The 57,671-nt window shown below is 62.6% G+C and carries 49 protein-coding genes, 1 tRNA gene and 1 pseudogene (2 of these 51 running past the window's edge); 21 read left to right on the forward strand and 30 right to left on the reverse strand.

Features of this window, described 5'->3' with window-relative positions:
* Nucleotides 1-1,012, forward strand: the 3' portion of a protein-coding gene (locus ACTJLD_RS35265; protein ID WP_027788844.1) for a D-2-hydroxyacid dehydrogenase family protein. It extends 2 nt beyond the left edge of the window; only the last 1,012 of its 1,014 coding nucleotides appear in the window; the start codon is cut by the window's left edge — 1 of its three bases falls inside, at nt 1; its stop codon occupies nt 1,010-1,012.
* Nucleotides 1,013-1,061: 49 nt separating this feature from the next.
* Here ACTJLD_RS35265 and ACTJLD_RS35270 read toward each other — a convergent pair whose 3' ends face one another.
* Entirely contained in the window at nt 1,062-1,928 is an 867-nt protein-coding gene (locus tag ACTJLD_RS35270; protein ID WP_021159859.1) for a patatin-like phospholipase family protein, read from the reverse strand.
* Between the two features lie 8 nt (nt 1,929-1,936).
* A complete protein-coding gene (locus ACTJLD_RS35275; RefSeq protein ID WP_027785770.1) occupies nt 1,937-2,341 on the reverse strand; it encodes a PaaI family thioesterase in 405 nt (134 codons plus the stop codon).
* Between the two features lie 190 nt (nt 2,342-2,531).
* Here ACTJLD_RS35275 and ACTJLD_RS35280 point away from each other — a divergent pair.
* Both ACTJLD_RS35280 and ACTJLD_RS35285 read left to right on the forward strand, forming a co-directional pair.
* Nucleotides 2,532-2,607 (forward strand) — tRNA-Lys (locus ACTJLD_RS35280).
* A 213-nt stretch (nt 2,608-2,820) separates the two neighbouring features.
* Nucleotides 2,821-3,873, forward strand: coding sequence for a DUF3592 domain-containing protein (locus tag ACTJLD_RS35285; RefSeq protein WP_440661032.1), 1,053 nt, complete (start codon nt 2,821-2,823; stop codon nt 3,871-3,873).
* 54 nt (nt 3,874-3,927) lie between these two features.
* On the opposite strand, the gene ACTJLD_RS35290 is transcribed toward ACTJLD_RS35285, so the two are convergent.
* Complete coding sequence (locus ACTJLD_RS35290) at nt 3,928-4,542, reverse strand: CGNR zinc finger domain-containing protein (protein WP_226255959.1); 615 nt, start codon at nt 4,540-4,542, stop codon at nt 3,928-3,930.
* 81 nt (nt 4,543-4,623) lie between these two features.
* Between ACTJLD_RS35290 and ACTJLD_RS35295 the strand changes: the two genes are divergently transcribed.
* On the forward strand, nt 4,624-5,439 hold the full coding sequence (locus ACTJLD_RS35295) for an alpha/beta fold hydrolase (RefSeq protein WP_060197778.1): 816 nt from the start codon (nt 4,624-4,626) through the stop codon (nt 5,437-5,439).
* 37 nt (nt 5,440-5,476) lie between these two features.
* Here the strand turns inward: ACTJLD_RS35295 and ACTJLD_RS35300 are convergent, their stop codons facing one another.
* The 5 genes from ACTJLD_RS35300 to phnA form a co-directional block, all read right to left on the reverse strand.
* Complete coding sequence (locus ACTJLD_RS35300; RefSeq protein ID WP_060174258.1) at nt 5,477-6,235, reverse strand: amino acid ABC transporter ATP-binding protein; 759 nt, start codon at nt 6,233-6,235, stop codon at nt 5,477-5,479.
* Complete coding sequence (locus ACTJLD_RS35305; RefSeq protein ID WP_027788824.1) at nt 6,232-6,912, reverse strand: amino acid ABC transporter permease; 681 nt, start codon at nt 6,910-6,912, stop codon at nt 6,232-6,234. Before ACTJLD_RS35305 ends, ACTJLD_RS35300 begins: the two co-directional genes overlap by 4 nt.
* A 14-nt stretch (nt 6,913-6,926) precedes the next feature.
* Nucleotides 6,927-7,709, reverse strand: coding sequence for an amino acid ABC transporter substrate-binding protein (locus tag ACTJLD_RS35310; protein WP_048025642.1), 783 nt, complete (start codon nt 7,707-7,709; stop codon nt 6,927-6,929).
* A gap of 215 nt (nt 7,710-7,924) precedes the next feature.
* Nucleotides 7,925-9,379, reverse strand: coding sequence for a phosphonoacetaldehyde dehydrogenase (gene phnY, locus ACTJLD_RS35315; RefSeq protein WP_440661036.1), 1,455 nt, complete (start codon nt 9,377-9,379; stop codon nt 7,925-7,927).
* Nucleotides 9,380-9,408: 29 nt separating this feature from the next.
* Nucleotides 9,409-10,647, reverse strand: coding sequence for a phosphonoacetate hydrolase (gene phnA / locus ACTJLD_RS35320; RefSeq protein WP_440661038.1), 1,239 nt, complete (start codon nt 10,645-10,647; stop codon nt 9,409-9,411).
* On the opposite strand from phnA, the gene ACTJLD_RS35325 reads away from it, so the two are divergent.
* From ACTJLD_RS35325 to ACTJLD_RS35335, 3 genes and pseudogenes are all read left to right on the forward strand, one after another.
* Complete coding sequence (locus ACTJLD_RS35325) at nt 10,646-10,852, forward strand: hypothetical protein (protein ID WP_440661040.1); 207 nt, start codon at nt 10,646-10,648, stop codon at nt 10,850-10,852. The two genes, phnA and ACTJLD_RS35325, sit on opposite strands and share 2 nt — an antisense overlap.
* A 58-nt stretch (nt 10,853-10,910) precedes the next feature.
* Nucleotides 10,911-11,422 (forward strand): annotated as a pseudogene (locus tag ACTJLD_RS35330) (putative 2-aminoethylphosphonate ABC transporter permease subunit); the annotation flags it as partial.
* A gap of 41 nt (nt 11,423-11,463) precedes the next feature.
* Nucleotides 11,464-11,736, forward strand: a complete 273-nt coding sequence (locus ACTJLD_RS35335) for a hypothetical protein (RefSeq protein WP_440661042.1) — start codon at nt 11,464-11,466, stop codon at nt 11,734-11,736.
* 174 nt (nt 11,737-11,910) lie between these two features.
* Here the strand turns inward: ACTJLD_RS35335 and ACTJLD_RS35340 are convergent, their stop codons facing one another.
* Complete coding sequence (locus tag ACTJLD_RS35340) at nt 11,911-12,636, reverse strand: phosphonate utilization associated transcriptional regulator (protein ID WP_027788819.1); 726 nt, start codon at nt 12,634-12,636, stop codon at nt 11,911-11,913.
* A gap of 206 nt (nt 12,637-12,842) precedes the next feature.
* Nucleotides 12,843-15,017 (reverse strand): phosphocholine-specific phospholipase C, encoded by a 2,175-nt coding sequence (locus ACTJLD_RS35345; protein ID WP_321919839.1) that lies wholly within the window; start codon nt 15,015-15,017, stop codon nt 12,843-12,845.
* A gap of 229 nt (nt 15,018-15,246) precedes the next feature.
* On the opposite strand from ACTJLD_RS35345, the gene ACTJLD_RS35350 reads away from it, so the two are divergent.
* Nucleotides 15,247-16,182, forward strand: coding sequence for a LysR family transcriptional regulator (locus ACTJLD_RS35350; protein ID WP_440661044.1), 936 nt, complete (start codon nt 15,247-15,249; stop codon nt 16,180-16,182).
* Between the two features lie 94 nt (nt 16,183-16,276).
* Here ACTJLD_RS35350 and ACTJLD_RS35355 read toward each other — a convergent pair whose 3' ends face one another.
* Entirely contained in the window at nt 16,277-17,917 is a 1,641-nt protein-coding gene (locus ACTJLD_RS35355; RefSeq protein WP_440661046.1) for an L-lactate permease, read from the reverse strand.
* Between the two features lie 419 nt (nt 17,918-18,336).
* Here ACTJLD_RS35355 and ACTJLD_RS35360 point away from each other — a divergent pair, with 419 nt between their 5' ends.
* Nucleotides 18,337-18,648 (forward strand): DUF4148 domain-containing protein, encoded by a 312-nt coding sequence (locus ACTJLD_RS35360; protein WP_124840999.1) that lies wholly within the window; start codon nt 18,337-18,339, stop codon nt 18,646-18,648.
* 102 nt (nt 18,649-18,750) lie between these two features.
* Here the strand turns inward: ACTJLD_RS35360 and gshA are convergent, their stop codons facing one another.
* The 3 genes from gshA to ada form a co-directional block, all read right to left on the reverse strand.
* Complete coding sequence (gshA, locus tag ACTJLD_RS35365) at nt 18,751-20,364, reverse strand: glutamate--cysteine ligase (protein ID WP_226182618.1); 1,614 nt, start codon at nt 20,362-20,364, stop codon at nt 18,751-18,753.
* Nucleotides 20,365-20,841: 477 nt separating this feature from the next.
* Nucleotides 20,842-21,801, reverse strand: coding sequence for a DNA-3-methyladenine glycosylase family protein (locus tag ACTJLD_RS35370; RefSeq protein WP_027788813.1), 960 nt, complete (start codon nt 21,799-21,801; stop codon nt 20,842-20,844).
* The gene (gene ada, locus ACTJLD_RS35375) at nt 21,798-22,889 is read right to left on the reverse strand and encodes a bifunctional DNA-binding transcriptional regulator/O6-methylguanine-DNA methyltransferase Ada (protein WP_111942279.1); all 1,092 of its coding nucleotides are present in this window, start codon (nt 22,887-22,889) and stop codon (nt 21,798-21,800) included. The genes ACTJLD_RS35370 and ada overlap by 4 nt, the downstream gene beginning before the upstream one ends.
* A gap of 431 nt (nt 22,890-23,320) precedes the next feature.
* Between ada and ACTJLD_RS35380 the strand changes: the two genes are divergently transcribed.
* The gene (locus ACTJLD_RS35380) at nt 23,321-23,734 is read left to right on the forward strand and encodes a VOC family protein (RefSeq protein WP_440661050.1); all 414 of its coding nucleotides are present in this window, start codon (nt 23,321-23,323) and stop codon (nt 23,732-23,734) included.
* Nucleotides 23,735-23,755: 21 nt separating this feature from the next.
* Here the strand turns inward: ACTJLD_RS35380 and ACTJLD_RS35385 are convergent, their stop codons facing one another.
* The 3 genes from ACTJLD_RS35385 to speG form a co-directional block, all read right to left on the reverse strand.
* A complete protein-coding gene (locus tag ACTJLD_RS35385; RefSeq protein ID WP_021157976.1) occupies nt 23,756-24,310 on the reverse strand; it encodes a YaeQ family protein in 555 nt (184 codons plus the stop codon).
* A 189-nt stretch (nt 24,311-24,499) separates the two neighbouring features.
* On the reverse strand, nt 24,500-24,847 hold the full coding sequence (gene sap1 / locus ACTJLD_RS35390; RefSeq protein ID WP_027788811.1) for a surface attachment protein Sap1: 348 nt from the start codon (nt 24,845-24,847) through the stop codon (nt 24,500-24,502).
* A gap of 487 nt (nt 24,848-25,334) precedes the next feature.
* Nucleotides 25,335-25,892, reverse strand: a complete 558-nt coding sequence (gene speG, locus ACTJLD_RS35395; protein ID WP_059700557.1) for a spermidine N1-acetyltransferase — start codon at nt 25,890-25,892, stop codon at nt 25,335-25,337.
* A gap of 140 nt (nt 25,893-26,032) precedes the next feature.
* On the opposite strand from speG, the gene ACTJLD_RS35400 reads away from it, so the two are divergent.
* From ACTJLD_RS35400 to ACTJLD_RS35415, 4 genes are all read left to right on the forward strand, one after another.
* Nucleotides 26,033-26,203, forward strand: a complete 171-nt coding sequence (locus ACTJLD_RS35400; protein WP_006489933.1) for a hypothetical protein — start codon at nt 26,033-26,035, stop codon at nt 26,201-26,203.
* A 147-nt stretch (nt 26,204-26,350) separates the two neighbouring features.
* Nucleotides 26,351-26,599 carry a DUF2795 domain-containing protein gene (locus tag ACTJLD_RS35405; protein ID WP_027788809.1) on the forward strand — a complete coding sequence of 83 codons (249 nt, stop codon included), beginning with the start codon at nt 26,351-26,353 and terminating at the stop codon, nt 26,597-26,599.
* A 109-nt stretch (nt 26,600-26,708) separates the two neighbouring features.
* Nucleotides 26,709-28,067, forward strand: coding sequence for a sensor domain-containing diguanylate cyclase (locus tag ACTJLD_RS35410; RefSeq protein ID WP_059700515.1), 1,359 nt, complete (start codon nt 26,709-26,711; stop codon nt 28,065-28,067).
* A 150-nt stretch (nt 28,068-28,217) separates the two neighbouring features.
* On the forward strand, nt 28,218-28,340 hold the full coding sequence (locus tag ACTJLD_RS35415) for a hypothetical protein (protein ID WP_021157980.1): 123 nt from the start codon (nt 28,218-28,220) through the stop codon (nt 28,338-28,340).
* A 43-nt stretch (nt 28,341-28,383) separates the two neighbouring features.
* Here ACTJLD_RS35415 and ACTJLD_RS35420 read toward each other — a convergent pair whose 3' ends face one another.
* From ACTJLD_RS35420 to mnmE, 3 genes are all read right to left on the reverse strand, one after another.
* A complete protein-coding gene (locus ACTJLD_RS35420) occupies nt 28,384-29,079 on the reverse strand; it encodes a hypothetical protein (protein ID WP_440661053.1) in 696 nt (231 codons plus the stop codon).
* Between the two features lie 99 nt (nt 29,080-29,178).
* Nucleotides 29,179-29,892, reverse strand: a complete 714-nt coding sequence (locus ACTJLD_RS35425) for a hypothetical protein (protein ID WP_440661055.1) — start codon at nt 29,890-29,892, stop codon at nt 29,179-29,181.
* Nucleotides 29,893-30,063: 171 nt separating this feature from the next.
* Nucleotides 30,064-31,458: a tRNA uridine-5-carboxymethylaminomethyl(34) synthesis GTPase MnmE gene (mnmE, locus tag ACTJLD_RS35430; RefSeq protein WP_440661057.1), complete on the reverse strand. Its 1,395-nt coding sequence runs from the start codon at nt 31,456-31,458 to the stop codon at nt 30,064-30,066.
* Nucleotides 31,459-31,793: 335 nt separating this feature from the next.
* On the opposite strand from mnmE, the gene ACTJLD_RS35435 reads away from it, so the two are divergent.
* Nucleotides 31,794-32,225, forward strand: coding sequence for a helix-turn-helix domain-containing protein (locus tag ACTJLD_RS35435; RefSeq protein ID WP_021157984.1), 432 nt, complete (start codon nt 31,794-31,796; stop codon nt 32,223-32,225).
* A gap of 101 nt (nt 32,226-32,326) precedes the next feature.
* On the opposite strand, the gene yidC is transcribed toward ACTJLD_RS35435, so the two are convergent.
* The 4 genes from yidC to rpmH form a co-directional block, all read right to left on the reverse strand.
* Complete coding sequence (yidC, locus tag ACTJLD_RS35440; protein ID WP_027788804.1) at nt 32,327-33,991, reverse strand: membrane protein insertase YidC; 1,665 nt, start codon at nt 33,989-33,991, stop codon at nt 32,327-32,329.
* An 8-nt stretch (nt 33,992-33,999) separates the two neighbouring features.
* Complete coding sequence (yidD, locus tag ACTJLD_RS35445) at nt 34,000-34,266, reverse strand: membrane protein insertion efficiency factor YidD (protein WP_006750110.1); 267 nt, start codon at nt 34,264-34,266, stop codon at nt 34,000-34,002.
* Between the two features lie 75 nt (nt 34,267-34,341).
* On the reverse strand, nt 34,342-34,803 hold the full coding sequence (gene rnpA, locus ACTJLD_RS35450; RefSeq protein WP_021157986.1) for a ribonuclease P protein component: 462 nt from the start codon (nt 34,801-34,803) through the stop codon (nt 34,342-34,344).
* A gap of 15 nt (nt 34,804-34,818) precedes the next feature.
* Complete coding sequence (gene rpmH, locus ACTJLD_RS35455) at nt 34,819-34,953, reverse strand: 50S ribosomal protein L34 (protein ID WP_004198824.1); 135 nt, start codon at nt 34,951-34,953, stop codon at nt 34,819-34,821.
* A gap of 421 nt (nt 34,954-35,374) precedes the next feature.
* On the opposite strand from rpmH, the gene dnaA reads away from it, so the two are divergent.
* From dnaA to ACTJLD_RS35475, 4 genes are all read left to right on the forward strand, one after another.
* Complete coding sequence (gene dnaA / locus ACTJLD_RS35460) at nt 35,375-36,958, forward strand: chromosomal replication initiator protein DnaA (protein WP_059487903.1); 1,584 nt, start codon at nt 35,375-35,377, stop codon at nt 36,956-36,958.
* Between the two features lie 168 nt (nt 36,959-37,126).
* A complete protein-coding gene (gene dnaN, locus ACTJLD_RS35465) occupies nt 37,127-38,233 on the forward strand; it encodes a DNA polymerase III subunit beta (RefSeq protein ID WP_006756934.1) in 1,107 nt (368 codons plus the stop codon).
* Between the two features lie 193 nt (nt 38,234-38,426).
* On the forward strand, nt 38,427-40,901 hold the full coding sequence (gene gyrB, locus ACTJLD_RS35470) for a DNA topoisomerase (ATP-hydrolyzing) subunit B (protein ID WP_021163999.1): 2,475 nt from the start codon (nt 38,427-38,429) through the stop codon (nt 40,899-40,901).
* Between the two features lie 596 nt (nt 40,902-41,497).
* A complete protein-coding gene (locus tag ACTJLD_RS35475) occupies nt 41,498-43,195 on the forward strand; it encodes a hypothetical protein (RefSeq protein ID WP_440661061.1) in 1,698 nt (565 codons plus the stop codon).
* A gap of 152 nt (nt 43,196-43,347) precedes the next feature.
* Here ACTJLD_RS35475 and drmB read toward each other — a convergent pair whose 3' ends face one another.
* From drmB to ACTJLD_RS35500, 5 genes are read right to left on the reverse strand one after another with little or no spacing between them, the layout of a single operon-like run.
* Nucleotides 43,348-45,438, reverse strand: a complete 2,091-nt coding sequence (drmB, locus tag ACTJLD_RS35480; protein ID WP_440661063.1) for a DrmB family protein — start codon at nt 45,436-45,438, stop codon at nt 43,348-43,350.
* On the reverse strand, nt 45,435-49,121 hold the full coding sequence (locus ACTJLD_RS35485; protein WP_440661065.1) for a helicase-related protein: 3,687 nt from the start codon (nt 49,119-49,121) through the stop codon (nt 45,435-45,437). The genes drmB and ACTJLD_RS35485 overlap by 4 nt, the downstream gene beginning before the upstream one ends.
* On the reverse strand, nt 49,118-50,893 hold the full coding sequence (locus ACTJLD_RS35490; protein ID WP_440661067.1) for an NERD domain-containing protein: 1,776 nt from the start codon (nt 50,891-50,893) through the stop codon (nt 49,118-49,120). The genes ACTJLD_RS35485 and ACTJLD_RS35490 overlap by 4 nt, the downstream gene beginning before the upstream one ends.
* 8 nt (nt 50,894-50,901) lie before the next feature.
* Nucleotides 50,902-52,485, reverse strand: a complete 1,584-nt coding sequence (locus ACTJLD_RS35495) for a hypothetical protein (RefSeq protein WP_440661069.1) — start codon at nt 52,483-52,485, stop codon at nt 50,902-50,904.
* Nucleotides 52,486-52,536: 51 nt separating this feature from the next.
* Complete coding sequence (locus ACTJLD_RS35500; RefSeq protein ID WP_440661071.1) at nt 52,537-53,532, reverse strand: hypothetical protein; 996 nt, start codon at nt 53,530-53,532, stop codon at nt 52,537-52,539.
* A gap of 134 nt (nt 53,533-53,666) precedes the next feature.
* Between ACTJLD_RS35500 and ACTJLD_RS35505 the strand changes: the two genes are divergently transcribed.
* Nucleotides 53,667-55,736 (forward strand): AIPR family protein, encoded by a 2,070-nt coding sequence (locus tag ACTJLD_RS35505; RefSeq protein WP_440661073.1) that lies wholly within the window; start codon nt 53,667-53,669, stop codon nt 55,734-55,736.
* Between the two features lie 160 nt (nt 55,737-55,896).
* Nucleotides 55,897-56,400: a very short patch repair endonuclease gene (locus ACTJLD_RS35510; RefSeq protein WP_440661075.1), complete on the forward strand. Its 504-nt coding sequence runs from the start codon at nt 55,897-55,899 to the stop codon at nt 56,398-56,400.
* Here ACTJLD_RS35510 and ACTJLD_RS35515 read toward each other — a convergent pair.
* Nucleotides 56,358-57,671 carry the 3' portion of a DNA cytosine methyltransferase gene (locus ACTJLD_RS35515; protein ID WP_440661077.1) on the reverse strand. 306 nt of this gene lie beyond the right edge of the window, so 1,314 of the gene's 1,620 nt are visible here — the last part of the coding sequence; the start codon falls outside the window, past its right edge; its stop codon occupies nt 56,358-56,360. The two genes, ACTJLD_RS35510 and ACTJLD_RS35515, sit on opposite strands and share 43 nt — an antisense overlap.

The raw sequence follows: 57,671 nt of genomic DNA on the forward strand, positions 1-57,671 counted from the left end.
GAAAATTGCCATCCTCGACGACTACCAGGACGCCGTCCGCAAGCTGAACTGCTTCGAGATGCTTGCCGGCCACGACGTGAAGGTCTTCAACAATACGGTGCGCGGATTGGGACAACTCGCCAGCCGTCTGGCGGAAGTCGAGGCGCTCGTGCTGATTCGCGAACGGACCCCGATTTCGTCGCAACTGCTCGCGAAGCTGCCGAACCTGCGCATGATCAGCCAGACCGGCCGCGTGTCGAGCCACATCGATCTCGAAGCCTGTACCGACCGCGGCATCGCGGTGCTCGAAGGCACGGGCTCGCCGGTCGCCCCTGCCGAGCTGACCTGGGCGCTCGTGATGGCCGCCCAGCGCCGCATTCCTCAGTACGTCGCGAACCTGAAGCAGGGCGCCTGGCAGCAGTCGGGCCTGAAGACATCGGCCATGCCGCCGAACTTCGGCCTCGGCCAGGTGCTGCGCGGCCAGACGCTCGGCATCTGGGGCTACGGCAAGATCGGCCGGCTCGTCGCCGGCTACGGCAAGGCGTTCGGGATGAACGTGCTGATCTGGGGCCGCGAGCATTCGCTCGAGGCCGCGCGCGCCGACGGCTATACGGCCGCCGAAAGCCGCGAAGCGCTGTTCGAGCAGAGCGACGTGCTGTCGCTGCACCTGCGCATGCATGACGACACGCGCGGGATCGTGAAGCAGGAAGACCTGATGCGGATGAAGCCGACGTCGCTGCTCGTCAACACGAGCCGCGCCGAACTGCTCGAGGAAAACGCACTGGTCAACGCACTGTCGCACAACCGTCCGGGGATGGTCGCGATCGACGTGTTCGAGAGCGAGCCGATCCTGCAGGGCTACAGCCTGCTGCGAATGGAAAACGTGATCTGCACGCCGCACATCGGCTACGTCGAGCGCGAAAGCTACGAGCTCTACTTCAGCGCGGCGTTCCGCAACATCCTCGCGTTCGACGACGGCGACATGTCGAGCGTTGCCAACCCGGAAGCGCTGACGCCGATCCGCAAGCGCTGACCGCGCGGGCTGCGCACGCCGCGCGGCCCCGCACCTCCGTTCCCGATCGTCAGGCGGCCACGCGGCCGCCCGTCATCGCGTCGACGCGCGTGAGGAAATGCTCGCCGTCGCGCCGACCGAGATCGTACGCATGCCGCATCTGCGACGGGCTCGTGTAATCCCAACTCGAAATCGGCACCTTGCTCGAAGGCTGGACGTACAGCCGACGCTGCTCGCCATGCGCGACCGTGAACATCTGCGGGCGCGGATACAGCCGCGTGACGAGCACCAGCACGTCGCCCGGCGTCGGGTCGAGCGCGTCGACCGGCACGTTGTCGACCATCCCGCCGTCGAGCACCGGCCGGCCGCCGCGGCGCAGCACCGGCGTGAACGGCGGCGTGCAGGACGACTGCAGGATCAGGTCGGCGAGTTCCTCGACTTGCGTGCAGGCCTGCGCACGCACGAATTCGGGCCGAAAACCGAGCGTGCGCCCGAGCGTCGGGTGCAGCGTCTTGCGCACGTACTTCTCGATGTTGTACGCGACGAGACCGGCGGCGACTGCGCTGCGCGCACCGAGCCAGCGCGGCACATGCGACACGCCGATGCGGATCTCCGGCGCCGCGGCAAGCTTCGCGAACGGTTCGCCGTAGATGTCGAGCAGCGCCTGACGGTAAATCCGGTAATGCGGAAACACGGGCTCACGCCCGAACAGGTTGCCCCAGTACGCGTTCTTCCGGTTGTGGCGCAGCGCCTCTTCGTAATAGCGCATCACCCAGGCGGCGTCGCGTGTATACAGCATGCAGGCGGTTGCCGCGCCGGCCGAGATACCGGTGATCACGCGCGGGCGCAGGCCGAGCGCCGGCTGTGCGACGTCCCAGAAGCCGGCCTGCCACCAGCAGCGATTGCCGCCGCCCGCAAAGACGATCTGGTCGAACATCGCGCCGCTCAGCTGACGAGCGCGTAGGTCGACGTCGCGTGAACGGCCATCTTGCCGTCTTCGTCGAACAGCTCGACTTCGCCGAATACGAGATTGCGGCCCATCCGCAGCACGCGCGCGGTGACGAGCACGTCGCCCTTGCGCACGGGACGCATGAAGTTCGTGTTCAACGACACGGTCGTCATCGGCCGGAACTCGCCGAGCGCGGCCGAGATCGCGACCACCATCGCGGTATCGGCGGCCGCCGTGAACACCTGGCCGCAGATCACACCGCCCGAATGGCGGAATTCGCCGGAAAACGGCAGGCGCAGCGTGACGCTGTCGTCGCCGATCGACACGGGGACCAGACCGAGCGAGCGGACCCAGGGGGCCAGCAGGCGATCCAGCAATTCGCGGACTGCGTTTTCGTCCATCTTCGAAAGCCCAGAAAGCGTTGCGCGACCGCCGCGCAACACGTGTGGCGTCATCATACCGGGAGCACGAAAACTGCGATCGCTCGTTATCGGGCCGGCAGCCACCGTTGTCGTGACGAAATATTCTCAGGAAATTTGCAGAAAGGACTTGCCAAGCCTGAAATGCTCGTGCATAATCTTTCTTCTGTTGGGGGCGTTAGCTCAGTTGGTAGAGCAGCGGACTCTTAATCCGTAGGTCGAGTGTTCGAGTCACTCACGCCCCACCAGGAATTTCAAGGGCCGGTCAGCGCAAGCTGACCGGCCTTTTCCGTTTACGCCGCTTTCCTGCCGTTTTTCATTTACGCCGCCTCGCTTCGCGTTGCGCGCCCCTCGCGGTACGCGAGCGCACCCATCTTCCGCATCGTTTCCGCTAGAATCGTCCGACAAATATCACACGACCGGCGCAGGCACTGTCATTCGCCCGTCGGCACTGAGAGAGCATGGGACGTCAGACATGGAAGCATGTGAACGGGACGCGACCATTCAGAGGGCCTGGTTGCGCCGATATCGGCCGGTTCGGCGGGTCACGCCATCCCCCCTATCAAGCCGGAATCCGCAGTGCGAAGCACGAAGAACCGGATCCGGTCATGCCGGGTAGGGACGCACTCGTCGCGATGGCGCTCGGCGTCGTGCTGCTCGTACTGGCCGGCATGCTCGCCGTGACGGCCGGGCAGGCGACCGGCCAGCTGGTCCGCGCACCGGGCACGGTCGTGCGCATCGTGCAGGACAGCGACGCGATGCGCGCGTACCGGCCGATCGTCGCGTACCTCGCGAACGACGGCCAGCGCCGCGAAGTCGCCGGCAATACCGCATCGACCGTCCCCGCCTACGACATCGGCGAGAACGTCGAGGTATGGCTCGACCCCGGCCACCCCGAACGCCCCGCGCTGATCGACGATTTCGCGCAACGCTGGTTTCCGGCGATCGTGCCGGCGCTGCTCGCCATCGCATCGTTCGCGATCGGCGGCCTGCTGATCGCCGGTGAGCGCCGCCGCCGGTCGTCCGCCCCGCCGCCGGCCCGCCGCGCCCGCAAGCACGTGCGCAGCCGCTGGGATATCGCGATCGTGCTGATTCCGATCGCGATCGGCACGGGCTTCATCGCCGGCGCCGGTGCGGCCGGCCTGCGCCAGTGGCAGGTCATCCACCACTATGCGCGTTCCACCGGCCATGTCGTCGAGATCGCGAAAAACGCGCACTCGCCCCGCGCGCGCACGTCGCTGTATTCGGCGATCGTCGCGTTCACGACCGACAGCGGACGCCAGATCAAGTTCGCGCAGGGTTCGGCGTCGTCGCATCCGGGACTGCACGAAGGCGAAGCGGTCAACGTGCTGTACGACCCCGTCACACCCGAGCGCGCGGTGGTCGACCGCTTCTGGGATCACTGGGGCCTCACGGCCATCCTGTTCGCGATCGGCGCGCCGTTCCTCGCGGCCGGGCTGTTCATCGCCGCGACGCTGTGGCCGGAACATCCGCCGCACGAAGCCGCGCCTTGACGTTCACGTGCCGGCCGCGCACCGCGCGGCACGACGACCGGCTCGGCGCGCGCGTCACCGCTCCCTGAACGCCTCCACTTTCGCGCGGTTCCCGCAGGTGCGCATGTCGCACCAGCGCCGCCCGACGCCGCGCCCGCGATCGACGAAGAACCACGTGCAACGGCCGCACTGGCGCACGCGCGCAAAATCGTCGCTGCGCAGCAGATGCTCGAACCCGAGTGCGGCCGCGTCGACCCAGCGCGACGCGACGCGCGCGTCGGGCCGCCACGCGAACCGGCCGTCGACCGCATCGAACGCGCTGCGCCCGATCGCCTCGCGGATCGCAACGGCGAGCCGGCCCGCCGCGCGCGCGCCGGCAGTGCCGCCACTTCCGGCCGCCAGGTGTGCGATCGCGGTGTAGGCCTCCTCGCGAAAGCGATGCAGCGCGACCAGTGCGTCGGCGTCGTCCTGCCGCGCATGACGCAGAAGCCGCGCCAGATCGGCCGGCGCCAGCAACCCCGATCGCTCCGCCCACGCATGCACGGCCGGCCAGTCGACGAACTTGTCCGCGTCGCGCGTCTTGCCCGTGTCGGCCACCGTGTTGAGGAAGTCGAGCGCCGGATGGCCGCCGACAAAATCGGCTGCCCCCCATTCATGCGCATGTCGCACGGGTTCGTGTCGAGTAACCATTTATTTTCACCTATCGGTTTCACACCCGGACGATCCGGAGTAACCTGTTAACAACCAAAACAGGTTAGCACGGAGATGCCGATGCTCGAACTCGCCAACCGCTTCATTTTCGAAGGCCACCGGATTGCCTGGGGAACGTTCGGCGAAGGCCCGCCGCTCGTGCTCGTGCACGGCACGCCGTTTTCGTCGCAGGTGTGGCGGCGGATCGCACCGTGGCTCGCGCGCCGTCATCGCGTGTTTTTCTACGACCTGCTCGGCTACGGTCAATCCGACATGCCGGATGCGGACGTGTCGCTCGGCCGCCAGAACGCGCTGTTCGGCGCGATGCTCGACGCATGGAACATTTCGCGACCGCGCGTGCTCGCGCACGACTACGGCGGCGCCACCGTGCTGCGCGCGCACTTCCTCGACGGCGTCGCCTATGCGGATCTCACGCTCGTGAACCCGGTCGCGATTGCGCCGCAGGGTTCGCCGTTCGTGCGCCACGTCGCGCAGCACGAAGCCGCCTTCACCGGATTGCCCGCGTATGCGCATCACGCACTCGTGTCGGCCTATCTCGGCAACGCCGTCGCCCGGCCGCTGAGCGACGAGGCGCTGTCGATCTACCGCGCGCCGTGGCTCACGCCCGCCGGCCAGGCCGCGTTCTATCGCCAGATCGCGCAGATGCGCCAGCACTACATCGAGGAAGCCGAGGCCCGTTATGCGCCACCGGACTTTCCGGTGCGCATCGTGTGGGGCGAGGACGACGCGTGGATTCCGCTCGAACAGGGGCAGGCGCTGGCCGATCGCATCGCCGGCGGCCAGCTGATCAGGGTGCCGCGCGCGGGCCACCTGGTGCAGGAAGATGCGCCGGAAGCGATCGTCGCGGCGGTGCTCGACCGGCCAGGGAAAGGTTGACGACGCCTGTACCGCGTGTCGCTTGTTGCGTGCCGCGTCAGAACACCGGCACGCCCTGCGCGAGCGTCGAGATGAACTTCGCGGTGCGCGGATCGCGCGGGTCGCCGAACAGGTCGCGCGATGCACCGGCCTCGACCACGCGCCCTTCCGCGAGAAACACCGCGTCGTGCGCGATCGACGCGGCCAGGCGCAGGTCGTGCGTCGCCATCAGCATCGTCGTGCCTTCGCGCGCGAGCTGGCGCAGCACCTCGACGACTTCGACGGACAGCTCCGGATCGAGTGCCGACGTCGGCTCGTCGCACAGCAGCACCTGCGGCGACGGCGCAAGCGCACGTGCGATCGCGACGCGTTGCTGCTGGCCGCCCGACAGCGTGCCGGGCCACGCGTCGGCCTTGTTCGCGATACCGACCTTCTCGAGCAGCGCGAGCGCGCGTTCGCGGGCCCGTTCGCGCGGCCAGCGCTGCACGGTGACGAGCCCTTCCATCACGTTCTGCACGACGCTCAGGTGCGGAAACAGCTGAAAGTTCTGGAACACCATGCCGGTCTGGCGGCGCACCGCGAACACGGCATCGCGCGCCGGCCGGTGCGTCGGCGAGAAGTCGATGCGGGCGTCGCCGACCGTCAGCGCACCTGCCTCGGGTACTTCGAGCAGGTTCACGCAACGCAGCAGCGTGCTCTTGCCGCTGCCGGACGGCCCGATCAGCGCCGTCACGCTGCCGGGCTGCAAGGCGAGGTCGATCCCGTGCAACACGCGCTGCGTGCCGAACGACTTGTCGATGCGTTCGAGCCGGATCATCGCAACTCCGCCTGGAACAGCGCGTGACGGCCGAAGCGGGTTTCGAGGCGACGCTGCAGCGTGGACAGCACCGAACTGAGCAGCAGATAGATCAGCGCGGCTTCCGTATAGAGGATCATCGGTTCGTAGGTCACGGCCGCGATCCGCTGCGCGGCCTGGAAGATCTCCGGCACGGTCAGCACGGCCGCGAGCGACGTGTCCTTCACCAGCGAAATGAACGAATTCGACAAAGCCGGCAGCGCGACGCGCGCGGCCTGCGGCAGGATCGCGCGGCGCAGCGCCTGCGGGCGCGTCATCGCCATCGAGTACGCGGCCTCCCACTGCCCCTTCGGAATCGATTCGATCACGCCGCGGATCACCTCCGCGTTGTACGCGCCGACGTTCAGCGAGAAGCCGATCACGGCGGCCGTCAGCGGATCGAGCACGATGCCGACGCTCGGCAGGCCGTAGAAGATCACGAACAGCTGCACGAGCAGCGGCGAGCCACGAAACAGCCAGATGTAGAACCGCACGGCGGCCTGCGCCCAGCGCGGCCCGAACAGCCGCACGAGCGCCGCGCCGAACGCGAGCAGCAGACCGATCGCGAACGACGCGAGCGTGAGCGGAACCGTGAACACGAGCCCCGCGACGAGCAGGGGCTTCAGCGATTCCGCCATCAGGTGAAGCCAGGCCGGCATCGTTCAGCCTCGCGTCACGGCTGCGACACGTCGCGGCCGAAATACTTCTGCGAGATCTTCGCGTAGGTGCCGTCGGCCTTGATGTCCGCGAGCGCCTTGTCGATCGCGGCCACCAGCGCGGGGCTGCCCTTGCGCAGCAGCACGCCCGATGCATCGCTGGCGCCGCCCGCGTCGGTCGCCGCGATCTTCAGTTTCGCGTCCGGCTTGTGCTTGCGGAAATCGAGGTACGACAGCGAATCGTTGATCGTCGCGTCGACGCGCCCCGAGCTCAGCAGGTCGATCGATTCGTTGAAGCCCTGCACCGGCACGACGTCCGCGCCATGCGCGGCCGCGAGCTTGCCGAAATTGCTGGTGAGCGTGTTCGCGGACTTCTTGCCCTTCAGGTCGTCGAACGAGCGGATCGTCGTGTTGTCCGCGCGCACGATCAGCACCGCGCGCGACGTGATGTACGGCGTGGAGAAATCGTATTTCGCCTTGCGGGCGTCGGTGATCGACACTTCGTTGACGACCGCGTCGTAGCGGTTCACGTCGAGGCCCGCGATCAACCCGTCCCACTTGCCTTCGACGAACTGCGGCTTCACGCCGAGACGCTGCGCGATCGCGGTCGCGATGTCGACGTCGAAGCCCGTCAGCTTGCCGGTCTCGTCGTGGTACGTGAACGGCGCGTACGTCCCTTCGGTACCGACCCGGAACACGCCGGACGACTTGATCTGCGACAGGTCGTCGGCCGCCAGTGCGCTCGTGACCGAAACGGCCTGCAGCATGGCGACGACCAGGATGGAGCGAAGGATTTTCATGGTGCGGACCCCGAATGATTGGAGGGAATGATCCCGCGGCACGCGCGTGCCGTTCGAGAAGTCCGCGAATTCTACCGACGCGTCGAGGCACGGCAAAAACGCAAATCGGCTATCGATATGAGCCGATCGAATAACGCGTCGATCAACGCGCCGCTCAACGCACCGATCGACGCGCGCACCGGCCGCGAAACCGGTGCGCGCGGCTTACACACCGCTTACCACGGCAGCGAATACGTCTTCGTGTTCGTGAAGCTCTTCATCGCTTCCTGCACGCCTTCCTTGTACCCCAGCCCCGAATCCTTCACGCCGCCGAACGGCGTCAGTTCGAGCCGGTAGCCCGGCACTTCGCGCACGTTCACGCTGCCGACTTCCAGCTCGGTGATGAAGCGCGTGATGTGATCGAAGCGGTTCGTGCACACCGACGACGACAGCGCATAGTCGGTGCTGTTCGACATCCTGATCGCTTCGTCGATGTCGCGGAAACGCATGATCGGCGACACCGGCCCGAACGTCTCGTATTTCACGAGCGGCATGTCGGGCGTCACGCGATCGATCACCGTCGGCGAATACAGCGCGCCGTCGCGCACGTTGCCGACCAGCAGCCGCGCCCCGCGCGCGATCGCGTCGTTCACCTGCCGCTCGCAGAACTTCGCGGCCGCTTCGTCGATCACCGTGCCCATGTCCACCGACGGATCGGCCGGATTGCCGTACGACCACGCACGCGTTTTTTCGACGACCAGCCCGGTGAAGCGATCGGCCACCGACTCGTGCACGAGCATCCGCTTGATCGCGGTGCAGCGCTGCCCCGAGTTCCTGTACGAACCCGACACCGCGAGCGTGCTCGCTTCGTCGAGATCGGCGTCTTCCATCACGATGATCGGGTCGTTGCCGCCGAGTTCGAGCACCGCGCGCCGGTAGCCCATCCGCGCCGCGATCGACTTGCCGATCGATACGCCGCCCGTGAACGTGATGAGGTCGATCGCCGGGTTCGTGATCAGTTCGTCGGCGATTTCCCTCGGGTCGCCGGTAATCACCTGCAGCATCTGCGGCGGCAGGCCCGCTTCGTACAGGATGTCCGCGAACAGGTAGCACGACAGCGGCACCTTCTCGGACGGCTTCACGACGATCCGGTTGTTGGTCGCGACGGACGGCACGATCTTGTGCGCGACCTGGTTCATCGGGTGGTTGAACGGCGTGATTGCCGAAATCACGCCGAGCAGCGGATCGCGCTGCGTGTACACGCGGCGCTTCTTGCCGTGCGGGGTCAGGTCGCACGAGAAGATCTGTCCGTCGTCCTTCAGCACTTCACCGGCGCCGAACGTCAGCACGTCGGCCACGCGGCCCGCCTCGTACGTCGAATCCTTGATGCACAACCCGGCCTCGGCGGTGATCAGCGCCGCGATCTCCGCCGTGCGCGCACGCACGATGTCGGCCGCGCGGCGCAGGATCGCCGCGCGATCGTGGCGCGTGAGCGCCGGCCGGTATGCATGCGCGGCCGCGAACGCGCGCCGCACGTCGTCGAGCGTCGCCTTCGGCACGGTGCCGACCAGCGCGCCGTCGTACGGGTTGCGCACTTCGATCACCGCGTCCCGATGAATCCGTTCGCCGTCGATTCGCAGTGCTTCGCGACGAATCTCGCGGACGTCCGTCGATGCTGCAATGGCGTTCATGAGTGTGTCCCCTTGCGGATGCGTACGCATCACTGCAGATGGTTGAGCGCGATGTCGATGATGTCGAAGTTGCGCAGCCGCGCGCGGCCCGTGACGTCGCCGGCGACCGGCTTGCTGAAGATCAGCGGCACGATCTGCTCGGAGATCCCGCCGTGCGAACGCAGCGGCACGTCAAGGCCCGACAGGTCGTGCTTGATGCGGCGCGTGCCGAGCACGACGTCCTGCTTCGAGATCACGATCAGGTCGCCCATGCGCGCGGGCGGCAGCTCGAAGCGCGCGCAGCCCTCGGCGCCCGTCAGCACGACCTCGATGCCGTCGACCGCGGCAAGCCGCGCGCGCAGCGCCTCGGCATCGGCCGACGCCGGCATGTAGAGGGTCGCGAACGAGCCGAGCGCGCCGTGGTGCACGACGTACGGATCGGTGATCGGCAGGATCACGCGCGCCGCGTCGTGACCGAGCCACTCGTCGAACAGTTCCTGCAGGTAGATCACGTTCGGCTCGCCGGTTTCATCGTCGTGCTTCGCGTTCATCCCGTGGTCGGCCGTGATCGCGACGATCGCGCCGAGTTCGTCGAGGCGCTGCAGGTACGTGTCCATCATCGCGTAGAACGCGTTTGCGCCTTCCGTGCCGGGCGCGCACTTGTGCTGCACGTAGTCGGTGGTCGACAGGTACATCAGGTCGATCGGGCGCGTCTCGAGCAGGCGCACGCCGGCCGCGAACACGAATTCCGACAGGTCCGCGCTGTACACGCTCGGCACGGGCTTGCCGACCAGCTCGAGCACGTTGTCGATGCCGTTTTCCTCGACGGTCGCCTCGTCGGCCTTTTCCGACGAGAAGCATATGCCCTTCAGCCCCTTGCCGAGGAGGCGGCGCAGCTTGTCCTTCGCGGTGACGACCGCGACGCGCGCCCCCTGCTCGGCGAAGGTCGCGAGCACGGTGGGGGCGACCAGGTACTTCGGATCGTTCATCAGCACCTCGGCGCCGGTGTCGCGATCGTAGAAATAGTTGCCGCTTATCCCGTGCACCGCCGGCGGCACGCCCGTCACGATCGACAGGTTGTTCGGGTTCGTGAAGCTCGGCACCACGCACTCGCCCTTGAGCGCCGTGCCCGGTTTCAGCAGCGTGCGCAGGAACGGCGCGACGCCGGCCCCGGCGGCTTCCTCCAGGTATTCGTATGCGCAGCCGTCGACGCACACGACCACCACCGGCCGGCGCATCCAGTTGTAGCGGCGGCCGTTCACTTCCACGGATACAGGCGTTTCAGTCATGACGTTCATGCCTTTCGGTTCGAAGGGTAGAGCCGTCGGCGCCCGCGTGCGCCGAAGGGAGGTGCTTTCCATGCTCGACATTAAAATTGATGATCTGTTGATTGTCAACAACATGCAGACGACAGAAAGCAAAACAACGGAGCGGCAAGAGGGCTGGCCTCCAGTCATCCGCCGTGTGCCGCGGCGCCACTGTCAAGGGGTCTGAAGATGAACGAAGTGCCGGTAAACAGGCGTTTGGATGCATGGCGGCGGGCGCGGCCCGTCTCGCGCTGGCCACGCTGATGTCGCTGTTCCTGCTCCTGCCGCTCGCGCTCGTCGTGCAGAAATGCTTCGTCGATGCCGACGGCCGATTCGTCGGCGCGCACAATTTCGTCGATTACCTCGAGGACGGCGGCGTGCTGAGCTCGATGCTGCATTCGCTGACGGTCGGCGCGCTCGTCACGATGATCGTCGTGCCGATGGCGTTCATGTTCACGTTCGCGTATGCGCTGACGCGCTCGTACAGCCGCTGAAGAACGCCGCGCGCCCGATCGAGCTCTTGCCGCTGCTCGCGCCGACGCTGTTGTCCGCGACGTTGTTCATCTACCGGTTCGGCAACGCGGGGCTGCTGAAGCCGCTGCTGCACGGCCATTCGATCTACGGGCTGCCGGGCATCGTGCTGAGCAGGGTGTCCGCGTCATTCCCGCACGTGCTGATGATCCTCGTCACCGCGCTGTCGCTGGCCGACGGCCGGCTCTACGAGGCCGCCGACGCGATGGGCACGCGCCGCCTGCGCCACTCGAAACGCCTGATTGGAATCCGACGATATCCCAAAAAATGATGCGCCTTCCGTTATTCGCCGCACTCACCATGACGATCGGTGCGTGCTCGAAATATAAAGACGAGAAGTGGACAGCGCTTCAGAACATGCCTGCGTTTGCCGAGCCAAACGACGATAGAACCCAGCCGATCTTTTCGGTCAGGAAAGGTGAATCCTGTGTTCCATTGACGGATCGTGTTGCCAAAATTTACGCATACACACAAGTGCACTGCGAATCCGGCACGGGCTGGGTTCTGGACGATGCCTTTGATAAACGACGCGGCAAATGATCGCCTGCCGGCGATCCTTGCATTCAGCCCGCGCGCCCTCGATTTCGACCGGAGCTACGCCTGTCCGATGCGACAAGCAAGCCAGCCGAAACTCGCCATGCAAGAACGGAAGGCGGTGAGCGCCCGGTCAACGCTCTTTCGTCATCAATGTGCGATGACGCGCACCGCCCCCACTCACGCGCCGGCCTTCTCCCGCGCCGCCTTGCCCGTCGCGGGCAGCCCCTGCTCGTGCGTACGGCGCATCCGCGCAAGGCCATGCGAAACGTGCTCGCGCACCAGCGCGACCGCCTGCTCCTCGTCGCCCCGCGCGAGCGCCTGCACGATCTTGTCGTGCTCGGCGGCGGACACCGCGATCGCGTCTTCCTCGGCCTCGATCGCGGCCTGGCGCAGCAGCCCGAGCTGGCGCACCAGCCGGCGGTAGGTATCGGTGAGATGCGTATTGCCGACGCCGACGACCATCGCGTCGTGGAACTGCACGTTCAGCTCCGTATAGCGCGTGACGTCGTGGGACTTCGCGGCGTCCTTCATCGACTGGATGATGCCCTTCAGCACCTTCAGCGTGTCGGGCGAGATGCGCTTCGCGAGCGCGCGCGCGACCGACTCGTCGAGCATCGCGCGCACTTCGTAGATCTCCTCGGCCTCGCGCAGCGGCACGACGCGCACCGTCACGCCGCGGTTCTTCTCGTTACGCAGCAGGCCGGCCTGTTCGAGCGCCCGGAACGCTTCGCGCACGGGGCCGCGCGACACGTTCAGCCGGGTCGCGATCTCGACTTCGTTGAGCTTCTCGCCGGGTGCGTATTCGCCGGAGACGATTGCGCGCTCGAGCATGTCCTGGACGATCATCGCGAGCGACTGGCTTTGCAGGAGTTCGATGGCGCTGAGCGCGTTCGGGGCTGTCATGGTCGGGCAGGCAGCAAGGCTGCGGTAGGGAACGAGGGCGCCATATCGGCGAATGATCCTTGTATATCCTCGGCCCGACACATTGTCAACAGTTTTCAGTTTCCAAAAGCCAATCTCACGTACCGGGATGCAATCGGGATGCAGCCGGCAGGCGGTGCTCGCGCGGCGGGCCGACCTCACCCGCATCGCGCGACGCGTGACGGCCGTCAGGCCGTCGCGTGCTTCACCGGCCCCGGATCGCTGTGGCTCGGCCGGCCCGTCTCGACGTGGCCCGCGAAGCGGCGCACGACCTTGTCGTCGCCGCCGCGCAGCGTCGTCGCGGTAATCGTCAGATCGTACCAGCCGTGGCTCGACGACAGCGCGAAGTGATCCTCGACGCGTTCGCCCGGCTCCAGCGTGTAGGTGCGCGCATGCGCATGGCTGTACGCGTTGTCGACCGTCACGCGGCAGGTTGCGCGCCCGCTGTTGCGCAGTTGCAGGTACACGTGCCGGTTGCGCACGTCGTAGCCGATCCGCGCTTCGGGGTTCGCGTGCCGCCCGTCGGCCGCGAGCCGCGTGTTGCCCTGGAACTCGCACAGATAGCCGTTCGGGCCGTATGCCGCGAGATGGTAATCGCCGCGTGCAGCCGACGTGTTCCACGTGTCGACGAAGCGATCGTGCGCGGACACCGCATAACGACGCGGCGGCGTTGCCGGATTGCGGCGGTCGTACACGTAGAACGCCGCACCCGCGTCGCCGGTGTTCGCGAAGTCGAGCGACACGCTGTCGTCATGGCCGCTCACGCGGCTGTGCACGAACAGCTCGTACGGCAGCGCCCGCGCCGGCCGCGTGCCGGGTTCCTGCGCCGGCATCGCCTGCTGCGCAGGCACCTGGTACGCCTGGCCGGCGGTCGCGATGTGCTGCGGCACCGTGAAGCTCACCGAGCGCGTGTCGGGGCGCGCGGAGAAGTCGAACGCCGACGTGAGGTCGCCGCAGATCGAGCGGCGCCATGCGCTGATGTTCGGCTCCTTCACGCCGAAGCGCGCTTCGAGGAAACGCAGCACCGACGTATGGTCGAACGTCTCCGAGCAGACCCAGCCGCCCTTCGTCCACGGCGAGATGATGATCAGCGGCACGCGCGGCCCGAGGCCGATCGGCTGGATGCCGCCCGGGTCCGCGCCCGGCACGAGCGGGCTCATTTCGCCCGGGTACTTGTTCAGGTCGAGCAGCTCGTCGCCGAGGTTCGACAGCAGGTTCGACGACACGATGCCCTGGCCGCCCACGCCGCTCGTGACCGGCGGCACCGGCGGCACGACGTGGTCGAACAGCCCGTCGTTCTCGTCGTAGTTGAGGATGAACACCGTCTTCGCCCACACCTCCGGGTTCGACGTCAGCGCCTCGAGCACCATGTTGATGTAGAACGCGCCGTCGGTCGGCGACGCCTGCGGGTGCTCGCTGTACTTGTACGGCGCGACGATCCACGACACCTGCGGCAGCCGGTTCGCCTGCACGTCGGCCTTCAGCTCGGCGAGCGTGTGGTCCGACGCGCCCTTGTCAACCAGCGGGCCGCTCGCACCCTCCTTCACCTGGAACTTCTTGAAGAACATCAGCGAGTTGTCGGTGTAGTTGTCGGTCGGGTCGCCCGGGATGCCCGTGCCGCCCTGGTACACCTTCCAGCTGATCTTCGCGTGCTCGAGGCGCTCGGCGTAGGTCGTCCACGTGTAGCCGTTCACGTCGTCGCGCTCGCCGATGCCCGGGCCGTTCGGCGGGGTGCCGTAGATGTTGCGCGGGTCGACCGTGCCGGTCCACAGGTAGATGCGGTTCGGCGCGGTGTCGGCGTGCGCGGAGCAGAAGTACGAATCGCAGATCGTGAACGCGTCGGCCAGTGCGTAGTGGTACGTGAGGTCCTGACGCTTCAGGTAGCCCATCGTCAGCACGTCCTGCTTCTGGTTCACCCACTGGTCCCACTGGCCGTTGTTCCAGGACAGGTGGCCGCTGCTCCAGCCGTGGTTGGTGCCCGGCTGGAATTCGGTCGTCTGCTTCGGATCGAGGTAGAACGGCAGCACGTACGGCGCCGACGGATCGAGGCCGCGCGAATGGTAGTTCTTCGTGAACACCGATGCCGGCGGCTGCTGCCACACCGGCGCGCCGCTCGGCAGCAGGTGCGGGCGCGGGTCGTTGAAGCCGCGCACGCCGCGCAGCCCGCCGAAGTAATGGTCGAACGAACGGTTTTCCTGCATGAAGATCACGACGTGCTCGACGTCGCGGATCGTGCCCGTGCGGTAGGCGGCCGGCATCGCCAGCGCATTGCGGATCGCGGGCGGGAAGCCCGCGTAGGCGGCCATCGCACCGGCCGACTGCGCGGCGAGGCGCAGGAAATCGCGTCGATTGTTCGAAGACATGAAGGGAACCCTGTTGTCGGTAGGAGTGGGGCGCCGGTCGAGCGGGGCCGGCGATCGGTGTGTTACGCGCTATTACCCCGCACCGGCATGTCCCGGCCGTGACCGGTTCCAGCAGGTTTCTTGCGCTCACCCCCAGCTTTTTTTCGAAGCGGCGCACGACGCGCCTTTCATGCGGCCGACACACGCATGCGCTACGCTGACGCGCGATGAAGAGGGGAGAAGCCGAGTCGTGTTCGATCAGCTGAAGGCGTTCCACGCGACCGTCCGGCAGGGCAGCATCACGCGCGCCGCGCGCCACCTGGGCGTGAGCCAGCCGACGATTGCCGCGCAGATCCGGCAGGTCGAGCAGCTGTACGGCGTCGAGCTGTTCTACCGCAGCGGCCGCAAGCTCGAGGTCACCGAGACGGGTATCGAGCTGCTGCCGCTCGTCGAGAAGATGATCGCGCTCGAGGCGCAGGCCGACATCATGCTGCGCAACGTCGGCGGCCTGTTCGAAGGTCATCTGCGGATCGGTGCGACGGGGCCGTACTACATCATGGACGCGGTCGGCCGCTTCTCGAACGCGCATCCGTCGATCGCGCTCACGTGCCGGATCGGCAACTCCGAGGAAATCCTGCAGGCGCTGCAGGAATTCCGCATCGATCTCGCGGTATCGTCGCAGCGCAACGACGCCGAAGGCCTCGAACGCAAGGTGATCTCGACCGACCCGCTCGTGCTCGTCGTGCATCGCACGCATCCGCTCGCGCGTTTCGACGCGATCGATCCGGCGCAGCTCGCCGACGTGCGGCTGCTGATTCGCGAGGAAGGCTCGGTGACGCGCCGCTGCACGGAGGCGATCCTCGCGGCGGCCGGTGTCGCGGCCGTATCGATGGCCGAGATCGGCAGCCGCGAAGCGATCCGCGAGGCGATCCTGCACGGCGTGGGCGGCAGCCTGTTTCCGCTCGGCGAGGCCGAGCGCCATCCCGACCTGAGCGTGATCGCGCTGCGCGGCGTGGACACGACGATCGACGAATACGTGTACTACCTGAAGGCGCGCCGCCAGAGCCCCGCGATCGACGCGTTTCTCGCGTGCATCCTGCCGGCCGACGGCAACACGGCCGCGGCGACCTCGGCAGCCGGGGCGGATGAAGCAGGACGAACGGCGCGGCGGGCGAACGCGCGCTGACGTGCCGCGCGTTCGCCGGTTCCGCACTTTGCCGGCGCTTTTCCCGCGCCTTCCCTCGTTTTCCTCGTGCCTTCCTTCTGTCGTTGCGCTCACCTCATTTCGGCAGTGCCGGAATCATCCACGTCAGCACGTGCTGCTGCAGGAACACCAGCACGCCGAGCAGCAGCGTGAGGATCACGCTGTGCCAGAAGGTGCGCGCAAACACGACACCTTCCTGCCCTTTCAGATCCGTCGTCGACACGCCCGTCGCGATGTTCTGCGGCGAGATCATCTTGCCCATCACGCCGCCCGACGAGTTGGTCGCGGCCATCAGCACCGGATCGAGGCCGAGCTGCCGCGCGGCCACGACCTGCAGGTTGCCGAACAGTGCGTTGCCCGACGTGTCGCTGCCGGACAGGAACACGGCGATCCAGCCGAGCGACGCGGACACCAGCGGGAACAGCGCCCCCGTCGACGCGACGCCGGTGCCGAGCGTATAGCTGATTCCCGAGTAGTTCAGCAGGTACGCGAGCCCGACGATCATCATCACCGTGACGATCGCGATCCATGTCTGCCGCCAGGTCTTGACCACGCATTCGAGGAACGCGCCGATACCGGTGCGCGTCAGCGCGGCCGTGATGATCGCCGAGAGCAGGATCGCGGTGCCGGTGCCGAGCGGCTGGAAGTCCCAGATCGCCGCATACGGCTTGTGGTACAGCGACACGAACACCGCGTTGTGCAGGCCCGGCCACTTGATCTTCACGTCGCCGATCGCCGCGACGTTCGCGTGCACCCACACGATCACGACCACCGACACGACGAGCCACGGCAGCCAGCCGCCGAAACCCGCTCGGGCGGCACCGGCTGTTGCAGGCACGCTGCGCGCGAGCGCGTATTGCGGATCCGGTTGCGGCTTCCACACCTGGAGGAAACCGATCGTGACGATCAGCGACGTGAGCGACGACAGCACGTCGGTGAGCTGGTAGCCGAGGAAGTTCGACGTGACGAACTGCGCGATCGCGAAACTGCCGCCCGACACGAGCAGCGCGGGCCACAGCTTCGCGATCGAGCGCAGCCCGCCGTACGCGCCGACCACGTAGAACGGCAACAGCAGCGCGAAGAACGGCAACTGGCGGCCGACCATCTGCGCGAGTGTCGCGGGCGGCAGCGACGTCACCGCGCCGAGCACGGTGATCGGCACGCCGAGCGCGCCGAACGCAACCGGCGCCGTGTTGAACAGCAGCGTATAGGTGAGCGCTTCGAGCGCGGGGAAGCCGAGCGCGATCAGGAGTGCGCTCGTGATCGCGACCGGCGTGCCGAATCCCGAGATCCCTTCGAGCAGGCAGCCGAACGAGAACGCGACGACGAGCAGCACGAGGCGCCGATCGTCGGGCAGGTTGTCGAGCATCCACTGCCGGAACTGGTCGAAGCGGCCCGACTTCACTGCGATGTTGTACAGCAGCAGCGCGTTGAAGACGATCCACATCACCGGCACGACCGCGAGCGCCATGCCCGCGCCGACCGCGTTGAACGCGAGCCCGGCCGGCATCCCCCATGCGCCGATCGCGACCGCGAGGCCGGCGACCAGCCCGGCGAGCGACGCCTGCCACGCGGGGCGGCGCAGCACGCCGAGCGCGATCAGCGCGACGGCGATCGGAATCGCGGCGACGAGGAAGGACAGCAGCAGCGAGTTGGCGACCGGCGTCAACGGCTGCGCGAAGACAATGCCGGGCGGCAGGGCGTCGGTGGGATTCATCGCGTCTCCAAAGTCGACCCGGGGCTGGCGCGGCGGCGCCCCCGGATTCGGTGCAAAGCGGTCCTTCCGCAATCGCGACGACGTTCAGGCGCTTGTGCACGCAACGACGTCGCACGGCCAACCGACCGGTCGCTTAAAAGAGGTTAGGAGGCGCGGGGCGCTTGTACAAGGAGGACAAGCCCGATGCGTGCCGACCCGATACGGGCCCGCCGCCGCAGGCTGACAGGCAGCAGGCGGGCCGCTGTCGCGTTCGACAGGATGCCCGTCATGCGCGGCTCACCCGCGCAATGTTGCACATGCGGCAAAGGTGCCTGACGGCGGGCGGGATGTTTCGTCTGGCGTCCGGAGCCTAGACTGGCTGCATCGATTCCGCCCGCGCCGGCCACGGCACGGCACCGGAACCTCACGGAGTGAACACGATGAAGACGATGAAACAAGCCGTATGCGCATGCGTGCTGATCGGCGCGGCCTTCGCCGCGCACGCGCAGGCCGCGTCGACGCTGACGCGCGCCGAGGTCCGCCAGGAACTCGTGGAGCTGCAGGCCGCCGGCTACCGGACGAGCCTGGCAAGCAGTCCCGACTTTCCGGAAAAGATGCAGGCGATCATGCACCGTGCCGCGCAGGCACGCGGCGGGGACACCGGCTACGGCAGCGACGGCAGGGCAAACGTGGAATCGGGCAAGCCGACGCTGCCGCACGCGATCGATCGCGGCACGTACGCACACCACTGACGGTGGATCGACCCGGATCGGGGGCGCCACGGCGCACACCGACCGGCGACGGAGGACGCATCGCGCACTGCGCCGACCGACGCGGTGCGCGTGCGCCAGGCATCACACGCTGAAGCGGTTCAGCGTATATGCGCGATAGGCCGCGACGAATGCGTCGAACGATCCGGCCTCCTTCGCTTCGAGCTCGGCCTGCTCGGCGAGCGACTTCGCGGCGAGCGCCTGCTCGGTGCGCAGCGTCTCCGCCGACGGCGGGTGCGCGCGGAAATGCGCGGCATGCGCTTCGCTCTGTGCCAGCGCGAACCCGAGGAACGACTGCCCGTGCTCGCGCATCGTGCGCAGCACGCGTGCGGACGGCGTGCGCTCCGGATCGGCGAGCTTCTCGCGCTGCGCGGCGATCGCGCGCGCATGTTCGTCGCCGCCGCGGATTTCGTCGAGACGGCGGCCGACGGTTTCGATATCGGTCATCAGCTCGTCCGCCCACGCCTGCAGCGTGATCGGCGTGCCGTCGCGCTGCAGCGTGAGCCCGGGCTTGCGCCCTTCCATCGTCACGCTGCCGAAGTTCGCGTTCGCCTCCTGGTACGCGGGGCAATCGAGCACCGGGCTCTCGTCGAGCGCGCACGCGAGCAGGAAGGCGTCGATGAAGCGCGCGGTTTCCAGTGCGATGCCGGTCGGCTCGAACGGATCGATGTCGAGACAGCGCACCTCGATGTACTGCACGCCGCGCGATGCAAGCGCATGCAGCGGACGCTCGCCCGAATACGTGACGCGCTTCGGCCGGATCGTCGAATAGAACTCGTTTTCGATCTGCAGCACGTTCGTGTTGATCTGGATCCACTCGCCGTCGCGATGCGTGCCGATGGCCTCGTACGCCGGATACGGCTCGCTCACGGCCTTCGACAGCGCGTCGAGATAACCGGGCAGCGTGTTGTAGTCGACGTGCAGCGCGGCCTGGGCAGTCGTGTTCGAGTAGCCGAGATCGCTCATCCGCAGGCTCGTCGCATACGGCAGGTACAGCGTATCGGCGTCGAACGTGTCGAGCCTGTGCGGCTTGCCGCGCAGGAACTTCGTGTCGAGCGCGGGCGATGCGCCGAACAGGTACATCAGCAGCCAGCTGCGGCGACGGAAGTTGCGGATCTGTGCGAGATAGCGCTCCGACTGGTAATCGACGAGCGTGGCCGTCGACCCTTCTTCCGCATGCAGGCGCCGCCACACTTCCTCGTGCAGCGAGTAGTTGTAGTGGATGCCGGCGATGCACTGCATCGTGCGGCCGTAGCGATACGCGAGGCCGCGCCGGTACACCGTCTTCAGGCGGCCGATGTTCGACGTGCCGTAGTCGGCGATCGGGATCTGGTCGTCGGCCGGCAGCAGGCCCGGCATCGAGTCGTTCCACAGCATCTCGTCGCCGAGCGACGCATAGACGTAGCGATGCAGATCGTCGAGGCGTTCGAGCGTGATCGCGGCGTCGCGCTCCGCGGGCGTGATCAGCTCGATCAGCGCTTCGGAATAGTCGGTCGTCAGTGCCGGATGCGTGAGCGCCGAACCGAGCGCGCGCGGATGCGGCGTGAACGCGATCATGCCGTCGCGCGTCACGCGCAGGCTTTCCTTCTCGATGCCGCGCAGGCCGTCGGGCAGATGCTGCCGCGTCGGGCCCGAGCTCAGTGCTTCGAGGCGATTCAGCAGCAGTTCGGACTGGCGGTGAGTCATGGTGTTCGACATGGAGACGCAAGTGCGTGACGGCCGCGCGCAGAACGCCGCGCGCGGCCGGCTGGATTGTTGGTCGCTTCGTTGGTAGCGGGCACTTTAACATCTCGCCGAAACCCGCGCTTGAGGTGGCGCCGGGCATGGTGCGCGGGCCGGAGCGGACCGCCGGACGGGCCGGCCGCGGCGATTGCCGCATCTCCCGACGGTTCCAGGCGGCGACGACGTGCACGCCGGTTGAGCGCATTCGTCCGACGGAACGTGACGCGCGAACGGGTGACGGCAGGTGCAACCGTGCCGCCGAATCGGCCGCGGAGAGAGGCGAAAGTGTGCGTCGTGCGCCCTGCATCGGGCGCACGACGGATTCGAGAAATGGCCGTGATGGCCGAAGTCCGGCGGGTCGCCCACGAACACCGGCACGGCCCGCGCGACGGGTTGCATCGCGGCTTCGCCGGGTCGCACCCGGCCGCGAAACTCAGTGATCGGCAGTTGCCCTCACCCGCCGCGCGCGCCGCCCGCCCGGTCGGCCACTTCGTTCCACAAATGCAGCGCCGCGTACGCGCGCCACGGTCGCCAGCCTTCGGTGCGGCGCTTCTGGGTCGCGAGCCGGTCGAGCGCCGGATCGCGCGCGGCGATCGACTGCATCAGCACGAGATCGGAGGCCGGCCAGGCATCCGGATCGCGCCACGCGCGCATCGCGATGTATTCGACGGTCCACGGGCCGATGCCGGGCAGATCGAGCCACGCGCCGCGCAGCGTCGCGAGATCGGCGTGCTCGCGATCGACCGGCACGTCGCCGGCCGCCACCGCGCGCGCCGTGCCCGTCAGTGCCGCCACCCGCTTGCCGGGCATCCCGATCTTGTCGAGATCACAGGCGGCCAGCGCCTCCGGCGTCGGAAAACGCCATGCGGGCGCACCGTCGTCTTCATGAACCACGCGCTCGCCGGCCCGCTCGACAAGCCGGCCGACGATCGTCGTCGCGGCCTTCACACTCACCTGCTGGCCGACGATCGCGCGCACGGCCAGCTCGAACCCCGACCATGCACCCGGCACGCGCAGCCCCGGTGCGGCCTCGACGAGCGGCGCGAACCACGGATCGCGCGCCAGCCCGCTGCCGATGGCGGCCGGATCGGCGCCGAGGTCGAACATCGTCGCGACGCGCGCGGCGAACGCGTCGTCGACATGACGCGCGACCGCGCCTTCGACCGTCGCGACCAGGCAATGCTTGCGCGGATGTTTCGCGACCGTGAGCCGGCCGGCGTCGCCGTGCAGGTCGACGATGCGGCGATACACGCCGTCCGCCACCTGCTCGACGCCCGGAATCGCACGCCCGCTGAAGAAGCGCAGGACGCGCGCCCAGTCGTAAGGCGCATTGAAGCGCAGTTCCATTTGCGCGGACGGCGGCACACGGCCGCCGTTCACGATGGACGTAATCGTCGTTCTTGCGATGCTCAAACTGCGCTGCCCTCCGCGACGGATTCGGTTTCATCGTCGTGCACGTGACGCGCCTCGGCGGCAAGCAGCGTCGCCTTGCGGCGCACGCCCCAACGATACCCGGACAGCGCGCCGCCCTTTTGTACGACGCGGTGACACGGAATCGCGAGCGCGACCGGGTTCGACGCGCACGCGGACGCGACGGCGCGCACCGCACGCGGCGCGCCCAGCGCCTCGGCGATCTCCGAGTAGCTGCGCGTTTCGCCGTACGGAATATGCGTCAGCGCTTCCCACACGCGCTGCTGGAAGGCGGTCGGCGCGATGTCGAGCGGCAGGTCGAACGCGTGCCGCGTGCCGTCCAGGTACGCGCGGATCTGCGCGACGAACGGCGCGAGCCGTGCCGACGCTTCGACCAGCTCGGCGCGCGCGAACGCGTCCTTCAGCTCGCCGACGAGCGCGGCCGGTTCGTCGCCGAACGCGATCCGGCAGATGCCCTGCCCGGTCGCCGCGACGAGCACCGTGCCGAGCGACGTCGAGGCGGTCGCAAAGTCGATTCGCAAGCCGGCGCCCTGGCGGCGGAACGCCGACGGCGCCATCCCGAGCTCGCGCGGTACCGACGCATAGAGTCGCGACGGCGAGTTGAAACCCGCGTCGACGGCCGCCTGCGTGACCGGCTGCCCGCTTTGCAGCGCCTGCCGCAGCGCGGCGCCGCGCTGCGCGGCCTGGTACTGCCGCGGCGACACGCCGACCACGCGCTTGAAAAGCCGCTGAAGATGAAACGGGCTCACGTGCACGGCATCGCTCAGCTGCTGCAGCGTGAGCCGCTCGGCATGCGCGTCGAGCACCGCGCACGCGCGGTTGACGATCTCGAGCTCACGCGGCAGCCCTTCCGGCTGGCAGCGCTTGCAAGGCCGGAAGCCGGCCGCGCGCGCGGCGGCCGGATCGGCGAAGAAGGACACATTTTCGCGACGCGGCAGCCGCGACGCACAGGTCGGACGGCAGAACACGCCGGTCGTGCTCACGGCGTAGAAGAACGCGCCATCCGCATGCGGATCGCGCTCGGTCACGGCGCCCCAGCGGGCATCATCGGTCGGATAGGCGGCTTTCATCTGAACCTCGCACTCTCTAGTGTAGATGGTGCCTACTCTAGACATCGGCACGTGCCGTCGCGCCCTGAATCTTGCTCTGTGATTCGCCCCGGATAATCAGGGGCGCATCACCCGAAAATAAGTCCGGCGAAACGCGCGCGCCGGCTGCTGCTGCACAGTTTTCGTCATCGTCCCGTCACCCTTTTGCTGCACTGCGGATGCGACAAATCGCCGTCCTGACGTTTTTTTGCATTCGGAATATTGCGTCGCACCATCGCCGTGTGTATAGTTGGAACTGTCTCCTCCATGTCTCCTCCTGATATGGATTAAGCCCGTTCCGCTCCGCGTGAACGGGCTTTTTTTCGTCCGTCGATTGTGCCGCGTTCCGGCAGGCGGCGCAGGCACGATGCGTCTACACTCGATGCTCGTCGACTGCGAAGGAGCGCCTGTCCATGAAACCCACCATCCGCGCGATCGATCACCTCGTGCTGCGCGTGACCGACATGGCCGCGATGACGCGCTTTTACTGCGACGCCGTCGGCTGCCATGTGGAAAAGGAACAGCCCGACCTGGGCCTCGTGCAACTACGTGCCGGTGATGCACTGATCGACCTGCTGTCGGTCGGCGGCCCGATCGACCGCCCTGACAGCGGCCCGCCCGGCACGGGGCGCAATCTCGATCACCTGTGCCTGCGCGTCGAGCCGTTCGATCCCGACGCATTGACCGCCCATTTCGCCGCGCATGGCGCACGGCCGGGCGCGCCTGCGGAACGCTACGGCGCCGGCGGCTACGGGCCGTCGATCTACCTGTTCGACCCGGAAGGCAACATGCTCGAATTCAAGGGGCCGCCGGCCGCGATCGGCTGAACGCGGCCGGCGCGCGGGCCGTCATGCATCCGCGCGCGCCTTCAGCACCGTCCATTCGACCGCGACCGGATCGTGGTCGGCGCTCGAGATCCACGCGGTGCCGTCCTGCACCGTGCACTGCAGGCGCATTGAGCGCTCCGCGAGCCGCCCGAGCGCGGCCGCGACGCCGTCGGCCAGCGACAGCACCTGCACGTTGCGCAGCCGCTCGACCTTGCTGCGCACGCCCTGCCACCAGATATCCGACGTCTTGCCGCCATACGCGATCACGGTGACCTGCCCGGCGCGGCCGGCCGCCTTCGAGATGCGCCGCTCGTCGGGCTGGCCGGCTTCGATCCAGACGTCGATCGCGCCCGTCAGGTCCTTCTGCCACAGATCGGGCTCGTCGACGTCCGACAGCCCCTTGCAGAATTCGAGCCGCTCGTGCGCGAACAGCGCGAACGCGACGATGCGCACCATCATCCGGTCGTCGGTTTCCGACGGATGGCGCGCCACCGTCAGCGCGTGATCGGCGTAGTAATGCCGATCCATGTCGGCGATTTGCAGTTCGGCTTTGTAGATCGTGGATTTCAGCGCCATGCGGATGCGGCCCGGGCGGGCATTCGGTTCGGTCGGGCCGTGATGATACCGAATGCGCGCCGTCCGGCGCGTGTCATGCGCCACCCACAGCGCAACGGCCCGGCATGTGCTGGGCCGTGTTCGGTTCGCGCCGCCGGCTCATCGGGCAGGCGCGCTCGCGCGTCGTGCGACTGCGCGGTGAATGAGCGGTTACTGCTTGACGAAGCGCGAATCGGTCCAGAGACCCTGCTGGTCGCTGTTGTCGGCGCTGACGAACTGCACGTCGCCCTGGTCGACCGACACGACGCGGAAACGCTGGCCTTCCGGTACCGACAGGCAACGGTAGTCGTCGAAGTATTGCTGCTTCGCCTGCGACTTGCCGTCACGTTCGTGACTCAGTACGGAATCCAGATTGTCTTTCGACAGGCAGCCCCATGCGTTCTTCGTCAACTGGATTTCCTGCGTCGGCTTGACGGCCGAATCGCCGCCCGCCTGGGCAATCGACACCGCGCAAAATGCGCCGACGAGGGCAAAAAGGATACCGGTACGCTTCATCATGTTCTGTCTCCAGGCTTGCGGGCACCAGGCTTGGGTTAGCTATGTGTTTAAAGGTGATCGTGAACCCGCGTTTTTCACTTTAGAAGACCGGCAAGCGATAGCAAGCACATTTGTTGTGCGACCGCAATAGCGGCGGATTGTCGCACCCCGTGCGCAGCCTGTTTTTCGCGCGGCACGCGCGGCGGGCAACACCCGTTGCGTGGCGGACAGGCCTGTCACGCCGGGCGGAAAGCGTTATCCGGCATGGCTTTCATCCAAGTTACACTGCGGCGATTGAACGGTTTGGATAATCCATTTCGTCATCCGGATCATTTTGATGCGCCGCACATAAAGTCATTCGAAACGAATCGACTTTACCGCAGCGCGGAATCGCAAATACCTGATACAAGAAAAATGCCAGGTATAAGCGAATCCGTATTTATCCGTAGTTCCCCGAATGTATTCGGTGCCCGCGAACACCCGCTGCAAGCGCCTTTCGCCAGCGCGTTTACCCTGCCTTGTTCGGACTGGATTGCTGGTGTTCGAAATAATCGCGTTGAAAGATGCACATGCGATATGCGTTGTGATACGCGCCGTTTCCGAAAAATTCTTCCTTCAATTCGGCCTCGTGCTGGAATCCGCATTTTTCGTACACATGAATCGCCGCCGCATTCGACGTATCGACGATCAGGTACAGCTTGCGCATGTTCAGCACCTTGAACGCGTACTCGATCGCGAGGCGCGTCGCCTGGCCCGCGTAACCGCGCCCCTGGCATTGCGGCGCGATGATGATCTGGAACTCGCCGCGGCGATGGATGTAGTCGAGCTCGATCAGTTCGACGAGGCCGACCAGTTCGCCCTGCGCGTCGACCGCGACGAAACGGCGCTCGCGCTGGTCGTGCACGTGGCGGTCGTACAGTTGTGACAGTTCCGAGAAGGTTTCGTACGGCTCCTCGAACCAGTAGCGCATGATCTTCGCGTCGTTGTTCAGTTCGTGGACGAAGCGCAGGTCCTGGCGCTCCAGCGGCCGCAGCGCGAGCGTGTTGGTATCGTTCTGGAGTTGCATGTTCATGTCCTTTTTGATGCCGGCGCATGTACGGGCAAGGCCGCTTCCGCGGCCTGTTCCGCACTGTAAGAAGTTGAACGCGGGCGAAGTTCAGAGCCTAGAATGGGAGCAAGGGTTCCTGCCACCGCAAGGAGGCTATCGTGATCGAGCAAGTGATACTCGGAATTTTCCTCGTGCTGCCGCTCGTGATCGTGGCGGCGCTGTTTTCCGACGAACTGTGGCAGGAACATCGGCGCCAGCATCCGCGCGACGAAAACGCGCCGCACATCGACTGGAAGCATCCGTGGCGCCGCGTGCGACGCGGGCATTGAGTCGACTGGCGTTCATCCGCGTGGCGCGCCGGCCTGGCCGCCCTGGCGTGTGAACGCATGACGCGCCCCGGTACGCATCCGGTTACACGCCCGAATTCCGCCTCGATCCGATTCCCGCTCAACCCGCTCACTCAGCGAGACGCCGCCGTGAACGACCAGCCCGCCCAGCCTCCGCACGACATTCCCAACGAAACGATCGACCTGCAGATCGCCGACGTGCTGGCGGCCGTCCGCTATCCGGCCAACAAGGATGCGATCGTCGATGCCGCGCGCGACGCGGGCGCCAGCAACGAAGTGCTGTCGATGCTCGACGGCCTGCCCGAACAGGACTACGCGGACGTCGACGCCGTCACGCACTGGGTTGCCGGCAACTTCGGTCCCGGCCTCGGGGTTTGAGCGCAAAACCATAACGCGATAGGATCAGGCCGCACCGGTCGCGCAGCGGCCGGCTGCCTGTCGCCCGGCGCAAGACCGGGCGTTTCCGCGTACGTGCCCGGGGAACTCCATGGAAGGCATCCTGATCCAGCACACGACACGCCGTCAGCTCTGGTTCGGCACACTGACGGCGCTCGTCATCGTGCTCGCGCTCGGGATCGCCGCACCGCACGCGAACGTCGCGCTGCCGGCCGTCGAGCCGTTCATGCCGATGTGCGCGCTCACCGTGTTCACCACCGCGAGCATCGCGGCGTTCTTTCTCGGCGCGCAGTTCACCGTGACCCGCCAGCCGGTGCTCGGCGCACTCGGCGGCGCCTACGCGTTCACCGCGCTCGCCGTCGCGCTGCAGCTGCTCACCTTTCCCGGCGTATTCGCGCCGCACGGGCTGTTCGGTGCGCAACCGCAAAGCGCCGCGTGGATGTGGATCTTCTGGCATGCCGGCTTCCCGAGTTTCGTGATGGTCGCGCTGCTCGCGCGCGCGCGGCTGGCGCGCGCACCGGTCGGCGCACGGCAGACACGGTGGTGGACGCTCGCACTGATCGGCGGGCCGGCTGTCGTCGCGGGATTGCTGTGCCTGTTCGCGCTGAACGTGTCGCTGCCGCCCGCGTTTCATCCGCCGGGCGACGCGGCCGTGCTGCCCGTCAACGCCGTCGCGCTGGTCGTGTGGCTGCTCAATGCGCTGGCGCTCGTTGCCGTGCTGGCCACCGGCCGGCTGCGCACGACCCTCGACCTGTGGCTCGCGATCGCCGTGCTCGCATGCCTCACCGACACCACGCTGAACCTGATGAGCACCAATCGATTCACGGTCGGCTGGTATCTCGCGCGCGTGTTCAGCATGTTCACGCCGGGCGTGCTCGTGTGCGTGCTCGCATGGGAAGTGACGATGCTGTATCAGCGGCTGTTCGAGGCGCACGCGACGCTGATCCGTTCGTCCGCGCGCGACGGCCTGACGGGCGCATTCAACCGCATGCACTTCAACGATCACTTCCACACGCTGTTCCTGCAGTCGCGACGGCAAGGCGAACCGCTGTCGCTGCTGATGGTCGACGTCGACCACTTCAAGGCATACAACGACGCGTTCGGTCACGTGAAGGGCGACGCATGCCTGATTGCCGTCGCGAACGCGTTGGCCGGCGCGGTGAGGCGGCCCGCGGACATGGTCGCGCGTTACGGCGGCGAGGAGTTCGCGATCGTGCTGCCGAACACGGGCGCGCGCGGCGCGCGAGTGGTCGCCGAGGAAGCCCGCGAGGCGGTACTTCGGCTCGATCTCGCGATGCCGACATCACCCGCCGGACGCGTGAGCGTGAGCGTCGGCTGCGCGACCGTGGCGGCCGACGATCTCTCGACACCCGATGCGTTGATCGAAGCCGCCGATGCCGCGCTTTATCGTGCGAAGGATACGGGGCGAAACAGGGTCGTCACTGCCTGAAAACGTCTGCTGTTTGGGGATTTGTTACGGTCATTGTGACCGGAATAATCCGCCGTTACGGATTGCGGAGCCGGGAAACGATCGCTTACAGCCGGTGTTGCGGGCGCTCGCTATGCTGGGTTTCATATTGAACCCGAGCAGGTGAACCCGATGAAGAAGACCCTTTTGCTGATTGCCGGCGTCGCCGTGTTGTTGAGCGGCTGTATCGTGGTGCCTGACGGCGGCGGGTATTACGGTGGTGGCGGGTATTACCATCACCGGCATTGGGATTGACGTGGATGACGGTCCGGCTGCTTCGATCCGGGCCTTCGCGCCATCAAGCCGGCGCGGTCAACTCGGCATGCATCAGAAATACCTGTAGCGCAGCGAGCGTTTCGTAGTGAAGACGCTCGAGGCGCGCATCCTTCTCCGCGTCTTCGATCAGATTGCGTTCGGCATCGAACCGATAAGGCTCCCCCAGCAGTTCGGCCATGTCGATCTGGAAGTACGTGCATTCCCCATAGGGCCGCTTGCCGTCGATGTAGGGCAGCGGCCAGAAGTCATCGCGCTTCAGCACCGCTTCGATTGAGTAATCGTCGAGCGCTCTCCAGACGGTCCCTTGCAGTATCGCGAGATGCTCGGCGCGAAATTCGAAACGCCCCGATGCGTCAACGCCGCTTTCCGGAAAATCGAACGCCTCGCGCAGTTCGGCCGGGATCACGTATTGCCCCGGTGACAACGTGCCCGCGACCGTGACGAATTCGGGCACGACGTGGCCGAGTTCTGCCAGCGTGCGAATGGCCAGCACGTCGTCACCGGTTTCGAGGATCGCCTTGGCGAGATCGATCGTCGTGCCGTTTCCCCTCAGTGGCGGCTCGGGAACAATGCCCGGCGCACCGGATTCGATCGGAAGCCACATGACCTGAAGCCGCCTCATCAGCGCGACATGACGCGGCGTCAGGTCGGGATATGGCGCATCGTCGGCAAAGACGGCGCGAAGAATGGCGTGACGTTCGATCAAATGGTCAGGCATCGGAGCACTCGGTGTGGCGCGCGGCAAACATCGGCAGCGCGACGGGATTCACCTTCGGCAGAGGTTTGAGACTGACGTCGCCGTATCCGAAACGCGAACTCAGGTCGTGCCCGCAGCCGTCATCGGCGGCGGATACGCGGAAGGCGACAGGTTTCGAATGACCATGCGGTCAAGTTCGGCTTGTGCCTGCGCAATTTTCTCGTCGGCCGCGACGATTTTCCGCCGATGGCGATAACGCGCCACGAGTACCGAACCGATTATCACGAAACCGAAGACGACGTTCCCGACGGCCGGCGTATGGTCGGCAAACTCGCCGGCCAGGGTACCCAGGATCGCGCCGCCCATCGCACCGAATATGGCCGCGAATATGCCATCGACGATCCAGCTCTTCGAAGGATATTTGAGCCGCGCAACGTTGATTGCGACAACGGCATCGACCATGCCGTCCACCTTGCCCTGTACGGCATCGAGTTGTGCCTCGATGTCATCCGTCAGGTTCCGGGCGAGCGCCTTGTCCGGTTTGGCAAGCACTCCGGCATTGGCATAGGTCAGCAGAATGCCGTCCAGCTCTTTCCACGCGGCTTCCAGATCGGACGGCACCCGGCTTTCTTCCCGCAGATGGCGCCAGCCGGTATCCACATCGTTGAGGTCGACGTATGTGCCGTGCGATGCACAGCATTTGAATACCGCAAATGCCCGACGCAGCTCGAGCTCCGTGGTGAAGTTGTCGTTCGCTCGCGACCGTTGGCTTTTCGCCATGTCGGCCGTCGAGTTGCCGGTTGATTCGCTGCGTTTTCCGAATCCGAATCCCATGCGTGCCCTCTCTTTGTTTTTTGGACCGGGGGGCGTTGTGTCGAAATGTCCCGGCCGGCCGATTTTACGGCAGGCCGCGTGACGTGCACGGGGGATCGATCGTGATCAGGGTGGCCGATCAACAGCGAATGACGAGCCGTAAAGCGCTTTCGAACGTCGAATCCGCGTGCATCACTTCCCGATACAAAACCTGCTGAAAATCACCCCCAACAGATCATCCGAAGTGAACTCCCCGGTAATCGAATTGAGTTGCTCCTGCGCGAGCCGCAGCTCCTCGGCAAACAGATCGAGCGACTGAGCGCGTTGCTCCGCATGATCCGCCGCCTGCGCGAGATGCTCCTGCGCGGCCCGCAGCGCGATCAGATGCCGCTCCCGCGCGAGATACACGCCTTCCGCCCCCGCCTGCCACCCGGCGATCCGCAGCAGCTCCGCGCGCAGCATGTCGATCCCGTCGCCGAGCTTCGCCGACAGATGCACCTCGGTGAGGTCGCCTTCCGCCGCCGGATGCTCGACGCACGCCGCCACGCCGGTCAGATCCGTCTTGTTCAGCACACGCACCACCGGCACGCCGCCCGGAAACCGCGCGGCGATCGTCTCGTCATCCGCCGTCATCCCGGTGCGCGAATCCAGCAGATGCAGCACGACGTCCGCCCGCTCGATCTCGCTCCACGTGCGCGCAATGCCGATCCGCTCGACCTCGTCCTCCGTCTCGCGCAACCCGGCCGTATCGATGATGTGCAGCGGAATCCCTTCGACCTGGATCGTCTGCGCGACCTTGTCGCGCGTCGTGCCCGCGATCGGCGTGACGATCGCCAGCTCCGCGCCGGCCAGCGCGTTCAGCAGCGACGACTTGCCGACGTTCGGCTGCCCCGCGAGCACGACCGACAATCCTTCGCGCAACAGCGCGCCTTGCCGCGCATCACCCAGCACGTGCGCGAGCTGCGCGCGAATCTTCGCGAGCTTGCCGCGCGCATCGGCCGCTTCCAGGAAATCGATCTCCTCTTCCGGAAAATCGAGCGTCGCCTCGACCAGCATCCGCAGCGTGATCACGTCGTCGACGAGCGCATGGATCTGCCGCGAGAACGCGCCGTCGAGCGAGCGCCCGGCCGAACGCGCCGCCGCTTCGGTGCTCGCCTCGATCAGGTCGGCGACGGCCTCGGCCTGCGCGAGATCGAGCTTGTCGTTCAGAAACGCGCGTCGCGTGAATTCGCCGGGCTCCGCGAGCCGCAGACCGAAACCGCGCCCCGCATCCAGGCAGCGCTGCAGCAGCAGCTGCATCACGATCGGCCCGCCGTGCCCCTGCAGCTCGAGCACGTGCTCGCCGGTGTACGAATGCGGCGCCGGGAAATACAGCGCGATCCCGCGGTCGAGCGGCGCGCCGTTCTCGTCGAGGAACGGCACGTAGCTCGCATGGCGCGGCGCGAGCTTCTGCCCGCACAACGCGTCGATCAGCGGCAATGCGGCCGCCTCGCCGCCGCGCCCGAACGAGACGCGGACGACCCCGATGCCACCCCGGCCGGCAGCAGTGGCAATGGCGACGATCGGATCGGAATCGGTAGCGAGCATGGAATCGGTTGAATCGGGTGATCAGTGAATATGGTGCGCCCGCGCAACAGTTCGGGCATCGGAACGCCGGCATTGTAGCGTGCCGGCTCACACGCCATCGATCGCCGCGCTGGATTCGGACGCGCCCGAATTTATCCCGCCGGGGATAAGCCAAGTATCAGTCCAGCGCAATGTCACAGCCGCCGTTTCGGACGAGTATGCCTGCTGGAGCGGCCCAACACTGTGACCCTCAATTTTGCATCCCACTCCGATCGAGATCGGGATTCGTCTGAACGAGATACGTTTAGCCCAAATGGTTGTCTGAAACGTGGTGGTGGAATTGCACAATCTCCCCCATGCCGACATCCGAAGAAAAAGCCGCGTTCTCGGAACGCCTGAAATTCGCCCTGCGGCGCAGCCCGGAGAAGATCACCGGTGCGACCGAACTGGCGAACCGATTCAATCTGCGTCACCGCGGAGCGCAACCCGTTTCGCCGCAAACCGCGCATAAGTGGCTGACGGGTCGCACGATTCCGACGTCGGACAAACTCGCCACGCTCGCCGAATGGCTGCGCGTCGAACTCCACTGGTTGCATTACGGCCCGTCGCCGAGCGTGATCGAACATCCGACGCCGCAACCGCTGCCGCGCGACGAGCGCTATCCGCCGACGCCCGAGACGATCGAACTCGCGTCGAAGATTGAAGCGCTGTCGCCGCATCATCGCTACCTCGTGCAGGAACTGGTCGAGCAGTTCTACGGCGACTCGGGCGAATCGAAGAAAGGCTGAATCCGCACCGGAACCGCAAAAGCAAAAAGCCGCATGGCGCGAACCATGCGGCTTTTTTGCGTGCATCGCGGGCGGCTCGCCGCCCGCGTATGCAACGGGCGTCAGGCCGGTTTCTTCTTGGCCCCGCCGAGCTTGCGCGTGATGTAGTACTGCTGTGCGATCGACAGCACGTTGTTCACGACGTAGTACAGCACGAGGCCGGCCGGGAAGAAGAAGAACATCACCGAGAACGCGATCGGCATGAACTTCATCATCTTCGCCTGGACCGGGTCCGGCGGGGTCGGGTTCAGGCTCGTCTGCACGTACATCGACACGGCCATCAGCACCGGCAGGATGAAGAACGGATCGCGCTGCGACAGGTCGTGAATCCACAGAACCCACGGCGCGCCGCGCATTTCGACCGAGGCGAGCAGCACCCAGTACAGCGAGATGAACACCGGGATCTGGATCACGACCGGCAGGCAGCCGCCGAACGGATTGACCTTCTCGGTCTTGTACAGCTCCATCAGCGCGGCGTTCATCTTCTGCGGATCGCTCTTGAAGCGTTCGCGCAGCGCCTGCATGCGCGGCGTGATTTCCTTCATGCGCGCCATCGACTTGTAGCTCGCAGCCGACAGCGGGAAGAACACGGCCTTGATCAGGATCGTGAGCAGCACGATCGACCAGCCCCAGTTGCCGATGTAGCCGTGGATCTTCTCGAGCAGCCAGAACAGCGGCTTCGCGATGATCGTCACCCAGCCGTAGTCCTTCACGAGTTCCAGGCCCGGCGCGATGCCTTCGAGCATGCGCTCCTCTTCCGGACCGGCGAACAGGCGTGCCTGCACGTCGGCCGACTGGCCCGGCGCGATCGCGGCGACCGGCTGCTTCACGCCGACGCGGTACAGCGTCGGATCGATCTTTTCAGCGTAGATGTCGCGCTTCACGCCCTGCTGCGGAATCCAGGCCGACGCGAAGTAGTGCTGCACCATCGCGACCCAGCCGTTGTCGGCGGAGGTCACGTAGTCGGCCTTGTTCTTGTCGAGGTCGCTGAAGTTGATCTTCTGGAAGTGCTTCGCGTCCGTGTAGACCGCCGGCCCGAGGAACGTATGCGAGAACATCGGCGTTTCGACGGCCGTGTTGTCGCGCACCAGTTCCATGTAGACCGTCGGCGTGACAGGTGCCGTGCCGACGTTGTCGATCTTGGTGTCGACGCCGATCACGTAGCTGCCGCGCGTGAACGTGTAGGTCTTCACGACCTTCACGCCGCCCTTCACCGGCGATTCGAACGACAGCTTCAGCGCGTTCTGGTCACCCGTCAGCGACGTCGAGCCGGGGTTCAGCTGCGTGTAGACGTCGTTGTGGTTCGGGAAATCGCCGCCGAGCAGGCCCGAGCGTGCGAGATACGTATGGCCGGCCGTGTGGTCGAACAGCGTGATGTACAGGTCGGGCTGCTTGCCGTCGCCCTGCTTCTTCAGCGTCAGCTTCGCGAGCGTGCCGCCGCGCGTGTCGATTTCGCCGTCGTACACGTCGGTCGAGAACTTCACGAGCTGCGCCTGGGCGGCCGGAGCAGTGGTCGACGGGGCGGCGCCGGCTGCGGCGGCAGGCACTTCACCTGCGGTCGTCGTCGCGCCCGTGCCCGATGCACCGCCGGCAGCGGCCGCGGGGGCCGTCTGCGTGGCGCTCGGGAAGAACATCGACGGGCGTCCATGGGACCGCTGCCAGTTGTCGTACAGCATGACAGCTGACATGAAGAAGATCACCCATAGGACGGTGCGTTTGATATCCATGCGTTGTCTCAGAGTCGATGGGACCGCGCGTCGGCTTCGCCGCGAGCGCGAGTGTCGGAGTTGGGCGGCGGGACGAGGTCGATGCCGCCCGCGGAAAACGGATGGCATCGGCACACGCGCCTGACGGCGAGATACGTGCCGCGCGCGGCGCCATGATACTGGATTGCCTCGCGCGCGTAATCCGAACAGGAAGGATAAAAACGGCAACGGTTGCCGAGCATCGGGCTCACGGCAACCTTGTAGAAGCGCAGCAAGGCGATCAATACCGTTTCCATACCTTGGGCGGCGCCGTACGACGCCGCGTCAAAACCGGCCGGGCAAGCGCGAACGCCGCACCGGGCACGGATGCGTCACTCGGACGCGGGCTTCGACGCACGGCGGGCGATTTCCCGGACTGCCCTGTCGAGCAGCTCGCGGATCTCGGCCGCGCACATCGCCGCGAGCGGGGCTGAAGCCGCGCTCGGCAGCGCTTTCTTGTCGAAGCGCGTGTGCTGCCGCAGCAGCAGGTCGTAACCGGCGAACTCGGCCCGGCGCAAGCGAAACGCATCGCGCGCCAGCCGCTTCACGAGGTTACGTGTTACCGCACGCGGCGCATACTTCTTGCCGACGACGAGCCCCAGACGCGCGGGCTGCCCGGTCGGCTTGCCGTAAATCACGAAGTGCGCGGAGCGCCGCCAGGGGCGCAAACGAAAAACGGATGAAAATTCATCCGTTTTCAGAAGTCGCGCAGCTTTCGGGAAGGCGGCTTTCGTCTGCGACGGATTCGCACCCGGCTCGACGGCACCTTCCGCAGGACTGCGGACGGCGGACACAGCGCGCAACCTGCCTTAGATGGCGAGGCGCTTGCGGCCCTTCGCGCGGCGAGCGTTGATGACCTTGCGGCCACCTGCCGTCTTCATGCGGACACGGAAGCCATGGGTGCGCTTGCGGCGCGTCACGGACGGTTGGTAAGTACGTTTCATGATGTTCTCACTTGTTCGAGAATGTCGAAATTCAGGGGACCGCGTGCCCTTAACCGTAGGCATTCGGGCGAACGCAATCGCCGGGAATACAGGATTGGTTTTCGCGGAACCCGCTATTTAAACCGTTTTTCTCTTGACGGTCAATACTTTAGGAGTCGCTCGCCTGTGCCGGCCCGCGCCGATCCGGCCCCGCGACCCACAATCCCGGCCTGTGGATAACTCGCGCTGTGGTCGCGTTTGGCGGTAGAATCTCGCCTTATCTCCAAGAATCCCGCACGCCGCCTCGGCCCGCGCCTGCCCCTCCAGCACTGTGACGCAGGCGTCCGAGGCACGCTCGCACGACCGCTTCGGGCCTTGTTGCGCAACCGCGACAAGGGCGCCGGCGAGCCGCGCTGTGCACGCAAAAAACGACAGTTACTTGATGAACGATTTCTGGCAACACTGTTCCGCACTGCTGGAGCGCGAGCTGACGCCCCAGCAGTACGTGACGTGGATCAAACCCTTGGCCCCGGTGGCCTTCGATGCGTCGGCGAACACGCTGTCCATCGCCGCGCCGAACCGCTTCAAGCTGGACTGGGTCAAGAGCCAGTTTTCGGGACGGATCTCCGATCTGGCCCGCGAATTCTGGAACACGCCGATCGAAGTCCAGTTCGTCCTCGATCCCAAGGCAGGCATGCGCAGCGCCGCGGCCGGCGCCGCATCGGGCGCAGCCGCCCCGCGCGCGCCGCTAGCACCGAGCGGCCCGGCCGCAACGGTGGCCGCGATCGCCGCCAACCTGGCCGCGAACGCCGGCGCTGCGCCCACCGCGCCGGCCGACGTGCCGATGACGCCGTCGGCGGCCGCCGCGCACCACCTGAACGCCGACGACGCCGACATCGACCTGCCGAGCCTGCCCGCGCACGAAGCGGCCGCCGGCCGCCGCACGTGGCGCCCGGGGCCGGGTGCCGCACCCGCGAACGGCGGCGAAGCCGATTCGATGTACGAGCGTTCGAAGCTGAACCCCGTGCTCACGTTCGACAACTTCGTGACCGGTAAGGCGAACCAGCTCGCGCGCGCCGCCGCGATCCAGGTCGCGGACAACCCGGGCATCTCGTACAACCCGCTATTCCTGTACGGCGGCGTCGGCCTCGGCAAGACCCACCTGATCCACGCGATCGGCAACCAGCTGCTGCTCGACAAGGCCGGCGCGCGGATCCGCTACATCCATGCGGAACAGTACGTGTCCGACGTGGTGAAGGCGTACCAGCGCAAGGCGTTCGACGACTTCAAGCGCTACTACCACTCGCTCGACCTGCTGCTGATCGACGATATTCAATTCTTCTCCGGCAAATCGCGCACGCAAGAGGAATTCTTCTACGCGTTCGAGGCGCTGGTCGCGAACAAGGCGCAGGTGATCATCACCAGCGACACGTATCCGAAGGAAATCTCGGGCATCGACGATCGCCTGATCTCGCGCTTCGACTCCGGCCTCACCGTCGCGATCGAGCCGCCCGAGCTGGAAATGCGCGTCGCGATCCTGATGCGCAAGGCGCAGTCGGAAGGCGTGAATCTCTCGGAAGACGTCGCGTTCTTCGTCGCGAAGCACCTGCGCTCGAACGTGCGCGAACTCGAAGGCGCGCTGCGCAAGATCCTCGCGTATTCGAAGTTCCACGGCCGCGAGATTTCGATCGAGCTGACCAAGGAAGCGCTGAAGGACCTGCTGACCGTGCAGAACCGGCAGATTTCGGTCGAGAACATCCAGAAGACCGTCGCCGACTTCTACAACATCAAGGTCGCGGATATGTATTCGAAGAAGCGCCCCGCGAACATCGCGCGGCCGCGGCAGATTGCGATGTATCTCGCGAAGGAACTCACGCAGAAGAGCCTGCCGGAAATCGGCGAGCTGTTCGGCGGGCGCGATCACACCACCGTGCTGCACGCGGTGCGCAAGATCGCCGACGAGCGCAGCAAGGACGCGCAGCTCAACCACGAGCTGCACGTGCTGGAACAAACGCTGAAGGGCTGAGCGCGCGGCGCGCTTGATAATTCGGCCTCCGCCCCAATTTAAGGGGGGCGGTTCGGTTTTGAGGCACAATACTGGTTTGACCGCCCCGGTGGTGGCGGGCCAAGAGCCCGGCCGGCGGGGCGCTGCGAGGCTGCTGCGCTGCAGGCCGTTACTCAACGAAGGAACTCTATGCAACTGGTCAAGACCGAACGAGACACCCTCCTCAGGCCGCTGCAAACGGTCAGCGGCATCGTCGAACGCCGCCATACGTTGCCGATCCTCGCCAACCTGCTGATCACCAAGAACGGCCCGGACGTTTCATTCCTGTCGACCGACCTGGAGCTGCAGATCACCACGCGCGCCGATTTCGGCGTCGGCGGCGACCAGGTCGCGACCACCGTCGCCGCCCGCAAGCTGCTCGACATCCTGCGCGCGATGCCTGACGGCCAGGTCACGCTGTCGCTCGCCGACAAGCGCCTCACCGTTCAATCGGGCAAGAGCCGTTTCGCACTCCAGACGCTGGCGGCCGACGAGTTCCCGACCGTCGCGCAGGCGAAGGATTTCGGCGCCACGCTGACCGTCCCGCAGAAGTCGTTCCGCCAGTTGCTCGGCATGGTGCACTTCGCGATGGCGCAGCAGGACATCCGCTACTACCTGAACGGCATGCTGCTCGTCGTCGACGGCGACCAGCTGATGGCCGTGGCCACCGACGGCCACCGCCTCGCGTTCTCGTCGATGAAGCTCGAAGGCGGCACGTTCGGCCGCCAGGAAGTCATCGTGCCGCGCAAGACGATTCTCGAGCTGCAGCGCCTGCTCGAAGACATCGACGACACCGTCACCATCGACATCGCGCAAACCCAGGCCAAGTTCACGTTCGGCCAGGTCGAGCTCGTGTCGAAACTCGTCGAGGGCAAGTTCCCCGACTTCCAGCGCGTGATCCCGAAGGCGCACAAGAACACGTTCGAGATCGGCCGTGAAGAACTGCAGCGTTCGCTGCAGCGCGCGGCGATCCTGACCTCGGACAAGTTCAAGGGCGTGCGCTGCATCATCGCGCCGGGCCAGCTGAAGATCATGTCGACCAACGCCGATCAGGAAGAGGCGCAGGAAGAACTCGAAATCGCCTACCAGGGCGATACCGTCGACATCGGCTTCAACGTCACGTATCTGCTCGACGTGCTCGCGAACCTGAAGGTCGACACCGTACAGGTGAGCCTCGGCGACGCCAGCTCGAGCGCGCTGATTACCGTGCCCGAGAACGACGAGTTCAAGTATGTCGTGATGCCGATGCGCATCTGACGCGCACGACATCAAGACACACACCAGGGGGCGGCAAGCCCCTTTGGCGTTTTTATGGCGAACCGACAACCCGTCCTTTCGGTGCCTGACCGGCACCGTGGATGGGCCAGGAAACTGGAGCGGCCCGGCGATTTCCTTCGCTGAAACGCACCGCGCCGCCACTAGAGTGGCCTCGCAGAACCGGAAGATATCCATGAGTGAACAGCACAATTCGCAACCCGATAACAGCAGCTACGGCGCCTCGTCGATCCAGATCCTCGAAGGTCTGGAAGCGGTGCGCAAGCGCCCCGGGATGTACATCGGCGACACGTCGGACGGCACCGGTCTGCACCACCTCGTGTTCGAGGTGCTCGACAATTCGATCGACGAAGCGTTGGCCGGGTACTGCAACGACATCCACGTGACGATTCACGCCGACAACTCGATTTCCGTGACCGACAACGGCCGCGGGATCCCGACCGACGTGAAGATGAACGACAAGCACGAGCCGAAGCGCAGTGCTGCTGAAATCGTGATGACCGAGCTGCACGCCGGCGGCAAGTTCGACCAGAACAGCTACAAGGTGTCCGGCGGCCTGCACGGCGTGGGCGTGTCGTGCGTGAACGCGCTGTCGAGCTGGCTGCGCCTCACCGTGCGCCGCGACGGCAAGAAGCGGTTCATGGAGTTCCACCGCGGCGTCGCGCAGGATCGCGTGCTCGAGGTGGTGGACGGCGTGGAAGTGTCGCCGATGCTCGTGACCGGCGACACCGAGAACCGCGGCACCGAAGTGCACTTCATGGCCGATCCGACCATTTTCGGCACGGTCGAGTATCACTACGACATCCTCGCGAAGCGGATGCGTGAACTCTCGTTCCTGAACAACGGCGTGCGGATTCGTTTGACCGACCTGCGTTCGGGCAAGGAAGACGATTTCGCGTTCGCCGGCGGTGTGAAGGGCTTCGTCGAGTACATCAACAAGACGAAGACCAACCTGCACCCGACGGTGTTCTTCGCCAACGGCGAGAAGGACGGCGTGGGCGTCGAAGTTGCGATGCAGTGGAACGACAGCTACAACGAAAACGTGCTGTGCTTCACGAACAACATTCCGCAACGCGACGGCGGCACGCACCTGACCGGCCTGCGGGCCGCGATGACGCGCGTCATCAACAAGTACATCACCGACAACGAAATCGCGAAGAAGGCGAAGGTCGAGACGACCGGCGACGACATGCGCGAAGGGTTGTCGTGCGTGCTGTCGGTGAAGGTGCCGGAGCCGAAGTTCAGCTCGCAGACGAAGGACAAGCTGGTTTCTTCCGAGGTTCGCGCGCCGGTTGAGGAAGTTGTGGCGAAGGCACTGGAAGAGTTCCTGCTGGAAACGCCGATCGACGCGAAGATCATTTGCGGGAAGATTGTTGAAGCTGCTCGGGCGCGGGATGCTGCTCGGAAGGCTCGTGAAATGACGCGCCGCAAAGGCGTGCTCGACGGCGTTGGTCTGCCGGGCAAGCTCGCGGACTGCCAGGAGAAAGACCCGGCGAAGTGCGAAATCTACATCGTCGAGGGTGACTCGGCAGGTGGGTCAGCCAAGCAAGGGCGTGATCGCAAGTTCCAGGCGATCCTGCCGCTGCGCGGCAAGGTGCTGAACGTCGAGAAGGCGCGTTACGACAAGCTGCTGTCGTCGGAGCAGATCGTCACGCTCGTGACCGCGCTTGGGTGCGGGATCGGCAAGGAAGACTACAACCTCGACAAGCTGCGATATCACCGCATCATCATCATGACCGACGCGGACGTCGACGGTGCGCACATCCGGACGCTGCTGCTCACGTTCCTGTATCGCCAGATGCCGGACATGATCGAGCGCGGGTACGTGTATATCGCGCAGCCGCCGCTTTACAAGATCAAGGCGGGCAAGGACGAGCGGTATCTGAAGGATGACGTGGAGCTCAACGCGCATATGCTGCGATTGGCGCTGCAAGGGTCGGAGCTGGTGCCGGGTGAGAATGCGGCGGCGATTTCGGGTGATGCGCTTGGGGAGCTGGCACGGTCGTATCTGCTGTCGCAGAGCGTGATCGAGCGGTTGAGCCGGTTGTATGACCCGGCGGCGCTGGAAGCCGTTATGGATGGGGTGGTGATCGATCTCTCCAATGAGGCTTCGACCGAGGCTTCGGCTAAGGCGCTGCACGCTGCGTTGCATGATGAAGCGCTGAAGAATGAAGTGCGGGTTGTGCCTTCGTATGACGCGGTTCGCGAACAGCGAGCGCTGCATGTCGAGCGAACGCATCACGGCAATGTGCGGGTTTCGGTCATCGACCAGGAATTCCAGCACACGGCGGATTATCAGCAGCTCGTGACCACCGCGAATACGTTCAAGGGGCTTATTGGGGAAGGTGCGGTTATCAAGCGCGGTGAGCGCAGCATGGCTGTCGCGGACTTCAAGAGCGCGATGAAGTGGCTGCTGGCAGATGCTGAACGCAACGTCTCGAAACAACGCTATAAGGGGCTCGGCGAGATGAACCCCGAGCAGCTGTGGGAAACGACCATGGATCCGGCAGTGCGGCGTCTGCTGCGTGTGCAGATCGAAGACGCGATTGCGGCGGATGGGATCTTTACTACCCTCATGGGGGATGACGTCGAGCCGCGGCGGGCGTTTATCGAGTCGAATGCGCTGCGGGCGGGGAATATTGACGTCTAATACTGCCTGTAGATAGCCACATAAGCCGAGAAAAACGGACCCGTAAGTTGAAAAACTTATGGGTCTTTTTTGTTGTTGATAGCACGGACTCATCGGCGAGTCGCCGACGCATCCCATCTCTCGTGCGCCGACCGCCTTCCAGCAGGCTTTCCGTTGCGCTCTCGGCGCTTACGTCGTTTCACTCGTCTCTGGTGTCACCTTCATTGCTCGCTTGCAAAGAAAGGATCTCAATAGGGGATGAGCCGTCCACCTTCGCTGCGTCGCCTCCGACGCCCGCTACGTGAAGATTGTTCCCATTTCAGGATCGCGACGTCGGTTGACAGCCGAAGGCATTTCGGCGCAGTTTTGAGGGAATCTGGTCACGGCTCAAGTCTAACCAGATATTTATGCCTTCACATCAGGGGAAATATCCCGGCCACTTGCCGATCTGGAAGTTCGCCGGGCTCGCCCAAATGCGTGGCATTACCAAATCTGACGTAAGTCCATTGCCTAAGAGGCTCATCTGATGCAATGTCGATTTCGCTACGATTGAATAATTGGTCCGTTCTGGTATATGCGGACCTCATGAGAAACATCGGCAAACAGGAGATGATTCCGTGAATCAACAGAAGGATTACCGAAATACTTGTAGTGAGGTGGAAGCTCTTATTGCTCAACAGATCGATCGCGTGCAAGAAAAGGCTGCGAGGCTGTGGAAGGGATATGAGCAAGAGGCGTTGATAACGATAGTTCGTGCGCTAGACACAATCGCTATTGCTGATTTCATGGATGCAAACCACGAACTACCTACTGAGCGTGAAGAGGCTCGGCATTTTGCCAAATTGGGGCTCGTATCGGCATTGAAGCCATTTTTGAAAACTGTGAGAAGCATTGGTGGAGGTGTACCGTGGGGACCAATTGTTCCAGAGTGGATGAGCTTTGCCTATTCATATCTGATTACGTGTGGTCAACTCACCAACTTGCGACGCATGGCGCAACTCGAGCGGTATGGATTATCGAAATCGACTATGCGGGATTCCGGCCCTCTCATAGAAGTTGATGTCGGCCTCGAAGAGATCTCTCAGCGATTTGCTGCGGACTCAGTTTTGGCGCACGGCAACGCTCCGGATCCCGTGAATGAAGAGTTTGAGGAAAAACTCCGAAATCGTATGAAATCGTATGTTGATACCCCAGATGGATGGTTCATTCGGTATGACAATGACTGGGATATCGTGCACGCCTATCGGAAGAAGGCCGAGAGTTACGGCAGAAGATTTCCCGAACGCGAAGCATTGCCAGATAACGTCATAATAGGCGGCAGAACATTTAAGGAGTGGAGAGATTCAAGTAACGAAGCGCTCGGAAGAGTTCTCTGCCACATTGATTTTTCCTACGAGCTTCGGATAAAGCAACCGGAAATTTTGCTCGCAAATGTCACAACTATCTTCGCACGAAAGGAAGACGTCGAAGCGGTTCTTGAAGAGGCTGGGATATCTCGAGACCTTGTTCCATCGACGATGCGCGCACTGACACTGTCGAGCGACACGCTCGACGAATGGGATTGGGAAGGAAATTTTGAAATTCCTTGCCCATACTATGTTGAGTTGGGGCAAGACTTCGTGCTCCTCCCCTGCTTTGGGGCATTATCGAACCCGTATGTGTCATTCTTTCGGCATTTGAAAACAATTTACAAGAATGACTGGGACCAAGCCGTTGACGAAAAAGAGAAGGTCTTTCGTCGGGACTTATCCAGCGCATTCGGCGCGCCCAGGTTCCACGTTCCCACTCATGGTTTTAGCATCCGTCGAGCGGATGGCTCCGAATTGACGGACGTAGACGCGGTAATCGTTGACACTGAGTCCGGAGCGATGGCGTTCGTACAACTTAAATGGAACGACGTGTTTGGGCATTCATTACGCGAATGGCAAAGCCGGCGAAACAACGTCGTCAAGAAGGCTAACGAATGGGTGAATAAGCTTGTGTCGTGGATCGACGGGCGCAGCGCAGTTGAAGTTGCAAAGCAACTCGGCATAAAGGACGTCACTGCTCCCGCCGCCCCACTGATGTATGTGATAACTCGCTACACAGCAAGATTTAGCGGCGAGTCTGACCGCGATAGTCGTGCGGCTTGGTTGAGTTGGTTTGAGTTACTACATGTCTTGGATGATCTTGACTACACAGAACCACTGGCAGATTTGGCCCACGCAGTGGAGCGTCATGTCCGGCGCTTTGTGTTCGACCGCCCACGTATCATGACTTTTAGTTTCCCGGACTTGACGGTCGAATTGAAAATGTGTCGCAAGGAGGAACCCTGACGGCGTTCGTCGCGTCAGCCTCCATAAAATCCGGAGCGGTTCATATCGTCCATCGAGCCGAACCATTTGAGCTCGGCCGTAACGGATCAAGTGTATTAGCAGGAACTGGATCTGAAAGGTAGTCGGTCTCGTCCCCGCTTTTCCATTGAGAGTCAGAACGAAAAGAAGCCTGTGTCCGGCCTATCTAGAGTTCCCACTAGCGTTGCCCGATCAAGCAGCCGGTTTTGCTGCTCGCACGACGTTTCCGGTAGAAGCGAGCAAGCGTGGCAGGCGGCGAGATTACAGTTGTTGGGGCCTTGGCCGGGACTCTCAATGCAGATCGGATCTGTAGAGCACCACCTTGCACGATCGATCGCCCTAGCAACCGTGCGCTCCAACAATCCCGGCGTCCCCATCTGTACCAATCCCCCCATTGTTCCTTCCGCATCGCCAGCTGCCGTATATATCAAAATACCGTGCATCCGCGGGTCCTCATCCGAACAGTAAATGCGCTCTCGTAGCGATGACGAACCGTATCCACAATCGAACGTGAGCTGATTGATGAGGGCGTGTGCGAACGTGTGGAGCATAACGAACTTAGGCGTTGTGTCTACAACATGCACTTGGCGACGGCGCGCCTGCTCGTGAAGATTGCGGTTAACTGAGAGGAGACGCTGACGGTGAAATTCTCCATGTTGCTTGTCCCACGCATCCAGGTGACCAGCATCGAAGACGAGAAAGATTCCTTCACCACGCACGACGACAGCGGGCAACCAGTTCATCTTCTGGCGCGATATCAGCCCCCAGCGCTTGTCAGTGTCAATAACGGGCGTGGCAAATAAGCGACTGAACCCCACGAAAGCCCTAGTCTCCCGGAGTTTGTCTAGTAGCGCGACACGGGAGAAGCGAGTGCGAACTACGTCTTCATACTCAGCAATCGGGTGACTTCGCACGAGTAGATTAACCTTGGGAGAGCCCTCCTGACCATCCCGATTGAAGGCGGCATACTCTTCCGACCGGAACGTTCCTTCGGATGCGTCAATTGTCCCGTCGGAAACGGATTCATTGTTCTTTCGCGCTTGGACCCATTTGTTCAGCGGCTCAACGAGTACTGAAGCCATGATTGCCCAGTCATGGAATGAGGATGCAGCGACGACGCTAGCAACGACCTGCTCGGACAGGGTGCCATCAATGGCGATCTGAGCCTGCTGCATGAGTGCAGCGGCAGTATAGCGGTCCTGTGTGAGTATTTCGATCAGGATGTGCTTGTTGACTGCGTCGGCCAGCACTGCCGGATCGACTTGCGACTCGGGCCGCCGTTTTTTCAGAACTAGGCCCGCGGACCTCTTTGTGAGTTGCCCCGTATCGGAAGCTAAAGCACCAGCCAACAGATCCTGCTTGAGCGCATGATCGTCCAGCAGGTCGAGCACATCCTGAGGGATAGTTGCATCGATAACTTCGGGAACATAGATGGCACTTCGAACATCTGCAAAGTAGAGATTGCTCGCACCCCGAAGAACCGCTTGTAGGGGTGTCCCACACGCTTCGCCGTCGTCATCGCCGCCATGCCCGATACCCAGAGCCGGATTCTGGCTGTCACACTTGACTCCCAAATCAAGTCCCAGTGCACCAGAAAGCGATCGGCGCTTGATTTCGACTATCCCCGATACGTCCTGACGCTCAGCCACGACAACAATACCTGCTGCTGATGCCGAGCCTGTAGAGAGTAGTCGCAACCAGCGGTCCGACTTGACGCGTCCCCATTCGTCGCGATCGAGGCCAAGCCACTCAACCCAAGGAAAATCCCTCATATGTCCATCGCGGCAAGCTGCAATGAAACGCACTTGGACCATCTTTCGGCGCTTGTGACTCGTGCCCTTCTGTCCCCCGCTTCCGATCGGGCCGTCGCAGAATGGCGATTGACGATCGTGATAACGTGCTTCGGCCATGCGTCCGCATCTTGGACAGGAGTGCCACAGTGGAAATCTCAGGAAGGGCAGTTTCAGTCCGACGTTGACGGCATTTGCGCCTGCCGCACTATCAACCTGACGGAAATCAGGTGGTTGAACAAAAAAATCTACGCCCAAGCGACGCGCTAGCCGCGGTTCGTCTTCGACTTTGAACTCCCGGTGGTCAGGGTTGGTCGGTTCGAATGGCCAAGCATCCAGACCTGCGTGGACAAGAGAGACGGGGCCAGGAAAGTCGACCAGTGCTCCTATACCGAACGGTGATAACGCTTGTGACCTGCGAACAGGGCGGCTCATGTCGTACCTCCTACAACAGGCCGATAACGGTCTGTGATCTCTGCTTCGCAGCTGGCATCTACGTTCCGTAGCGACGACATCGTCGGCCAACTGCGTCCATTCCATTCTGTGCGTTCAGCGCTTCCAGCAGGATGCATCAAGGGCGCGTCTTCGGGTGCCTGACCGAAGCCTCCATACTGCGCCGGATTCCAAGCTCGCCACTGGTCTAGTCGATGTATCAGGCGTGCCATCACTGCCCCCTCCTCCGACGGAGCGATCTGACGCACGCGAGCCCGGACCATTTCTTCCAAGCGATTCCGCAGATTGCTTCCGGGTAACAACGGGAATGGATCGGGTCGTTCCGCATCCGAGTCCAGTCGACCAAGCTGGCGCACCAGCGCCACTATCAATCCATGCAGTGAGCGCTCGACAGCTGGCGGGCTGAATGGCGTGACACTTGTAGGCTCAACCTGAGCATAGAGTTTTTGGTGATAGGACCGGAAACGTTCGTAATGGCTTCGATCTCGTGGCTTGGTTTGACCATAGATCACTACAACTAAGCCTGGCTTGTTTTGGTCCCGCCCCACGCGACTCGAAACTTGAATGTATTGAGAAGTCGTCTTAGGCTGACCGACGATTGCCATCAAGGACAGCCGCTGTATGTCAACACCAACCTCTATGATGTTCGAAGCAAGGCAGGCATCGATCGGCGAAGGGGAATTCGGTGATTTCCGCTCGCTCTCGCGCAGTGGCACGTCGAGTTTTTCCAGCAGGCGCGGGATGTGGTCACCGCGGATGCGACTAGTCAGCTCCTCTACGTGAAGGAGCTGTCGAATGCGTTCATAGTCCACACCGTGGCGCGTTAGAACCACTCGCAGATATTCGCGCGTGTCCGCGGAGAACAACGTCAAAGCGCCACCGAGCTCTCTGAGTGAATTGAAGAAAACCAAGAGTGTCCACCAAGGATCCAGGTCGGCTGGGTCGCCATCCAACAGAGCGGCATGCTGCATTAAAGCTGCAAAGATCCGTGTTTCCGACGTCTGTACTGAAACGTGGGCAGGAGCCAACACGCCAGCGTAAAGTCGGCCGGGCAACGGCCGACCGGCTTCGTCCATAGCTTCGCGTGCGAAGAATGAGTCTGACGCATCAAGTCCTGACGGCGGGAATAGCGCAACCGCCCCGCGCGCATAGAGCGCGCATACTTGTTCCCGTGCTCGACTAATAGTTGCCGTCGAGGCGACGATTTTCGGACGTACCATGCCACCCAACGGGTCGATGCAAAGCGCCTCGATGACAGTCTCATAGGCCCCCACCATGGAGCCGAGCGGTCCAGAGATCAAATGCAGTTCGTCCTGGATGACGAGTGTCGGTGGCCTTCCTTTGTGCCGTCCGGATTCATCGATACCGAAGATGCTTCGTGCACGGGGGCTCCAAGCGAGCATCGCGAACTTGTCGACGGTCCCGATCAGCAAATTGGGGGGACGCTCAAGGACGTCCTCGTCGATGACGACGATGGGCAGCGGCAGCCTCCCGGAGCCGGGAAGGCCACCAAACTCACAATTTTTGTCGCTGCAGCGATAGACAACCGTATCTGCCGAACCACGCCGTTCCTTCGAGTACCCCAGAACATTGATAGCACCAGAATGGGTCTTCGTTCTCCCAAATACCTGCCTGCTGCCCCGAGCCTCCAATCCCGCAGATTCGTGAGGTCCGAACTTGGCCGCGCACCATGGACAGCGCAACAGAACGAAGGGATTTTCTGCGTCAGGATCACGTTGAAGCTTCCGCAGCTTGCTAATAGCATCGTCCCGCTTGTTCGGAGTGGCACTACCGCCTACCCAGAGTCCGATCTCGAATGACCGCGTACCGAGGGAGCTAGGATTTGCACGTCGCAGGTGTTCCATCGCGCAGAACAGGGTCGAGGCGCGCTGGAACTGCTGCGCCGTCAGGAGCCTCAACGTGTACCGCATCAGGACATCGACTCCGCCAGCAGCGTCCCCCGAAATGGCGTTGAAGAACACCGTAAATGCGGTCAACCCAAGGTACGCCTCTGTCTTGCCACCACCCGTCGGGAACCAGATGAGATCTACTATTTCCCGTTCGACGTGCGTCGAGTCAGCAATGCCTTGCAGGGACATTAACAAAAAGGCGATCTGGAAAGGTCGCCAGTAGCCCCGACCGGCGTCCGGGACAGTCGGATCGAATTGTGTTGCGGGAGGCCATGTCACGCGGCCTAGGTCATCGTGCAATGGCGAACGCATTTCTTGTCCTGCACGTAGCTGTGCGATCAGCATGGCGTGGTTGGCTAGTTGAAACGCTTGGCGTGCTCGATTACCTGATGCATCCCGAGCGCGCAATAGCTTCAGCCCGGCGTCGATGCGATCTGCGCAGATCCGACAGTCGTCAATTAGCGCCGTCGCTGTGGGCCGATCCCTTACTGGTATCGAAGTCACCGTGGATTCGAGAGAGGCAATCCAACGCCGGTATTCACTTATCAGTGTTTCTGCATCGTTCAGTCCGTCGTCTCCCGGCTCCAGCCCGGCGAGCTTGCGCATACTCACCCTGAGGCTGGACATCGACCCATCCGGTTGTTTAACGGCAAGATCAGCGCTTGTCGACGGCGTTTCGAAGACCGGGAGGCTATCGCTCCACACGGCACCGACCCGTTCCGGACGGCCATGGATCCAGTCTGCACCACAACCATGGCCGATCGCGAACGTTCTGTCGTTGCGATAGAGGATACGATTCACGTTCTCGTCGGCACGGGGATCCGGATTGTCAAATTCGCTGGAGAAGTATTCGGGGTAGGGGTCAATCCAGGTGCCCCCGGACTGGCCTGAGACCCGGAGACCGGATTGAAACAGGCAAGTGCCGTCGAGATTCTCCCGAGAAGCTCTGAGTGTATTGATGATCGAAATCGTGAGTAGCCGGTGGTTCGCTGTTGGCGCTCCACGCCACGAGCGTGACAGGATGACTAATTGCAGACCTGCCTCCACTGGGCCGATGGGAAAGCGCAGTGGTTCTGTCGCCTTGAGGAGTTCCGCTTTACCCACCTTCACGACAGGGCATTTGCCGTCGTCTGTAACGACAGATCGTCGTAGCCAGACCTTTCTCTCGGTCCCCTGCTTGCCAACCGCCGCACCGATCACTAGCGTCAGAGGCTTGTAAATGCCGCACGGACCTTCAATCGTTTTTTCGGCCCCAACCCTTCCGACACTTAGTAGTTCGACGGAGATCCCAAGCTCCTCCCGTCCGAGGTCCGCCAGCAAGCTAACTCCGAGAGCGGAAGGCCGGAACGCGTTGGCCAACGTTACGTCCTCATTGTCCACTTCGTCGATAGAGGCAACGTTGCTAGCCTTCTTCTCTAGTTTGGCAGCAACATCGTCACTCAATTCGACACCAGCCCGAAGCTCGGGTGACTCGTCTATCGAACCTTCAGCAAATTCAGATGCTTGTTCAGATGCAAGCTCGTCGACGCCTTGTGGAAACAGGATCCCGGCACCAAATCGTTTTACAGGGGGATCCTGCCAAACGATCTCTTCACCGTCAGGTTGGCAACGGGCAGTCCGGAACTCTTCCCAACTCATTGCCTGTTTTTCAACTAAAGCGACTGACTTGCCTGCGGGATCGGGCCCGACGACCTCAGCCCTGAGGCGCCGTAGCATCAGCTCGCGATTTAGCAGGTTTTTGTCGAGCGTCTTCATGCGGAGCCTTCCCGTTGTGCCTTGAGTCCTTGAATTAGTAGCCGCCCATAGACGCTACGAAGTCGTTCGTTCATTAAGACGTGAAGTGCGAGTCTTGCACGCGTCATGCCTACATACAGCAGCGCAGCAGCTTGGTCACCATCGAGTTCTTCAACATCAGTGAGAATAACCACTGGGGATTCCATGCCTTTGTATGCATATACGCTGCCGTAGTGGACTATGGCTTGCGCCGAGTTCGACGTTTTGCCAAAGGGAAGTACAGGTACTTTATCGACGACTCCCTTCAGCCTAGCTGCACATGCAGCTGCATCGGTGCGCATCGACAGCACCACAATCCCGTCCGGGCCGTATCTACGACTAAGCTGGCGGACACTATCAGCGAGTTTCAAATCTTGGTCAGCCTGATTCCGATAGAAGATTGGAGCAACGTCCACCCCCTCCTCGGACTGAAGGACACGGCTGTATCCTGGGGTTAAACCACTCGTGAGCGTAACAGCATCGGCGATATTTCTTGTGTTACGGCAGTTGATACGGATAGGGCAGGTTGTGAACCCCTGTCCGGATCTGCTCTTGAGTCGCTCCAATCCCGGTTGAGCATTGCTATTTGCATAAATGGCTTGCCGCTCAAAGTCACCGAACATGGCCCACCGTCCACCTGCAAGTCCGCCGGCAATGATCAGTTCCAGGACGTCCAAAATTTCCTCTGTCATCAGGTCTTGCGCTTCGTCAAGAATCAACATATCGAAGGGCTTGAACTGACTATCGTCGCGCAACAGGGCGTTCAAAGCCCGCTCAGGTAGTTCGGATGACCAGAATTCCTTGCCGGCATCTATGGGAACCTCGATACCTGCAATCCTCAACAACAGTGATGAGACGGTCCCGACGCTCATCGACGTTTCTGCAGCTTGAGCTTCTGCCGCGATTGACTCCGTTTGGCCCTTAAGCCAATTTCCAAGCAGTGAGTTGTGACACAGGAGCATGACTCGTCGGCCACTACGCACCACTCGGCGCGCAGCCTCGATGGCCAGCAAAGTCTTGCCGGTACCGGCCGGCCCTTTGAACAAGATACGCCGGTTATCTTCGAGCATATCTAGTGCGTGAAACTGCTCCTCCGTAAACTTGCGAATTGATCGCTCAACGAGTTCGTCTTTGTCATTTCCAATAGCTGCATATTCGAAGTCCGGCCGAAGCACCGAGACTATGCTCTCGACCTGTCGACGATTCGGGCGACTTCGCGGAGAATACCAAGTACGTGTGGAAGCCGTATTCCTGAGGCGTGTGTGTTCTGCCTCCAGAATTCGGATCACAATTGACGACACCGGATTCCTTAGTAAATCCGTCTTGTTGACAACCTGCCAAGGCTCCCACTCCAGCGATCGCTCCGTGAAGTCGATTTCCGTGAAAAACACCGCAGACGTGAAGACGATATTGGCCAGTGTCGCGTCCCTGCCCATAACGTATTTGCGAACCGAGTGTGCAGCGTCGCTCGCCTGTCGGAAGGGTCCAACGGTAGATATTTTGGGCGGGTCATATTGATAGATCCACAGACCGTCGCGTCGCTGGAGGCTGCAACCCTTGACCTCGATGCACAATACTCCTAGCCCGGGAACGGCTACGACAAGGTCAGCCTCTCCTTGCGACCGGGTAATATGGCGCCGGATATCAAACGAATGGAACACAATCCATTCCCGTGTCGCAGGGTCTTCCTTGAGCTTCTGGTATAGCAGTCGTTCACTGCCTGGTGCCTTCGCTGAAATCTGAGGAGGAATCATTCTAGCCACTATTTCATCTCCACCGAGTGCTTATGAAACAGCGTCGAGTATGGAACACGAACTGACTGCATATCGATCGCTGAAACCCTGAGCAATCCCATCTGCCCAGACTCGACACCCGGGAGTGCGATGGATAAAACAGTTTCGATTCTCTGGCGCTCGGCGATTAGTTTCCTTACTCGTTCTAACAGCGCCGTTCGAATCTCGCCCCCTGCGCGATGTTGGTAGCCCTTGACCAATTCCATTTGATCCCATTTCGTCTTCGCGTAAGCGTCCAGATCCATAGGGCATTGTGGAGGCGCGAACTCCGCCAGTACTGCGGTCAGGCGGCGAAACGTGTCGTAGCTCTGCGGAGCGATGACTGTGTCTCCGGCCCAGACCCAGAGATAGCTGGCGGACCGCAGTCGTCCTCCAAGTTCCCGAAATGCACTTGCGATTACACCTTCCCCGTGACTTTTCAGTGCGACGCACAATGACGACTTCCACTCCGTGGCTTCGTGGCGAAGATTCGGTCGTCCCTCACTTGCCATAAGGGTATCTGCGACCTCGTCCAGATAGTCGCCGCTGCCCGACAGCCGGAGCAGCACCAGATCGTGTTCTTCAAGAGAATCGACGGCTTTGCGAGGTAATCGATTTGCGTCTACCTCTAAATTGCGATCGAGTAGATCGGATATCTCGACTATGGTTCCATCGTTGGGAAGAAACGCGCCGCTGGCGTCGGCAAATAGTACGAACCGTGCGTTGACAGAGATGTCTCGATCCGATGTGGGCGTCAGGTTCGGGAACTGAGCTCTGATGCTTTCCCAAGACGAGTCGTTAACCCATTTGTCCAACGGTTCATCCTGAGCTTCGTCTGTGACGACTAAAGGAAATCTTCGAGAACTGACTGCAGAAGAAAATACTGTGTCGCGAGGTAGCTCAAGACGCTCAGGAATTTGAATACGCTCACCTCGGTACGCAGCGATTACGATTTCGTTCGCTCGCCCCCCGAGGAGCAAATCGCGGGTCAGGGGCTTCGCCGAAAATCGCAGCGTTCCCGGAAAGACGATCCGCGAGAACACTCGGCTATGCACATCACGTCGAGAGCGAAGTACGACTACTCCATGCAGACCAAGGTCTCGTTCCGAATCTACTGTCAATGGCCATCCGGGCGAGACCACTCGCTGCAGACCAGCGAAGATCGCGCTACGGCCACCATTCGTGCTACCAAGTACCGTTGCAATACGTTCCAACTTGGGGTTCTTCGGATTCTGGAGCAGTGCCGTAATGATATTGTGGATAGTTCGTGCTGGAGCCGCTATCGCATGCATTCCCTCTGCCAGAATCGACAGGCGTTCTGCCATTTGACGGAGACACAGTCGTTCATCGTCAAACGGCAGTAGCGTCTGCAATACAGTCATCTTGAGTCGCCAAGCAAGTCGAGGCACTTCTTGCTGGTCAATGTCGTCCCTGTCTACCAAGGTGAAAATACTATTGCATGCACGAGCTAGTTCATGCGCAGGGGGAAACTCGACGGTCAGATAACGCCGCGTGACAGCACTTGCCTGCAGATGCTGCGTGGTTACGAGGTCGAATACAAAGGACGAGCTCATTTTTCGCAACAACTATGCCTACGGAGACTGGATATAAGTCGCATCCACATTTCAAATTGCGCTATCGAAAATATCTTTGCCTTCCGGCAGAGCAAAGATAAACGAGTCGATTGAGGTTGGTGGTGCAACCACGGGATTTGCGCCTTCATCGAAGTGAATTCCCTCGTCGACGGAATAAGGTAGGAACCGATTAAGAAGGTTGGCGACTTCCTCGTCAAAGTCCGCATGATCCAGTAGCACGACAATGCTCCGAGCTGAGACTTGGCCAAGTCGGGAGGTTGCACGGGCGCCATCGAGGATCGTCACGCCTTGCAGAATATCGTCGCTATCCATACCTCTGACCGGTATGAGCCGTAATTTTCCATGCCGACCTTCTGAATCCGTAAGAGCCAACGTTTCCCGCAATGGCACGCCAGGCACGTTGTCGGCTTCTAGGAACACCCCGTCGAGATCGGCCAAGAACGAGAACCTCTCGGTGATCACCGTACTGTCGGCCATCGGGGAGCGAATCCATGTCGTCGATGAAGCGTCAACAATATTCTTCATCAGCGATGCAGCTCGAGCGAGGGTGTCTTCTCCACGTTTCGTTATGGCTCCCCGGGTTACACCGTAGCTCAGAGCAGAGGCGCGCGAAAGCCGATAGGTTACCCCCTTTGATTTTGCGGGTGTTTGCCCGACTATCGCGAGGAATTGATTGCCGTCGATGTCGCAAATTCCGTCAACTGTGCCGGAATAACTGACCGCCCTGCCACTTTTTCCCTTCAGGTCACGCCAGTGAACCAATGTACCGACAGGTAGCGCTTGCAGCGCATCCCAATCGAGTATGTCGTCGTGGAGGCGCGAGGCCGCCAGCATCGCCCCCAAGCCAACAAAGGCGGCGGCTAGTCGGCGGGTGGGTAAGAGTACAACCGTTACCCGGCGTCCGCTGAGCGCGGCCTGACTACGCAGCCACGCGCCCAGCCAGATGAGCCAGTCCGCCCAAGCAGGCATCGGACACGAGCCCCCATCGGTTCGAATGGAAAGTCGCTCGCGGTGCAGGGCACTCATCACAGTGTCCACCTCCGGCATCGTGCGCGCTCCCCAGAATCATTGATATCCCGTTGAGTATAATGCCAGATGTTACAAATTGTGAGCGGGCCCTTGACGGCACAATGAAATGTTTCCTGTTTGCGGGGGATAGATTGAACGACGAGGTGTTGTCTTTCAGGCAGAACGTCATTCTGCGAGTGATATCCGAGTTCGCAGAGCGGGACTCGGCGCTTGGATTTGCCACGATCACTGGGCAAATGTTGGAAGAAGCAGAAGAGTGTGCCGATTACATGCCCTGCCCATTCCGAGGGACCGGGGCGCGCCGTCGCAATATCGGAGTTGACGGCTATGCATTCGACGACGCAGACGGTTCGCTTCGCGTCGTCATCACGGCCTTTTACGGCGGGGATGAGCCAACCACTTTGACTCAGACAGCGGCCAGAACCGAGTTTGCAAAACTGACCTCGTTCATCGAAGATATCTTCGCAGACATGGATGATGGTCTGCCTGCTGATGATGATCCTGTCGTGGACTTTGCTGATCTCCTGCAGTCGCACCGCACATCAATTTCGCGGTTACGCCTTTATCTCGCAACCGACGGAATCCTCAGCGACCGGGTACGCGACTGGCCTGCGTCGAACATCTGCGACATCCCAACGGACTTTCACATCTGGGACATGTCGCGATTCCATGGAGCGCTATCTTCGCAAAGTGGGCGAGAGGTGCTAACCGTGGATTTTGCCCAGCTATCCAATGGAGGCATTCCTTGCTTGCAGGCAAGCTTGCTCCATTCGGGATACAGCTCGTATCTTTGCGTCATTCCGGGAGATACTCTGGCCAAGATTTACGACAGCTACGGCAGCCGGCTTCTTGAAGGTAACGTTCGTTCGTTCTTGGGTAAGACTGGTAAAGTTAATAAGGCTATCCGGGAAACCATTCTTCGCGAGCCCGAAATGTTCTTCGCGTTCAACAATGGCATATCTGCAACAGCGTCGTCGGTTGTCGTCGAGCAGACGTCGAATGGCTCGCGCTTGATATCTGCAACCGACCTGCAGATCGTGAACGGTGGTCAGACCACGGCTTCGCTAACGTTTACGAAGCGTAAAGACGGTTCGGATCTTTCGGCTGTCTTTGTCCAAATGAAACTGTCGGTTGTTCCAGAGGATTTATCGGGAACGCTAATTCCAAAGATCTCCGAATACGCGAACAAACAGAACAAAGTCTCTGATTCTGATCTCTTTTCCAATCATGAGTATCACCGCAAACTGGAAGATCTTTCTCGGCGGATCAAAGCACCTCCAACTAGTGGATCGCAACGTCCCACGTCATGGTTTTACGAACGTGCAAAAGGACAGTATCGAATAGAGACCGCGAAGATGAGCCCGGCCGAGAAGCAGCGCTTCGAGGCGGATAATCCGAAATCTCAACTTCTCACGAAAACGGATCTAGCAAAGATCGAAAATTCTTGGCGCTGTCTACCTCACGAAGTCAGCAAGGGAGCTCAAAAAAATTTCGACGTGTTCAGTAAGTATATCGTCACGGAATGGGCATCTAAACCCTTGCAGTTCAACGACGAGTATTTTAGACGGGCCGTGGCTCACGCCATTGTTTTTCGAAAACTGGAAAAGCTGATTCCCGACGAAGCATGGTACGAAGGCGGGTATCGCGCCAATATTGTCACCTATTCGATTGCCAAACTTTCCCATATGTTGAAAACCAGAACGTCGGGACGAGCACTGGATTATCAAGGAATCTGGCGGCGGCAGGCAATTTCGCCCGAGTTGTGCGAGCAATTGCGCCTTATCGCCAAAGTCATGTATACGGTCATTACAACGCCGGACCAACAAGGAAGCGAGAACATCACTGAATGGAGCAAAAAGGCCTTGGCGTGGGAGCGTGCTCAGGAAGCGAAAATCGAGTTTCTGCCAAATTTCGAGGTCGAACTTATCGCATCCGAAGACGTTAAGCGAGCGTTCAGAGATGCGGAAGATGACGCTGCCATTGATCGTGGTCTTGCTGCAGTCACCAAAATTCTAGCAACGAAGCCATCCGATTGGCGGCGAATTAGGCAGTGGGGACTCGAAAGACGGCTGCTGACTCCTAAGGAGGAGCAGTTACTGTTGATGGCGGCAACGCCGGGGCGCCTGCCGACAGACAAGCAAGCGGAGGCCATTCTCAAGATCCACAGTAACCTTGAGCGTGAAGGGCTTTCTTTAACTTGAGACGACGTATCGCGTTGAGTACCATGAGAACTAGTGTCGTGACTCGATTGTGTGGCTCCCAACTGTTGACTGGATTGAGGTCAACCGAAAGCTTTGCGTCGCAGTAAGTGCACAATACAGACACTTGGTCCGCAGTTCGTACGATAAGAGGTACTACGGTGTGATCGACGTTGTCGATAAGGCAAAGCGCAGTCGGATGATGGCCGGCATAAGAAGCCGCGACACCAAACCGGAACTCGTGGTCCGGCGACTGCTTCATGGTGCGGGGCTACGATACCGGCTCCATTGCAAGAATTTGCCTGGTACACCTGATCTCGTTTTGCCCAAATATCGAGCAACCATCTTGATACACGGGTGCTTCTGGCATGCGCATGGCGGCTGTAAGTATTTTTCGATACCTGCGTCAAACGAGCAATTCTGGCGAACGAAACTTTCTGCGAACCGCGAACGCGACACTCGCCAGATTGATGCCCTGAGATCCCAAGGGTGGCGTGTGCTGGTCATCTGGGAGTGTGCAACCAGATCGACCAGACATCGTGAAGATTTATTGACGTGGACGATGAAGTGGCTGGTGGGAAGCGATGGGTATGGCGAGATTCCATTCCAGCCGCCACAATCACCTCAGGATGCGGGTACCACTTTGCCGTCTGATGGTCGGATCTGACTATCGACGTACACAGGTATTTTCAGGAAACGAGCCACCGACTCACCAAGCTGCTTTGCAAGGAAGGGCGGCACGGCATTACCGACTTGGTGATATTGCTGTGTACGGTTTCCCTCAAAAAAGTAGTTGTCCGGAAAGGTCTGCAAGCGCGCTGCTTCGCGCACCGTCAGACTGCGACATTGCGAAGGATCGGGATGTATGTAGTAATGCCCGTCCTTGGCAATATGCGAGACGATAGTGGTCGACGGCGAGTCGGCAATCTGTACCCTAAATCTGTCGTCGAAAGGGATATTTTCGTCGCCAACATTGCCGTGTGCTGGCAAGAGTTTAGGGGGAAAGGTATCTAGTTTTGGAGAGTACCGCTGTTGCCTCGCGAAACTTGAAGCAAACAGATATCTATGCAGATCCGAGGCCATATGGCTTCGCGTTTCGTGCTGACATACTCCTCCGAGGCGGTCGTCGCGGTACCACGTCGCCAGATCTGTCGGGAGGCCTGGAAAGAAGGGAACGTCGTTTTCGAGAAATTGGCCGCCAGTTCGGTTTATGTGCCGGGCAAGGTGTGCGGCTTCCTCCATCCAATGCTGGATGTGGTCCCGGGCCTCGCAGCGCCAGCCACCGAGTGTATTGGGCGCGGAATTCAGTATCTTGAGCCATGCCTCATGTGAGTCGGGCTGCCGGGATAGTTTACTTCGCAATGCGGGGAGATCAGCAAGTACGCTTCGTACGGTCACGTTCTCTGGGATACGGGCGAGCAATTCGTGATTTCGCGAGGCGTGGTCAGAGCGAATTCCCAAGAGAATCACCCGGTGGCGCATCTGTGGAACACCGAAATCCTCTGCTCGAATAAGGAAATCTGCAGGGTGAAGACCTTCCGGTCGGGACGCCGTCGTAAACGAGCGAATATCGTAATGAACCCCAGGTGCGGGGTCCGAGAGATCCCCAAGAATACGTTCAAAAATGCGCTGCCCATCGTGGGTAGACGATAGCATCCCCTTTACGTTTTCCATGACGAAAACTGCAGGCTGAAAATCACGAATGATTCTCAAATATTCGCGGTACAGGAAGTGCTTGGGATCCTGCTCGAATGATGGGTCTACGTTTTTCCGACGCGACCTTCCTGCGAGGGAATATGCTTGGCAAGGTGGGCCGCCAATCAGCACCCACTCACTGCTGCCGTTGATGCCGGTCCGGATGAGGTCATCTATCTGCGACTCCGGAGCACCACCTAACTCTAGGCAGTGAGCTTCTTGGTTGACCGACTTCAGTACCGA

It is taken from the genome of Burkholderia sp. 22088, assembly GCF_052045915.1.
Lineage (GTDB): Bacteria > Pseudomonadota > Gammaproteobacteria > Burkholderiales > Burkholderiaceae > Burkholderia > Burkholderia cepacia.

What these genes read in the sequence shown, in the direction of transcription:
- sap1 (WP_027788811.1), bottom strand. Translation starts at nt 24,847, where the DNA reads ATGATGAAGCGTACCGGTATCCTTTTTGCCCTCGTCGGCGCATTTTGC.
- ACTJLD_RS35385 (WP_021157976.1), bottom strand. Translation starts at nt 24,310, where the DNA reads ATGGCGCTGAAATCCACGATCTACAAAGCCGAACTGCAAATCGCCGAC.
- ACTJLD_RS35415 (WP_021157980.1), top strand. Translation starts at nt 28,218, where the DNA reads ATGAAGAAGACCCTTTTGCTGATTGCCGGCGTCGCCGTGTTGTTGAGC.
- ACTJLD_RS35305 (WP_027788824.1), bottom strand. Translation starts at nt 6,912, where the DNA reads ATGCCGGCCTGGCTTCACCTGATGGCGGAATCGCTGAAGCCCCTGCTC.
- ACTJLD_RS35425 (WP_440661055.1), bottom strand. Translation starts at nt 29,892, where the DNA reads ATGGGATTCGGATTCGGAAAACGCAGCGAATCAACCGGCAACTCGACG.
- ACTJLD_RS35325 (WP_440661040.1), top strand. Translation starts at nt 10,646, where the DNA reads ATGACGTTCATGCCTTTCGGTTCGAAGGGTAGAGCCGTCGGCGCCCGC.
- speG (WP_059700557.1), bottom strand. Translation starts at nt 25,892, where the DNA reads ATGCAACTCCAGAACGATACCAACACGCTCGCGCTGCGGCCGCTGGAG.
- ACTJLD_RS35275 (WP_027785770.1), bottom strand. Translation starts at nt 2,341, where the DNA reads ATGGACGAAAACGCAGTCCGCGAATTGCTGGATCGCCTGCTGGCCCCC.
- gshA (WP_226182618.1), bottom strand. Translation starts at nt 20,364, where the DNA reads ATGTCGAACACCATGACTCACCGCCAGTCCGAACTGCTGCTGAATCGC.
- ACTJLD_RS35485 (WP_440661065.1), bottom strand. Translation starts at nt 49,121, where the DNA reads ATGAAGACGCTCGACAAAAACCTGCTAAATCGCGAGCTGATGCTACGG.
- mnmE (WP_440661057.1), bottom strand. Translation starts at nt 31,458, where the DNA reads ATGCTCGCTACCGATTCCGATCCGATCGTCGCCATTGCCACTGCTGCC.
- ACTJLD_RS35380 (WP_440661050.1), top strand. Translation starts at nt 23,321, where the DNA reads ATGAAACCCACCATCCGCGCGATCGATCACCTCGTGCTGCGCGTGACC.
- drmB (WP_440661063.1), bottom strand. Translation starts at nt 45,438, where the DNA reads ATGAGCCGCCCTGTTCGCAGGTCACAAGCGTTATCACCGTTCGGTATA.
- phnA (WP_440661038.1), bottom strand. Translation starts at nt 10,647, where the DNA reads ATGACTGAAACGCCTGTATCCGTGGAAGTGAACGGCCGCCGCTACAAC.
- ada (WP_111942279.1), bottom strand. Translation starts at nt 22,889, where the DNA reads ATGAAAGCCGCCTATCCGACCGATGATGCCCGCTGGGGCGCCGTGACC.
- ACTJLD_RS35285 (WP_440661032.1), top strand. Translation starts at nt 2,821, where the DNA reads ATGGGACGTCAGACATGGAAGCATGTGAACGGGACGCGACCATTCAGA.
- ACTJLD_RS35355 (WP_440661046.1), bottom strand. Translation starts at nt 17,917, where the DNA reads ATGAATCCCACCGACGCCCTGCCGCCCGGCATTGTCTTCGCGCAGCCG.
- ACTJLD_RS35500 (WP_440661071.1), bottom strand. Translation starts at nt 53,532, where the DNA reads ATGAGTGCCCTGCACCGCGAGCGACTTTCCATTCGAACCGATGGGGGC.
- ACTJLD_RS35360 (WP_124840999.1), top strand. Translation starts at nt 18,337, where the DNA reads ATGAAGACGATGAAACAAGCCGTATGCGCATGCGTGCTGATCGGCGCG.
- ACTJLD_RS35435 (WP_021157984.1), top strand. Translation starts at nt 31,794, where the DNA reads ATGCCGACATCCGAAGAAAAAGCCGCGTTCTCGGAACGCCTGAAATTC.
- yidD (WP_006750110.1), bottom strand. Translation starts at nt 34,266, where the DNA reads ATGGAAACGGTATTGATCGCCTTGCTGCGCTTCTACAAGGTTGCCGTG.
- ACTJLD_RS35420 (WP_440661053.1), bottom strand. Translation starts at nt 29,079, where the DNA reads ATGCCTGACCATTTGATCGAACGTCACGCCATTCTTCGCGCCGTCTTT.
- ACTJLD_RS35300 (WP_060174258.1), bottom strand. Translation starts at nt 6,235, where the DNA reads ATGATCCGGCTCGAACGCATCGACAAGTCGTTCGGCACGCAGCGCGTG.
- phnY (WP_440661036.1), bottom strand. Translation starts at nt 9,379, where the DNA reads ATGAACGCCATTGCAGCATCGACGGACGTCCGCGAGATTCGTCGCGAA.
- ACTJLD_RS35410 (WP_059700515.1), top strand. Translation starts at nt 26,709, where the DNA reads ATGGAAGGCATCCTGATCCAGCACACGACACGCCGTCAGCTCTGGTTC.
- ACTJLD_RS35335 (WP_440661042.1), top strand. Translation starts at nt 11,464, where the DNA reads ATGATGCGCCTTCCGTTATTCGCCGCACTCACCATGACGATCGGTGCG.
- dnaA (WP_059487903.1), top strand. Translation starts at nt 35,375, where the DNA reads ATGAACGATTTCTGGCAACACTGTTCCGCACTGCTGGAGCGCGAGCTG.
- ACTJLD_RS35295 (WP_060197778.1), top strand. Translation starts at nt 4,624, where the DNA reads ATGCTCGAACTCGCCAACCGCTTCATTTTCGAAGGCCACCGGATTGCC.
- ACTJLD_RS35290 (WP_226255959.1), bottom strand. Translation starts at nt 4,542, where the DNA reads ATGGTTACTCGACACGAACCCGTGCGACATGCGCATGAATGGGGGGCA.
- ACTJLD_RS35490 (WP_440661067.1), bottom strand. Translation starts at nt 50,893, where the DNA reads ATGATTCCTCCTCAGATTTCAGCGAAGGCACCAGGCAGTGAACGACTG.
- ACTJLD_RS35340 (WP_027788819.1), bottom strand. Translation starts at nt 12,636, where the DNA reads ATGACAGCCCCGAACGCGCTCAGCGCCATCGAACTCCTGCAAAGCCAG.
- gyrB (WP_021163999.1), top strand. Translation starts at nt 38,427, where the DNA reads ATGAGTGAACAGCACAATTCGCAACCCGATAACAGCAGCTACGGCGCC.
- dnaN (WP_006756934.1), top strand. Translation starts at nt 37,127, where the DNA reads ATGCAACTGGTCAAGACCGAACGAGACACCCTCCTCAGGCCGCTGCAA.
- ACTJLD_RS35310 (WP_048025642.1), bottom strand. Translation starts at nt 7,709, where the DNA reads ATGAAAATCCTTCGCTCCATCCTGGTCGTCGCCATGCTGCAGGCCGTT.
- ACTJLD_RS35270 (WP_021159859.1), bottom strand. Translation starts at nt 1,928, where the DNA reads ATGTTCGACCAGATCGTCTTTGCGGGCGGCGGCAATCGCTGCTGGTGG.
- yidC (WP_027788804.1), bottom strand. Translation starts at nt 33,991, where the DNA reads ATGGATATCAAACGCACCGTCCTATGGGTGATCTTCTTCATGTCAGCT.
- ACTJLD_RS35345 (WP_321919839.1), bottom strand. Translation starts at nt 15,017, where the DNA reads ATGTCTTCGAACAATCGACGCGATTTCCTGCGCCTCGCCGCGCAGTCG.
- rpmH (WP_004198824.1), bottom strand. Translation starts at nt 34,953, where the DNA reads ATGAAACGTACTTACCAACCGTCCGTGACGCGCCGCAAGCGCACCCAT.
- ACTJLD_RS35495 (WP_440661069.1), bottom strand. Translation starts at nt 52,485, where the DNA reads ATGAGCTCGTCCTTTGTATTCGACCTCGTAACCACGCAGCATCTGCAG.